Source organism: Ciceribacter lividus (assembly GCF_003337715.1).
GTDB lineage: Bacteria > Pseudomonadota > Alphaproteobacteria > Rhizobiales > Rhizobiaceae > Allorhizobium > Allorhizobium lividum.
Genome location: NZ_QPIX01000009.1, coordinates 1 through 56011 on the forward strand (window position 1 = coordinate 1; position 56011 = coordinate 56011).

Annotated in this window: 53 protein-coding genes and 1 other RNA gene; 32 read left to right on the top strand and 22 right to left on the bottom strand. The window is 64.6% G+C overall.

Annotated elements, in window-relative coordinates; all coding sequences use genetic code 11:
* Positions 1-378: 378 nt before the first annotated feature.
* The 4 genes from DFR48_RS21790 to DFR48_RS15760 all read right to left on the bottom strand — a co-directional run bounded on the left by DFR48_RS21790 (position 379) and on the right by DFR48_RS15760 (position 5435).
* A complete protein-coding gene (locus DFR48_RS21790) occupies positions 379-705 on the bottom strand; it encodes a hypothetical protein (protein WP_147273553.1) in 327 nt (108 codons plus the stop codon).
* Positions 706-873: 168 nt separating this feature from the next.
* A complete protein-coding gene (locus DFR48_RS15750) occupies positions 874-1644 on the bottom strand; it encodes an outer membrane protein (RefSeq protein WP_114364176.1) in 771 nt (256 codons plus the stop codon).
* A 247-nt stretch (positions 1645-1891) separates the two neighbouring features.
* A complete protein-coding gene (locus DFR48_RS15755) occupies positions 1892-4213 on the bottom strand; it encodes a methyl-accepting chemotaxis protein (RefSeq protein WP_114364177.1) in 2322 nt (773 codons plus the stop codon).
* Between the two features lie 220 nt (positions 4214-4433).
* A complete protein-coding gene (locus DFR48_RS15760; protein WP_114364178.1) occupies positions 4434-5435 on the bottom strand; it encodes an LLM class flavin-dependent oxidoreductase in 1002 nt (333 codons plus the stop codon).
* 173 nt (positions 5436-5608) lie between these two features.
* Here DFR48_RS15760 and ruvC point away from each other — a divergent pair, with 173 nt between their 5' ends.
* The 6 genes from ruvC to DFR48_RS15790 all read left to right on the top strand — a co-directional run bounded on the left by ruvC (position 5609) and on the right by DFR48_RS15790 (position 9149).
* A complete protein-coding gene (gene ruvC, locus DFR48_RS15765) occupies positions 5609-6121 on the top strand; it encodes a crossover junction endodeoxyribonuclease RuvC (protein WP_112689813.1) in 513 nt (170 codons plus the stop codon).
* A 34-nt stretch (positions 6122-6155) separates the two neighbouring features.
* Complete coding sequence (gene ruvA, locus DFR48_RS15770) at positions 6156-6773, top strand: Holliday junction branch migration protein RuvA (protein ID WP_114364179.1); 618 nt, start codon at positions 6156-6158, stop codon at positions 6771-6773.
* A 64-nt stretch (positions 6774-6837) separates the two neighbouring features.
* On the top strand, positions 6838-7122 hold the full coding sequence (locus DFR48_RS15775) for an AbrB/MazE/SpoVT family DNA-binding domain-containing protein (protein WP_112689815.1): 285 nt from the start codon (positions 6838-6840) through the stop codon (positions 7120-7122).
* Positions 7101-7517: a type II toxin-antitoxin system VapC family toxin gene (locus DFR48_RS15780; protein WP_114364180.1), complete on the top strand. Its 417-nt coding sequence runs from the start codon at positions 7101-7103 to the stop codon at positions 7515-7517. Before DFR48_RS15775 ends, DFR48_RS15780 begins: the two co-directional genes overlap by 22 nt.
* A complete protein-coding gene (ruvB, locus tag DFR48_RS15785; RefSeq protein WP_114364181.1) occupies positions 7514-8554 on the top strand; it encodes a Holliday junction branch migration DNA helicase RuvB in 1041 nt (346 codons plus the stop codon). The genes DFR48_RS15780 and ruvB overlap by 4 nt, the downstream gene beginning before the upstream one ends.
* A 28-nt stretch (positions 8555-8582) precedes the next feature.
* Entirely contained in the window at positions 8583-9149 is a 567-nt protein-coding gene (locus DFR48_RS15790; protein ID WP_114364182.1) for a DinB family protein, read from the top strand.
* Positions 9150-9171: 22 nt separating this feature from the next.
* Here the strand turns inward: DFR48_RS15790 and DFR48_RS15795 are convergent, their stop codons facing one another.
* Genes DFR48_RS15795 through DFR48_RS15805 form a run of 3 tightly spaced genes read right to left on the bottom strand, consistent with a single transcriptional unit; the run spans position 9172 to position 12148 of the window.
* Positions 9172-10062: an NAD-dependent epimerase/dehydratase family protein gene (locus tag DFR48_RS15795; protein WP_114364183.1), complete on the bottom strand. Its 891-nt coding sequence runs from the start codon at positions 10060-10062 to the stop codon at positions 9172-9174.
* A complete protein-coding gene (locus DFR48_RS15800) occupies positions 10059-10928 on the bottom strand; it encodes a glycosyltransferase (protein WP_245415637.1) in 870 nt (289 codons plus the stop codon). The genes DFR48_RS15795 and DFR48_RS15800 overlap by 4 nt, the downstream gene beginning before the upstream one ends.
* Entirely contained in the window at positions 10928-12148 is a 1221-nt protein-coding gene (locus DFR48_RS15805; RefSeq protein WP_114364185.1) for an NAD-dependent epimerase/dehydratase family protein, read from the bottom strand. Before DFR48_RS15805 ends, DFR48_RS15800 begins: the two co-directional genes overlap by 1 nt.
* Before the next feature lie 122 nt (positions 12149-12270).
* Between DFR48_RS15805 and ybgC the strand changes: the two genes are divergently transcribed.
* The 10 genes from ybgC (at position 12271) to glmM (ending at position 23407) form a co-directional block, all read left to right on the top strand.
* Complete coding sequence (gene ybgC, locus DFR48_RS15810; protein ID WP_114364186.1) at positions 12271-12732, top strand: tol-pal system-associated acyl-CoA thioesterase; 462 nt, start codon at positions 12271-12273, stop codon at positions 12730-12732.
* A gap of 194 nt (positions 12733-12926) precedes the next feature.
* Positions 12927-13646 (top strand): protein TolQ, encoded by a 720-nt coding sequence (gene tolQ / locus DFR48_RS15815; RefSeq protein ID WP_112689823.1) that lies wholly within the window; start codon positions 12927-12929, stop codon positions 13644-13646.
* 26 nt (positions 13647-13672) lie between these two features.
* Positions 13673-14131: a protein TolR gene (tolR, locus tag DFR48_RS15820; protein ID WP_114364187.1), complete on the top strand. Its 459-nt coding sequence runs from the start codon at positions 13673-13675 to the stop codon at positions 14129-14131.
* Between the two features lie 9 nt (positions 14132-14140).
* Positions 14141-15247 carry a cell envelope integrity protein TolA gene (gene tolA / locus DFR48_RS15825; protein WP_114364188.1) on the top strand — a complete coding sequence of 369 codons (1107 nt, stop codon included), beginning with the start codon at positions 14141-14143 and terminating at the stop codon, positions 15245-15247.
* A 21-nt stretch (positions 15248-15268) separates the two neighbouring features.
* Positions 15269-16576 (top strand): Tol-Pal system beta propeller repeat protein TolB, encoded by a 1308-nt coding sequence (gene tolB, locus DFR48_RS15830; protein ID WP_114364189.1) that lies wholly within the window; start codon positions 15269-15271, stop codon positions 16574-16576.
* Positions 16577-16733: 157 nt separating this feature from the next.
* A complete protein-coding gene (gene pal / locus DFR48_RS15835) occupies positions 16734-17270 on the top strand; it encodes a peptidoglycan-associated lipoprotein Pal (RefSeq protein WP_114364190.1) in 537 nt (178 codons plus the stop codon).
* 166 nt (positions 17271-17436) lie between these two features.
* Positions 17437-18408, top strand: a complete 972-nt coding sequence (ybgF, locus tag DFR48_RS15840; RefSeq protein ID WP_114364191.1) for a tol-pal system protein YbgF — start codon at positions 17437-17439, stop codon at positions 18406-18408.
* 13 nt (positions 18409-18421) lie between these two features.
* A complete protein-coding gene (tilS, locus tag DFR48_RS15845) occupies positions 18422-19750 on the top strand; it encodes a tRNA lysidine(34) synthetase TilS (protein WP_114364192.1) in 1329 nt (442 codons plus the stop codon).
* 125 nt (positions 19751-19875) lie between these two features.
* A complete protein-coding gene (gene ftsH / locus DFR48_RS15850) occupies positions 19876-21813 on the top strand; it encodes an ATP-dependent zinc metalloprotease FtsH (protein WP_114364193.1) in 1938 nt (645 codons plus the stop codon).
* Positions 21814-22051: 238 nt separating this feature from the next.
* Entirely contained in the window at positions 22052-23407 is a 1356-nt protein-coding gene (gene glmM, locus DFR48_RS15855; protein WP_114364194.1) for a phosphoglucosamine mutase, read from the top strand.
* 204 nt (positions 23408-23611) lie between these two features.
* Here glmM and DFR48_RS15860 read toward each other — a convergent pair whose 3' ends face one another.
* Together DFR48_RS15860 and DFR48_RS15865 are read right to left on the bottom strand one after the other, a co-directional pair.
* On the bottom strand, positions 23612-24358 hold the full coding sequence (locus DFR48_RS15860) for a YebC/PmpR family DNA-binding transcriptional regulator (RefSeq protein WP_114364195.1): 747 nt from the start codon (positions 24356-24358) through the stop codon (positions 23612-23614).
* 149 nt (positions 24359-24507) lie between these two features.
* Positions 24508-26046, bottom strand: coding sequence for a flavin-containing monooxygenase (locus DFR48_RS15865; protein WP_245415631.1), 1539 nt, complete (start codon positions 26044-26046; stop codon positions 24508-24510).
* Between the two features lie 139 nt (positions 26047-26185).
* Here DFR48_RS15865 and DFR48_RS15870 point away from each other — a divergent pair, with 139 nt between their 5' ends.
* Positions 26186-26653, top strand: coding sequence for a pyridoxamine 5'-phosphate oxidase family protein (locus DFR48_RS15870; protein ID WP_245415632.1), 468 nt, complete (start codon positions 26186-26188; stop codon positions 26651-26653).
* A complete protein-coding gene (locus DFR48_RS15875) occupies positions 26650-27981 on the top strand; it encodes a GAF domain-containing protein (protein ID WP_114364197.1) in 1332 nt (443 codons plus the stop codon). Before DFR48_RS15870 ends, DFR48_RS15875 begins: the two co-directional genes overlap by 4 nt.
* Positions 27982-27989: 8 nt before the next feature.
* On the opposite strand, the gene DFR48_RS15880 is transcribed toward DFR48_RS15875, so the two are convergent.
* From DFR48_RS15880 to DFR48_RS22100, 3 genes are all read right to left on the bottom strand, one after another.
* The gene (locus DFR48_RS15880) at positions 27990-28811 is read right to left on the bottom strand and encodes an MBL fold metallo-hydrolase (RefSeq protein WP_245415633.1); all 822 of its coding nucleotides are present in this window, start codon (positions 28809-28811) and stop codon (positions 27990-27992) included.
* Between the two features lie 101 nt (positions 28812-28912).
* Complete coding sequence (locus DFR48_RS22095) at positions 28913-29737, bottom strand: TIGR00282 family metallophosphoesterase (RefSeq protein ID WP_210206004.1); 825 nt, start codon at positions 29735-29737, stop codon at positions 28913-28915.
* A gap of 18 nt (positions 29738-29755) precedes the next feature.
* Positions 29756-30331, bottom strand: a complete 576-nt coding sequence (locus DFR48_RS22100) for a 5-formyltetrahydrofolate cyclo-ligase (RefSeq protein ID WP_210206005.1) — start codon at positions 30329-30331, stop codon at positions 29756-29758.
* A 153-nt stretch (positions 30332-30484) separates the two neighbouring features.
* On the opposite strand from DFR48_RS22100, the gene DFR48_RS15890 reads away from it, so the two are divergent.
* Positions 30485-31729, top strand: a complete 1245-nt coding sequence (locus tag DFR48_RS15890) for an SAM-dependent methyltransferase (protein WP_114364198.1) — start codon at positions 30485-30487, stop codon at positions 31727-31729.
* A 4-nt stretch (positions 31730-31733) separates the two neighbouring features.
* On the opposite strand, the gene DFR48_RS15895 is transcribed toward DFR48_RS15890, so the two are convergent.
* Positions 31734-32372, bottom strand: a complete 639-nt coding sequence (locus tag DFR48_RS15895; protein WP_114364199.1) for an FMN-binding negative transcriptional regulator — start codon at positions 32370-32372, stop codon at positions 31734-31736.
* A 257-nt stretch (positions 32373-32629) separates the two neighbouring features.
* Between DFR48_RS15895 and DFR48_RS15900 the strand changes: the two genes are divergently transcribed.
* The 3 genes from DFR48_RS15900 (at position 32630) to DFR48_RS15910 (ending at position 36041) form a co-directional block, all read left to right on the top strand.
* Positions 32630-34636 (top strand): methyl-accepting chemotaxis protein, encoded by a 2007-nt coding sequence (locus tag DFR48_RS15900; RefSeq protein WP_114364200.1) that lies wholly within the window; start codon positions 32630-32632, stop codon positions 34634-34636.
* A gap of 272 nt (positions 34637-34908) precedes the next feature.
* A complete protein-coding gene (locus DFR48_RS15905) occupies positions 34909-35412 on the top strand; it encodes an ankyrin repeat domain-containing protein (protein ID WP_114364201.1) in 504 nt (167 codons plus the stop codon).
* A 149-nt stretch (positions 35413-35561) separates the two neighbouring features.
* On the top strand, positions 35562-36041 hold the full coding sequence (locus DFR48_RS15910; RefSeq protein ID WP_114364202.1) for an Imm8 family immunity protein: 480 nt from the start codon (positions 35562-35564) through the stop codon (positions 36039-36041).
* 93 nt (positions 36042-36134) lie between these two features.
* Here the strand turns inward: DFR48_RS15910 and ssrS are convergent.
* The 3 genes from ssrS to DFR48_RS15925 all read right to left on the bottom strand — a co-directional run bounded on the left by ssrS (position 36135) and on the right by DFR48_RS15925 (position 37058).
* Positions 36135-36295, bottom strand: a non-coding RNA gene (gene ssrS / locus DFR48_RS15915) — 6S RNA.
* A gap of 64 nt (positions 36296-36359) precedes the next feature.
* Positions 36360-36746, bottom strand: a complete 387-nt coding sequence (locus tag DFR48_RS15920; protein WP_114364203.1) for a cell division protein ZapA — start codon at positions 36744-36746, stop codon at positions 36360-36362.
* Positions 36747-36785: 39 nt separating this feature from the next.
* Positions 36786-37058: a DUF4164 domain-containing protein gene (locus DFR48_RS15925; protein WP_114364204.1), complete on the bottom strand. Its 273-nt coding sequence runs from the start codon at positions 37056-37058 to the stop codon at positions 36786-36788.
* A gap of 343 nt (positions 37059-37401) precedes the next feature.
* Here DFR48_RS15925 and tkt point away from each other — a divergent pair, with 343 nt between their 5' ends.
* From tkt to DFR48_RS15955, 6 genes are all read left to right on the top strand, one after another.
* A complete protein-coding gene (gene tkt / locus DFR48_RS15930; protein WP_114364205.1) occupies positions 37402-39384 on the top strand; it encodes a transketolase in 1983 nt (660 codons plus the stop codon).
* A gap of 79 nt (positions 39385-39463) precedes the next feature.
* Positions 39464-40474 carry a type I glyceraldehyde-3-phosphate dehydrogenase gene (gene gap, locus DFR48_RS15935; protein WP_114364206.1) on the top strand — a complete coding sequence of 337 codons (1011 nt, stop codon included), beginning with the start codon at positions 39464-39466 and terminating at the stop codon, positions 40472-40474.
* 271 nt (positions 40475-40745) lie between these two features.
* On the top strand, positions 40746-42554 hold the full coding sequence (locus DFR48_RS15940; RefSeq protein ID WP_114364207.1) for a potassium/proton antiporter: 1809 nt from the start codon (positions 40746-40748) through the stop codon (positions 42552-42554).
* A 97-nt stretch (positions 42555-42651) separates the two neighbouring features.
* Positions 42652-43854 carry a phosphoglycerate kinase gene (locus DFR48_RS15945; RefSeq protein ID WP_114364208.1) on the top strand — a complete coding sequence of 401 codons (1203 nt, stop codon included), beginning with the start codon at positions 42652-42654 and terminating at the stop codon, positions 43852-43854.
* A gap of 307 nt (positions 43855-44161) precedes the next feature.
* On the top strand, positions 44162-45058 hold the full coding sequence (locus tag DFR48_RS15950; RefSeq protein WP_114364209.1) for a fructose bisphosphate aldolase: 897 nt from the start codon (positions 44162-44164) through the stop codon (positions 45056-45058).
* A gap of 99 nt (positions 45059-45157) precedes the next feature.
* Positions 45158-46069, top strand: a complete 912-nt coding sequence (locus tag DFR48_RS15955; RefSeq protein WP_114364210.1) for a PhzF family phenazine biosynthesis protein — start codon at positions 45158-45160, stop codon at positions 46067-46069.
* 4 nt (positions 46070-46073) lie between these two features.
* Here DFR48_RS15955 and DFR48_RS22005 read toward each other — a convergent pair whose 3' ends face one another.
* Positions 46074-46229, bottom strand: coding sequence for a hypothetical protein (locus tag DFR48_RS22005; protein WP_170141906.1), 156 nt, complete (start codon positions 46227-46229; stop codon positions 46074-46076).
* Between the two features lie 166 nt (positions 46230-46395).
* Between DFR48_RS22005 and DFR48_RS15960 the strand changes: the two genes are divergently transcribed.
* From DFR48_RS15960 to rcdA, 3 genes are all read left to right on the top strand, one after another.
* A complete protein-coding gene (locus DFR48_RS15960; protein WP_114364211.1) occupies positions 46396-47679 on the top strand; it encodes an MFS transporter in 1284 nt (427 codons plus the stop codon).
* Between the two features lie 3 nt (positions 47680-47682).
* Positions 47683-47880 carry a DUF1192 domain-containing protein gene (locus DFR48_RS15965; protein WP_114364212.1) on the top strand — a complete coding sequence of 66 codons (198 nt, stop codon included), beginning with the start codon at positions 47683-47685 and terminating at the stop codon, positions 47878-47880.
* A gap of 368 nt (positions 47881-48248) precedes the next feature.
* Positions 48249-48764 carry a protease adaptor protein RcdA gene (rcdA, locus tag DFR48_RS15970; protein WP_114364362.1) on the top strand — a complete coding sequence of 172 codons (516 nt, stop codon included), beginning with the start codon at positions 48249-48251 and terminating at the stop codon, positions 48762-48764.
* 166 nt (positions 48765-48930) lie between these two features.
* Here rcdA and rpmE read toward each other — a convergent pair whose 3' ends face one another.
* Positions 48931-49152, bottom strand: coding sequence for a 50S ribosomal protein L31 (gene rpmE, locus DFR48_RS15975; RefSeq protein ID WP_112689852.1), 222 nt, complete (start codon positions 49150-49152; stop codon positions 48931-48933).
* Positions 49153-49344: 192 nt separating this feature from the next.
* Between rpmE and DFR48_RS15980 the strand changes: the two genes are divergently transcribed.
* Positions 49345-51147: an ABC transporter transmembrane domain-containing protein gene (locus tag DFR48_RS15980; protein ID WP_114364213.1), complete on the top strand. Its 1803-nt coding sequence runs from the start codon at positions 49345-49347 to the stop codon at positions 51145-51147.
* A 19-nt stretch (positions 51148-51166) separates the two neighbouring features.
* Here DFR48_RS15980 and DFR48_RS15985 read toward each other — a convergent pair whose 3' ends face one another.
* The 4 genes from DFR48_RS15985 to DFR48_RS16000 form a co-directional block, all read right to left on the bottom strand.
* Positions 51167-52810, bottom strand: a complete 1644-nt coding sequence (locus tag DFR48_RS15985) for an FAD-binding dehydrogenase (protein ID WP_425359262.1) — start codon at positions 52808-52810, stop codon at positions 51167-51169.
* A gap of 119 nt (positions 52811-52929) precedes the next feature.
* Positions 52930-53961: a peptidoglycan -binding protein gene (locus DFR48_RS15990; protein WP_114364215.1), complete on the bottom strand. Its 1032-nt coding sequence runs from the start codon at positions 53959-53961 to the stop codon at positions 52930-52932.
* 3 nt (positions 53962-53964) lie between these two features.
* Entirely contained in the window at positions 53965-54996 is a 1032-nt protein-coding gene (locus tag DFR48_RS15995; protein ID WP_114364216.1) for a flagellar motor protein MotA, read from the bottom strand.
* 101 nt (positions 54997-55097) lie between these two features.
* On the bottom strand, positions 55098-55898 hold the full coding sequence (locus DFR48_RS16000) for an inositol monophosphatase family protein (protein ID WP_114364217.1): 801 nt from the start codon (positions 55896-55898) through the stop codon (positions 55098-55100).
* Positions 55899-56011: the final 113 nt, after the last annotated feature.

Consider the following 56011-nt stretch of genomic DNA (forward strand, 5'->3'; position numbering starts at 1 on the left):
GAAAGCAGCGAGGAAGTGGAAGCAGCGAGAAGGGCGGCGAATACTGCGGTGTAGGTCTTCATTGGTCAGTCCTCCGTGTTGAAGATGGGATCATGTATACTCAACGCTGACTGACGGATGCCTGACCGGCACCTGACGGGAAACTGACAGGGGAAGAAAAGTGGAAGAAGGAAAGGTCGGCACCACGATGGCGCAGGTGTGACGGCGGCACTTCTGCGACGGGCCGGCGTCGCGGTCTTTTCCGACCGCGAGATCGATGCGCGCGTGGCACGCATCGCCGAAGGCACTTGATCGCCCGTCGGCGGCCATATCAAGGAGATGCCAGACATGCGAAGGGCGGCGTTGCCGCCGCCCTGATCAGCTCCGGGGGTGTCCGGATCAATCGTCGTTGTCGCCGCCACCGTTGTGGTCGCTGCCCCCGTCATGGCCGCTGTCGTTGCCGCTGTCGTGGCCGGCACCGTTGTCGTTCTCGCCGCGGCCGTTGTCGTCATTGCCGTTGCGTTCGTTGCGCTCGCGGTTACGGTCGGTGTCGCCGGCCGTGCCGTTGTCGTCGTTCGACTGGTCGCCCCGTGCGGACGAGGAAGAATCGTGGCCGAGGCACTGGGCGACGGTGGAGCACTTTTCGGTGGCCATGGCCGGGGCGGAAAGCAACGAGGAAGTGGAAGCGGCGAGAAGGGCGGCGAATACTGCGGTGTAGGTCTTCATTGGTCAGTCCTCCGTGTTGAAGATGGGATTATGTATATTCAACACTGGCTGACGGATGCCTGACCGGTACCTGACGGGAAACTGACGGGGACAAGAAAAGCGTCCCGCAACGAAAAAGCCGCCGGATCGCTCCGGCGGCTTTCGGTAGGTGCTCCGCCTGCTACGCGGCTATTGCAGCGAATAGCGGAAGCCGAGCTTGATGTCGTGGGACGTGATGTCCTTGAAGTGCATCGGCTCGTTGACCACCGAGCCGTCATAGGCCTTGAGATCGCCGGTCTTGGCGTCTCCGAGGTTCATGTAGGAATAGCCGAGATCGAGGGTCATGCGATCGGTGACCTGATAGGCGAGCCCCGCGTGGAGCGCCCAGGCGAAGTTCCAGGTCGAGGCCGTATCACCGTAGGAGACGCCCGCCGTCGGAACGTTGACGTCCTGGAAGTGGGAGATCGTGTTCCGCGACGCGCCGATACCGGCGCCGACATAGGGTGTGATGCCGTACCAGTGGCCGATGTCGACATAGGCGTTCGCCATCAGCAGCCATTCCGATTTCGTGCCGGCATAGTCGTTGGTCGCGTCCCATACGGTGCCCCCCGCGCCCGTGTGGCCGTAGCGGTCGAGCGCCGAGAAGCTCGCGTCCCCGCGATATTCGACGAAGGCGTCGGCGCGCAGCCAGTCGTTGAACTGGTAGCCGACGCCGATGCCGGCGAGCGGCGCGCTGTCGAAGCCGCCTTCGTCAAGAAACTCGTGAAACTCCACGTCGTTGAAGAGCGTGTGCTGCAGGCTGCCGAGCTGCTGGTTGCTCATGCCGAGGTGGCCGCGCAGGTAGAAGCCGCCGAATGCGGGCGCGACCGGATCCGGGCCGGGGTCGACATAAAGGTCAGCAGCAAAAGCCGACGTACTTGCGAAGAGCATTGCTGCAAATGCTATGGGCAATCTGGTCATCTGTTGTTACTCCGCGCACCTTCTTTGGCCGTAGGGATCGGCGCTGCGTGCTTGTATGGACCGGATGATCGCAAATCGGAGTTAACACGACATTAAGCGTACTCGTTAACTCTAGTACTTAACCATACTTTTTAGGAGTTTTTACTGTGGACGACCCTGCCGGGTGTGACGGCCCGCACTATCGGCAAAGAAAATGCCGGCCCGAGGCCGGCACTATAGTGTTGCTCTGGATTTGCCGCGGTAGAGGTCAGCCGGCGCGGCGCATCGCGTCGTGTCCGTATCGGTCGTCGGCTGGCCGCCCGGACTGGGCGAGCTGGAACTGGCCGAGCCGCTGGTCCATCTCCACCGCCTCGGAGGCGAGGCGATGGATGGCGGCGGTCGTTTCCTCAACCATGGCTGCATTCTGCTGCGTCATGATGTCGATCTGACCGACGGAGCTGTTGATCTCGACCAGCGTCTGCGCTTCCTCGCGGGTCGATTCCATGATCTCGCCGATCTGCCCGTTGATCGCGACGACGTGGGCACCGATACCCTCCAGTGCCGAGCCGGCCTTTTCCACGAGCGAGACACCGTTCGCCACCTCGCTCGTCGATTTCGCAAGCAGGCTCGCGATCTCCTTGGCGGCGGCGGCCGAACGCTGGGCGAGCTCACGCACTTCCTGGGCGACGACTGCGAAGCCCTTGCCGCTTTCGCCGGCACGCGCCGCCTCGACGCCTGCATTGAGCGCCAGAAGGTTGGTCTGGAAAGCGATCTCGTCGATGACGCCGATGATCTGGTTGATCTGTTGCGAGGACGTCTGGATCGCCTCCATCGCCGCGATCGTGTCGCGCATGATGTGGCCGGAATGCTCGGTGTCGTTCTTGGCGTTGCGGGCGAGCCGCTCGGCGTCCTCGGCGCGGGCGATCTGCGTCTTCACGGCGTCGGTGATCGCCTTGATCGCGCTTGCCGTCTCGGTGATCGCAGCCGCCTGACGCTCGGTGCGGGCGGCGAGCTGATCGGCGCCGGCACGCATTTCTTCGGAACCCTCGCGGACGGCGACGGAGTTTCCGCCGATGCCCGAGAGCGTCTGGCTCAAGGTCGACAGCGCCTTGTTGAAGTTGTGGCGCAGGCCTTCGAGGTCCTGCGGGAATGCCTGGGAGATCTGGAAGGCAAGATCGCCGCTGGCAAGCCGGTCGAGGCCCTCGTCCAGCGCTTCCACAACCGCCTGCAGCGTGCGGGCCTCGGCTTCGCGCTCGGCAAAGCGCTGGCGGCGCTCGGCTTCGGACTTTTCGCGGTTTTCCTCGCTCACGGCCTCCAGCCGATGCTGTTCGATGAGTGCCGTGCGGAAGCGTTCGAGCGCACGCGCCATGGTTCCGATCTCGTCCTTGCGCTCCTGGTTACCGACCACGTCATCGAGCTTGCCATTCGCAACATCGCCGGTCACGGTTGCAAGCTTGGCGAGCGGCGCGAACAGGCGGCGGGTGAGAACGCCGGTTGCGACCGCCATGACGGCGAGTGCGGCAACGGCGATCGCCGTCAGGATGCCGGCAATCTCGAGGGAGCCGGCATTGAGTTCGGAAAGACCGATGCTCTCGACCACCAGGAAACCGTGTTCTCCGAAGGAGATCGGTCGGGCATAGGCACGGGCGGTATCCCCGTCGCGGTCGAAATCGGCGATGACGGTGTCGGTGGCAGCCATGGCATCGGCGGTGAAACCGAAGGGAGCGGCGGAGATGTCGGCAAGATGACCGTCCTGCGAAAGCGCGATGCCGGTTCCGTCGGAGGAAAGGATCGCCGAACGCTCCCCGCTCTCGGCGCTGATGCCCTTGGAGAGGATGCCGGCGACGGCGCTTTCCTTGAGCTGGAAGAGGATCGCGCCCTTGAAGGCACCGAACTTGACGACCGGCACTGCGAAATAGATGTCCGGCGAGGACGGATCAGCACCGACGACAAGCCCGGAGAAGCGCGTAGGAGCTGCATCCTCCGTCGCGCCGGCTGCGGCTTCCGCGCCGGCGGCAAAGGCGCGGCCGATGCCGGACGCCTGGAAGTCGCCGGTCGTCACGTTTTCGGCAAACGAGCGGTCCTTCTTGTAGGAATAGACGATGTTGCCGGTCTGGTCGGCGATCAGCAGGTCACGGAACTGTGTGTCTGCGAGCAAGCCGGCGACCTCGGCCTGGGTCTTTTCATGCGCCCCGTAGTAGAAGCCACTCGGACCCTCGGGCTTCAGGAGCTTCTCGCGCTCGTTCGCGGGGTTCGGGTTCTTGTCGACGAAGACCGAGCGCAGTTCCGCATGGGCATCGCCCGAGTTTTTCACGATCGTGTTCCAGCCGCTCTTCAGCGAGGTCACCGCCTGCTGCAGGCTTTCGATCTTGGCGATCGAGGTCGCCTGGTTCTCCATCTGCGTGAGCTGTTCCTTCAGCATGTCGCCGCGGAAGGTGAGCGTGCTCTCCATCGCATGATAGGTCTGGCGACCGAAAATGCTGCTCGACGTGTAATAGGCAAGAACGTTCAGCACGCCGACCGACGCCGCCGTGAGCAGAAGAAAGATACCAATGACTTTCGAGGACAGTGAATTGAACCGGTAATGCATAACTCTATCCAGCCTTCCCGCTTCGCGCCTTTGCGGCACGGTTCCCCTTGATACGGCCCGTCGACGCGCGGATGAGCGCGGTGCCAGACGGACCGTGATGCTCTACCCTTGGGAAGGTTTATTTAAACACCGGTTAATTTGAGGGGCTACATCTCGCAAAAGCGCTGAAAAGCCGGTGAAAATACCCTTGGTGACGATAAATCGTGCGCGCCGCCAGTCGTCACTGGACCGGCCTCATCACCCCTGAGAAGCCACTGAAAAGCTCGATCGACCGGAGCCGCGCCTCGACATCGTGGACCGGCGTCGAGATGATGAGTTCGTCGGCGCCCGTCTCGTCGAGGAAACGGGAGAGCTTCTCTTCGGCGGTCGAGGCCGCGCCGACCACTGCATAGCGAAGGGTGTGCTCGACGCCCATCCGCTCGACGTCGGACCAGAGCCCGTTCATCGTCTCGACCGGACGGGGGAACGGCCGGCGGACGTTGCGCCTCAGATTGACGAACTGCTGTTGCGCCGACGTGAAGAGATGCCGCGCCTCGGCGTCGGTATCGGCCGCGACCGCTATGACGCCGACCATCACATGGGGCTGCTGCAACTGCTCCGACGGTTCGAAGCGCTCGCGGTAGATTGCGATCGCTTCCATCAGCTGGTCCGGCGCGAAATGCGAGGCGAAGGCGTAAGGCAGGCCGAGCGCGGCGGCGAGATGGGCGCTGTAAAGGCTGGAGCCGAGAAGCCAGAGGGGCACATTGCTGTTGTTGCCGGGCACCGCGATCACTGCCTGCTCCTCCTGCCGGGGGCCCAGCAGCCGCTGCAGGTCGATGATGTCGCGCGGAAAGCTGTCGGCGGAGGCTTCGAGGTTGCGGCGCAGGGCGCGCGCCGTGCGCATGTCGGTGCCCGGCGCCCGGCCGAGGCCGAGGTCGACGCGGCCGGGAAAGAGCGCCTCCAGCGTACCGAACTGCTCGGCGATCACGAGCGGCGAGTGATTGGGCAGCATGACACCGCCGGACCCGATGCGGATGCGCGAGGTCGCCGCCCCGACATGCGCAATGACGATCGACGTGGCGGCGCTCGCGATCCCCGGCATGCCGTGATGTTCCGCGAGCCAGAAGCGGTTGTAGCCTGAGGCCTCGGCCGTCTGCGCCATCCGCCGTGACGCGTCCAACGCCTCGCCGACGGTGTGTCCCTCGGCGATCGGTGAAAGGTCGAGGATCGAAAAAGGTATCATCGGCAGCCCCTGCGTCTCGTTCTCTCGTGGTCGGAAAACTCTATTTAGAAAGCCGGAGTGTGATTGCCAGTCTGGTGTCGCCCCGACGCCGATCACGATCCCTTGTTGTTGAATGTTTTTGTTTTGTTCACATTTTGCTGGCAAACCCTCCGGGAGACGGAATAGGGTGAACCATGCAAAGTGCGATTCGCATCATCGGTATCGATCCGGGCCTCAGGCGCACCGGCTGGGGCGTCATCGAGACGCTCGGCAACAGCCTGCGTTTCGTCGCCTCCGGCACCGTGACCTCGGACGGAGACATGGATCTCGCCTCGCGCCTCTGCCAGCTGCATGACGGACTTGCCGAGATCGTCCATTCCTACAAGCCCGACGAGGCGGCGGTCGAACAGACCTTCGTGAACAAGGACGCGGTCGCGACGCTGAAGCTCGGCCAGGCGCGCGGCGTTGCCATGCTGGTTCCGGCCCGCGCCGGCCTGCCGGTATCCGAGTATGCACCCAACGCGGTGAAGAAGTCAGTGATCGGCGTCGGCCACGGCGAAAAGCAGCAGATCCACATGATGCTGAAGATCCTGATGCCGAAGGCCGAGTTCAAGGGCAACGACGCCGCCGACGCGCTGGCGATCGCCATCTGCCACGCCCACAATCGCGGCGGCGAGCGGATGCGCAGGGTTCTCGCCACCGGTTGACAATTCGCCCCCACCACCCGACGGACCACACTTCATGATCGGCAAGCTCAAAGGCACCATCGAGGAAATCGGCAGCGACTACGCCCTGATCGACGTCCACGGCGTCTGCTACATCGCCCACTGCTCCTCGCGCACGCTCTCGAAGCTCGGTTCAGCCGGCGAGGCGGCCGTGCTCTTCATCGAGACCTATGTCCGGGAGGACCAGCTGAAGCTCTTCGGCTTCCTGACCGCACTGGAACGGGAATGGTTCAACCTGCTGCAGAGCGTGCAGGGCGTGGGCACCAAGGTCGCGCTCGCCGTCCTCTCCACCCTCACCCCGTCCGAACTCGCCAACGCGATCGCGTTGCAGGACAAGACGTCGATTTCGCGTGCGCCGGGCGTCGGGCCGAAGGTCGCGGTGCGCATCGTCACCGAGCTCAAGAACAAGGCACCCGCCTTCGCCGGCGACGCGGCCGGCACGATCGGCCTGAAGCAGGAGCTCGGCGAAGGCGTCGCCCCTGCCCCGGTCTCCGACGCCGTCTCGGCGCTCACCAATCTCGGCTATTCGCGCGAACAAGCCGCAAATGCCGTGGCAGCGGCGCTCAAGAATGCCGGCGAAGGCGCCGACAGCGCCAAGCTCATCCGGCTGGGGCTGAAGGAGCTGTCGCGGTGAGAATTTGATACCCGGCATCTTACTGGTACTATTGCCGCAAGAACACCGAGCCGGAGGGCGAGAGATGGGCGCATTGACGACGATGACCTCGAAAGGACAGCTCACGATCCCGAAGGACGTGCGCGACCAGTTGAACCTCGCTCCGGGCACCCGCTTCTACGTGACGGTGCGTAACGGGCAGGTGGTGGCCACCCCGAAGAACAAGAAACTGGCCGATCTCGCGGGCGTTCTGGGCAAGCCTCCATTTGGTGCGGGCATGACCGCCGAGGATATGGACGAGGCGATCATGGATGCCGCCGCCGAGGATGACGCGCGGATCACGCGGGAATGGCACGAAGGCCGGAAATGATCGGCGTCGATACGAATATCCTGTTGCGCCTGGTCGTCATCGACGATCCGGAGCAGAACGAGAGGGCTCGTCGTTTCCTCTCCGAGCGCTCGGCCGGGGACCCTGCCTATATCAGCGGCATTGTCCTGGCCGAACTGGTATGGGTCCTGCGCAGAAGGCTGGGCTATCAGCAGCCGCAGATCGCCGAGCTGCTGCTGTCTCTCCTTGCGTCGGAGGACGTTGTGATGGAAAACGCCGAGGAACTCGGCCTGCTGCTTTCGGAGGAAAATCCGCCGGTGGACACGCTCGCCGACAACCTGGTCGCTTGGGCCGCAATGAGGGCCGGCTGCAGCAAAGTCGTCACCTTCGACCGAAAGGCCGCAAAGATAATACCCGGCATGGAACTTCTCGCATGAGCACCCCGAATCCCATCCTCTCCCCCGACAAGCGCGGCGAGGACATCGACGCCACCCTGCGCCCGCAGTCACTCGACGAGTTCACCGGCCAGGCCGAGGCGCGGGCGAACCTGAAGATCTTCATCGAGGCGGCGAAGGGACGCGGCGAGGCGCTCGACCACGTGCTGTTCGTCGGTCCGCCCGGCCTCGGCAAGACGACGCTCGCCCAGATCATGGCGAAGGAGCTCGGCGTCAATTTCCGCTCGACCTCCGGTCCGGTCATCGCCAAGGCGGGCGATCTCGCCGCCCTGCTCACCAATCTCGAGGAGCGCGACGTCCTCTTCATCGACGAAATCCACCGCCTCAACCCGGCGGTCGAGGAAATCCTCTATCCGGCGATGGAGGATTTCCAGCTCGACCTCATCATCGGCGAGGGCCCGGCCGCCCGCTCGGTCAAGATCGACCTTTCGAAATTCACTCTCGTCGCAGCCACCACCCGTCTCGGCCTGCTGACGACGCCGCTGCGCGACCGCTTCGGCATTCCGGTGCGGCTCTCCTTCTACACGGTCGAGGAACTCGAAAGCATCGTCCGGCGCGGCGCCCGGCTGATGGGGCTCGGCATGACGGACGAAGGCGCCCGCGAGATCGCCCGTCGCGCCCGCGGCACGCCGCGCATCGCCGGCCGGCTGCTCCGCCGCGTGCGCGACTTTGCCGAAGTGGCCCGCGCCGACGCCGTCACCCGCGAGATCGCCGACGAGGCGCTGACCCGGCTTCTGGTCGACAATATGGGCCTCGACCAGCTCGACAAACGCTATCTCAACATGATCGCGGTGAATTTCGGCGGCGGCCCGGTCGGCATCGAGACGATCGCCGCGGGCTTGTCCGAACCGCGCGACGCAATCGAGGACATCATCGAGCCCTACATGATCCAGCAGGGCTTCATCCAGCGCACGCCGCGCGGGCGCGTGCTGACGGCAACGGCGTGGAAGCACCTCGGCATGCAGCCACCGAAGGACCTCGAGGCCGCGCAGTTCCGGCTGACGCTGGAGGACGAATAGTCCGATCACAGACGAAGGGAGTGCAGCGATGGACGACCTGACCGACCCCACCCGCGTCTTCCGCAAGCTCGCGCGCAACAATGCGCTCGCCAACTGGCGGCTGCATACGGCCTGCGCGCGCCTGCAGCCGGGCGAGCTGGAAGCGGCGCGCACCAGCTTCTTTCCCTCGATCCTCAAGACCCTCAACCATATCCTCGTCGTCGACTGGTTCTACGTCGATGCGCTCGAAGGCGGGACGCTGGGGCCGAAGGCCTGGGAGGACGAGGAACCGTTCCACGACCTGTCGGCGCTGGTCGCCGCGCAGACGGCCGTCGACCGGCGGCTTCTCGATTTCTGCGACCGGCTGAAAGCTGGCGATCTCGCGCGGGTGGTCGCCGTTCATCGCGGTAACCGCGTGCAGCACGACCGCTGCGACGACATCCTGAGCCACCTCTTCCAGCACCAGACCCATCACCGCGGGCAGGTCCATGCCATGCTCGCCGGAACCACCGTGAAGCCGCCGCAGCTCGACGAGTTCATCGTCGGCGACGATGCGGCGGCACGGCGGGACGCCATGGCGGCCTTCGGCTGGACCGAAGCCGAGCTGATGCGCTGAGGGCGAAAAACCGCTCCGGACCTCAGCCGGCGTCCTGCCCGGCGAGGCTGCCGATCGTCGCCTCGAACAACGCCCGCCCGCCCGGCTGCCAGCCGAGCGCCCGGATGCGGTCCGTCGCCATCTCCCCGATCCCGGCATGATCGGCCGCCTCCGGCAATGGATGGGGACAGCCGACGAGCGCTCCGTAGAGCGAAATGAGGTCGCGGCGGTCGACGACGATGTCGGAGACGTTGAAGGACTGCGCCGCGACCTTCGAGGCGTCCGCCTGCAGCATGAGTGTCACCGCGCGGCCGACATCGCGGCCGTGCACCTCGGTGCCGGCGCGGGCGGCGACCGGCCGGCCGGCGCGATAGTCCGCGAAGAGGCCGTCCCACTTGTTCGGCCGGAGATCGCCGTAGACGCCGGTGAGCCGCAAACTCGTGCCTGCAAATCCCGGCGCGGAAAGGTCGGACAAGGCCCGCTCGGCGGTCAGCTTGACCTCGCCGTAGAGGCTTTCGGGCGCGAGCACCATATCCTCCCGGAACGGCGCAGGCTGGCGGCAGCCGTCATAGACCGCACGGCTCGACAGGAAGACGCAGCGCCGCAGCCCGGCCGTCTTCGCCGCCTCGAAGAGCGCCACCGTGCCGTCGAGATTGCGCCGCCGGAAGCCGGCCGGGTCGCTCCCCTCGCCGCCGCGATACTTTCCGGGCAGGTGGTCGAAGGCGGCGTGGACGAAATGGTAGACGTCGTCGAAGGCGGTCGCGTGATCCTCCTGCGGATCGAGGGAGAGCGGCCGGAACCCGACCGGACGGGAGAAATGACCCGGCGGCGGCGCCTGGCGGCCGGCGACGACGACCACGTATCCGGCAGCAAGAAGTTCCTCGACGACATAGCGCCCGACGAGGCCGGTTGCGCCGGACACCAGAACCTTCATGCGACCTCCGCCCGCGCGGGATCGGGAAGGGCCGCAAGGTCGGGGATGCCATCGCCGGTGCGATAGGCGTGCCAGAGATCGATCAGCGGCCGGAGCGCGGCGCTCTTCGGATGATCGGCCTCCCACGGCTTCTCATACTGATAGTGGAGGACGGAGATCGCCTTCCAGTCCCACAGCTCCGGCAGGTTGAACCAGACGTATTGCAGCATGTTCATGAAGACCGGCAGGCCGTGCCAGTCCGGAAAGAACGCTTCGAGGAAGGTCTGGTCCGTCCGCCGCCAGAAGACGTTCGGCTGGTCGAGCCTGCGCAGCATGGCCTCAAAGGTCAGCAGCGACGGCCGGGCGACGAAGACGCCGGAATTCAGCCGGTGGAAGTCCGCAAGGCTCTCGTAGACGTTCGGCGCTGCGGAGAATTCAGGGTATTCGAACATCCGGTCGATGTTCTTGAGGACGATGGCGTCGGCATCGATGAAGATGCAGGCGCGGTAGTCGATGAGCTGCCAGAGCCGGAGCTTGCAGAAATTGTCGAGCGGTGTGTGGAAGGACGGCTTGCGCCCCTTGGTAAAGGGCGCATCCGCATGCAGCCGCCCGCGGGCATGCCGCTCGTTGAAGGCATCGGAGAGCGGCAGGTGCTCGACCTCGACCAGCCGGCAGTCGAGCGCCTCCAGCGACGCAAGATCGGCCGCCCCGACGGCTTCGGTGTGGAGAACGACGATGTCGGCGCGGCTGCCGGAGAGGCGGATCGAGCGGGCGAGCGCCACAGCCCCCATGGCATAGTCGGCATTGGTCACCAGCGTGACATAGGCTTCCCGCGAGCGGGCCGCCGTTGCGGAGCGGATGCCCCGCAGGGTTTCGCTGCCCATCATCATGAGACGGACTTCAGCTTCTTGCCTTCGGGATCGCGGTTGATCGTCTTGGCGATGTCCTTCGTCCAGGCCGAGACGGCCGGCACGCGCGAACGGTCGACGCGGTAGGCGAACTTCTTCGCCACCTCGACAATCTCGTCGAGCAACCCGCCCTCAAGCGTCGTCGGTTCGAGCCCGAGGCCGAGGAACTTGTCGTTCTTGACGATCAGGTCGTTCTCCGGCGCCTCCTTGCGCGGATTGGGAAGCCAGGCGATCTCCGAACCGGTCATGCCGGCGATCATCTCGGCGAGGTCGCGCACCCGGTGCGTCTCGGTCATCTGGTTGAAGATTTCGACCCGAGATCCGCGCGCCGGCGGATTGTTGAGGGCGATCTCGATGCAGCGAACCGAATCCTGGATGTGAATGAAGGCGCGCGTCTGCCCGCCGGTGCCGTGCACCGTCAGCGGATAGCCGATCGCCGCCTGTATCAGGAAGCGGTTGAGCACCGTGCCGTAGTCGCCGTCATAATCGAAACGGTTGACGAGCTGCGGATGGCGCCGCGTCTGCTCGGTGTGCGTGCCCCAGACGATCCCCTGGTGAAGATCGGTGATCCTGAGCGCGTCGTTCTTCGCGTAGAACTGGAAGAGAAGCTGATCCAGGCACTTGGTCATGTGGTAGATCGAGCCGGGATTGGCGGGATAGAGGATCTCCTGGGCGACCGTCTCGCCGGAGGTCGTCTCCACCCCGACCGGGAGATAGCCCTCGGGGATCGCCGCGCCCACGGTCGAATAGCCGTAGACCCCCATGGTACCGAGATGCACGAGATGAGCGTCGAGGTTGAGCTCGACCAGCGCATTCAGCAGATTGTGAGTCGCGTTGATGTTGTTGTTGACGGTGTAGTTCTTGTGGCGGTCGCTCTTCATGGAGTAAGGCGCTGCCCGCTGTTCGGCGAAATGGATGATCGCATCCGGCCGGTATTCGGCGAGCCAGTTCTTCAGGAGCTCGTAGTCGCGGGCGAGATCGATGAGGTGGAAATGGATGCGACGCCCGGTTTCCGCATGCCAGACACGGGTGCGCTCCTGGATGGAATCCATCGGCGTCAGCGACTGGACGCCGAGTTCGGTATCGATCCAGCGGCGGGAGAGATTGTCGAGAATGTGGATGTCGTGGCCGGCATCGGAAAGATGCAAGGACGTCGGCCAGCCGACAAAACCATCACCGCCCATAACTGCTATTCGCATGGTATCGACTCCTGTGCCCGTTGAGCTCGATTTCTGATAATGCCCATTTGTGACAGAACTACAATGCCGGCGATCGGGCTCCACAAAACCCCAGACTATTGAGAGTGCAAAGGGATAAAACGTTGACGAACAAAGCGATTTCCATATGCGGCGAGCTCGTCGAAACCGGCCATCGCCTGCTCCAGCGGGTCTATTACGAAGACACGGATTTCTCGGGGCTGATCTATCACGCCCGCTATCTGCACTTCCTGGAGCGCGGCCGCACCGACTATCTGCGCTGCCTCGGCGTCGAGCAGAGCGCCCTTCTGGGGATCGATGACGAGGGCCTCGTTTTCGTGGTTCACCGGATGGAGATCGACTTCAAGAGCCCGGCGCGCATGGACGACGTGCTGGAGATTTTGACGACGACGGTGAAGGCGGGCGGCGCCAAGATGGTGCTGGACCAGGAGATCCGCCGCGGCGAGCAGCTGCTGATCGCGGCGAAGGTGACGATTGCCGTCGTCAACCGGCTCGGGCGCCCGCGCCGCCTGCCGGAGACGCTCGCGACACAGTTTCTCACATCGAGCGCACAAGCGCCGCGCTAACGATGTTTTAACCATATCGATGCTTACTGGCAGCGTGCAGATTTGTGCGACGCACGCCTTCGTTTGACCAAAATTGAACGCAACAAGGCGTTCTGGGAGCTTGAAGCGGATGGCGACCGGACTCCTTGATAGGCAAGCAATCTTGAACCGCCCGGTCTCGTGCCGGGCGTTTGGATTTCGGGGATTACAAAGCGATGGAAGCAGTTGATTTGGCGGCAGCGACGCAGGACGTGAGCCTCTGGAGCCTGTTCATACAGGCGGGCTTCGTGGTGAAACTGGTCATGCTGGGGCTGCTCTCCGCCTCGGTCTGGACCTGGGCGATCGTCATCGACAAGACGATGAGCTACACGAGGGCACGGCGACAGTTCGACCAGTTCGAGCAGGTGTTCTGGTCGGGCCAGTCGCTCGAGGAACTCTACCGGACCCTCGCCGAGCGCAACAATACCGGCCTCGGCGCGATCTTCGTCGCCGCCATGCGGGAGTGGAAGAAGAGTTTCGAGCGCGGCGCCCGTTCGCCGATCGGCCTGCAGATGCGTATCGACCGCGCGATGGATGTGACGCTTGCGCGTGAATCCGAGCAGCTCGAAGCGCGCCTCGGTTCGCTCGCCACCATCGGCTCGGCCGCGCCCTTCGTCGGCCTCTTCGGAACCGTCGTCGGTATCATGACCTCGTTCCAGGCGATCGCCGGGTCGAAATCGACCAATCTCGCCGTCGTCGCCCCGGGTATCGCCGAAGCGCTGCTCGCGACCGCGATCGGCCTCGTCGCCGCTATTCCCGCGGTTATCGCCTACAACCGCTTCTCCGGCGACGCCGGCAAGCTGACGGCCCGCATGGAAGGTTTCGCCGACGAATTCTCGGCCATCCTCTCGCGCCAGATCGACGAGAAGCTGCAACCGCGTCAGGCCGCCCAGTAAGGGCGGCCGGTTACGGAGACTGACCGATGGCAATGTCTGTTGGATCGAATGGCGGTGGCGGCGGTCGCCGCGGCTCGCGTCGTGGCGGCGGCAAGAAGAAGCCGATGAGCGACATCAACGTGACGCCGCTCGTCGACGTCATGCTCGTGTTGCTGATCATCTTCATGGTGGCTGCGCCGATGATGACGGTCGGCGTGCCGATCGACCTGCCGGAAACCCAGGCGAAGGCGATGAACGCCGACACCCAGCCGATCACCATTTCGGTCAACCCGGCGGGCGAGGTCTACCTGCAGGAAACCCCGATCGCGATCGACGAGGTCGTCGCCAAGCTGCAGGCAATCGCCACCACCGGCTACAACGAACGCATCTACGTGCGCGGCGACACTGCCGCCGCCTACGGCACCGTGATGAAGGTGATGGCCCGCATTTCCGCGGCCGGTTACAAGAACATCGGCCTCGTGACGCTGCAAGAACAGGAAAAGTGATCGGACGCTATGAAAGGCAGTCTCATCACATCGGCCGTCCTGCATGTGCTGGCGCTGGTCTTGGCGCTGGTCACCATCAGCGCGCCTCAGTCCTTCGACGTCGCCGACGTCGAGGCGCTGCCGGTCGACATCGTGCCGATCGAGGAGATCACGCAGATCCAGCAAGGCGACAAGAAGGCTCCGGTCGCCGAGAAGTCCGCCCCCGTCCCGACCCAGAAGCCGGCCTCGGTCGAGAACGCCGAAAACCTCGGCGACAACAAGGTCGACCTGAAATCGGTGCCGACCCCGAACGCCAAGCCGAACAATGCCGAATCCTCCGCCGCGCCGGAAAAGGTCGAGAAGGTCCAGCCGAAGCAGGACGACGTGACCAACGACGTCCAGGACATCATCAAGGAAGACACGGCGACCAATCCTTCGACCGAAGTCGCCAAGGCCGAGCCGCCGAGCGAGGCGAAGCCCGAGCCGGCACCAGAAGCGAAGCCGGAAGCCAAGCCTGAGGAAACGGCGGCCGAAGAAATCCCGCTGCCGGAAAGCGTGCCTCTGCCGGCCGCAAAGCCGAAACCGGAAAAGCCGAAGCCCGCCGAGAAACCGGCCGAGAAAAAGCCGGCCGAGACCCAGACGGCGAAGGCTCCGGACAAGAAGAAGGCCGACAAGAACCAGGAGTCGGCGAAATCCAAGTCGTCGAAAGAAAGCGATTTCAACGCCGACGAGATCGCAGCCCTCTTGAACAAGAACGATCCGACGGCCGGCGGCGCCAAGGCGTCCCAGGACAAGGCAGCGTTCGGCGGCAAGAAGACCACCGGCGGCTCGAAGCTCAGCCAGAGCGAGATGGACGCCCTCAAAGGCGTGATCCAGAACAACTGGTCTTTCATTCCCGGCCTCGCCGGAATGGAGGGCATGGTCATCCGGGTGAAGTTCCGGCTCGATGAATCCGGCAACCTGATCGGAGATCCGGAGGTCACCGCCAGCGGCGGCGAAGCCTCCACGCAGCAGGTCATGATGGCGAGTGCACGGCGTGCGGTCCTGCGCTCGGCGCCCTTCACCAATCTTCCACCCGACAAATATGACGCCTGGTCGGAGGTCATCGTGAACTTCGACCCCAGCGAAATGATGTAAAAAGCTAAAGGCCTGAAACGAATGATGAAGCTCAATCTTCTTCGATATCTGGCGGTGATCGTCGGCCTTGCCGGCGCCTTCGCGACGCCGGCGAACGCGCTCGTCGAGATCAACATCAACAAGGGCAATGTCGAACCGCTGCCGATCGCGGTCACCGACTTCGTGTCGGGTGACGACATCGGCGCCCGGATATCCCAGGTAATCGAGGCGGACCTGAAACGCTCGGGGCTGTTCGCCCCGGTCAACCGCCAGGCCTTCATCGAAAAGGTCTCCAACCCGGACAAGGCTCCGCGCTTCGAGGACTGGAAGGTCGTCAACGCCCAGGCGCTCGTCGTCGGCCGGATCAACAAGGAAGGCGACGGTCGTCTTCGCGCCGAGTTCCGCCTGTGGGACACCTTCGCCGGCCAGCAGATGACGGGCCAGCAGTTCTTCACCCAGCCGGAGAACTGGCGCCGTGTCGCCCACATCATCGCCGACGCGATCTATGAGCGCATCACCGGCGAGAAGGGCTACTTCGACACCCGCGTCGTCTTCGTTTCCGAAAGCGGCACCAAGGCCGACCGCAAGCGCCAGCTCGCGATCATGGACCAGGACGGCGCCAACGTCCGCATGCTCACCAACACCAAGGACATCGTGCTGACGCCGCGCTTCTCGCCGAGCCGCCAGGAAGTGACCTACATGTCCTTCGAAGGCCAGCAGCCGCGCGTCTACCTCCTGCAGCTCGAAACCGGGCAGCGCGAGGTCGTCGGCAACTTCCCCGGCATGACCTTCAGCCCGCGCTTCTCGCCCGACGGCCAGCGGGTCATCATGAGCCTGCAGCAGGACGGCAACGCCAACATCTACACGATGGACCTGCGCTCGCGCACGACGACGAGGCTCACCAACACCGCGGCGATCGACACCTCGCCGTCCTATTCCCCGGACGGGGCGCGGATCGTCTTCGAAAGCGACCGTGGCGGCCGCCAGCAGCTCTACGTCATGAATGCGGACGGCTCCGGCCAGAACCGCATCTCCTTCGGCGACGGCTCCTATTCGACGCCGGTCTGGTCGCCGCGCGGCGACCTCATCGCCTTCACCAAGCAGTCGGGCGGCAAGTTCTCGATCGGCGTGATGAAGCCCGACGGTTCCGGCGAACGCATCCTGACGACCGGCTTCCACAACGAGGGCCCGACCTGGGCGCCGAACGGCCGCGTCATCATGTTCTTCCGTCAGGCCGCCGGCGCCGGCGGGCCGCAGCTCTACTCGATCGACCTCACCGGCTACAACGAGCAGATGATCCCGACGCCGACCTACGCCTCGGACCCGGCCTGGTCGCCTCTCCTCGAATGAGGCGCAATTGCGCCTCTTTCTTGCCGCAAAGTGCTGCAAATCAGGCACTTTCAGCGGTTCTTTAGGACTTTGCTAACCATGTTCCTTCGATGCCGGTTAACCTAGAACGGTTAGAGTCCGGCAACCCTAACCGAAGACATTCAAGGAGAGACCGGCGATGAGCCGTACTTACGTTCCGGCCACGAGCCGCATGCAGAAACTCGCGAGCAATCCCGCCATCGTCGCGCTGGCCCTCACGCTTGCCCTCGCCGGCTGCGCCTCGAAGAAGAACCTTCCGAACAGCGCCTCCGACCTCGGCCTCGGCGCGGGCGGAGCGGGCACCCCCGGTTCGCAGCAGGACTTCACCGTGAACGTCGGCGACCGCATCTTCTTCGACACCGACAGCTCGTCGATCCGTGCCGACGCCCAGCAGACGCTCGACCGCCAGGCCCAGTGGCTGATGAAGTATCCGCAGTACGCGATCACCATCGAAGGCCATGCCGACGAACGCGGCACCCGCGAATACAACCTGGCACTCGGCGCCCGCCGTGCCGCCACGACCCGCGACTACCTCGCCTCGCGCGGCGTTCCGGCGAACCGCATGAAGACCATCTCCTACGGCAAGGAACGTCCGGTCGCCGTCTGCGACGATATCTCCTGCTGGTCGCAGAACCGCCGCGCGGTCACCGTGCTCGGCGGCGGCGCCGGCCTCTGAGAACAAGCATTCCGACCGATTATCGAAGGCGACTCCCGCAAGGGGGCCGCCTTCAGTCTTTTCTCCATACTTTGGCCGAACTTCGGTTGCTTTTTACCCGCGATTGGAAAGAATCGGCTGTCCGCGCCGGCGTGCGCGAGGATCAGATCGAAACAGGAAACTTGACATGAAACGACTTGCCATGGCCGCGATGCTCGCGACGGTCTCGCTGGGGGGACTGTACGGCACCGCGAGCTCCATGCAGCTTATGCCGGGTATCGGTTCGTCGGCGGCGCAGGCACCGGCGAGCACCAATGCGCGGCGGCCGGTCGTGCTCGCCCAGAGCAACGACGCCTCCGTTCGCGTACTCCAGCTCGAAGAAGAGATCCGCACCTTGAACGGCCGGGTCGAGGAAATGAGCTACCAGCTCCTGCAGATGCAGGAGCAGATCCGCAAGTTCCAGGAAGACAACGAGTTCCGCTTCCAGGAACTGGAAAAATCGAAGTCGACCAAGAGCGGGGCACTCGACGCCCCGGTCAAGAGCGGCGCGCAGCAGGACGAGGTCGCCCGCGTCATCACCACCGAGCCCCCGGCATCCGCCGGGGACCCCTCGGGCGCACAGCTCGGCACGCCGGAACAGACCCTCGGCTCGATCGAGCTCGATTCGAGCGGCATGCCCGTCTCCGCATCGATCAACACCAGCGCGCAAGGCGGCACGAACCTGCCCGGCGTCGAAACGCCCGCCGGCACGGGCTCGGCGCAAGTCGCCTCGCTCGGCAGCGAGTCCGACGTCTACCAGAGTGCCTACGGCCATGTGCTTTCCGGCGACTACGGCCTCGCCGAGAACGAATTCAACGATTTCCTGAGCCGCTATCCGCAGAGCCGCAAGGCCGCCGATGCTCACTTCTGGCTGGGCGAAGCACAGTATTCGCAGGGCAAGTACAACGAGTCCGCCAAGACGTTCCTGAACGCGCACCAGGCCTACAGCTCGTCGCCGAAGGCGCCGGAAATGCTGCTGAAGCTCGGTATGTCGCTCGCCGCCCTCGACAACACCGAGACCGCCTGCGCCACCCTCAAGGAAGTGACGCGCCGCTATCCGAAGGCCTCGCGCGCCGTGGTCAACAAGGTTGCGACCGAACAGAAGCGCCTGAGCTGCTGACGCGGCCGTCGCGATGGACGCGCCTGCAGACACCCTGCTCCAAGCAGAGACCTCGCCCGAAGACGCCGTTTCGGATGTCCTGAGGTCGCTCGCAAAGCCCTCCCGCATCCTGGTCGCGATCTCCGGCGGCAGCGATTCCACCGGCCTTCTCCTTGCCCTGCATCAGGCCATCGCCGCAGGCGCACACACCCACACCCTTCTCGCCGCGACGATCGACCATGCGCTGAGGCCGGAATCTTCCGGCGAAGCAGCACGCGTCGCCGAATTCTGCCGCGACCTCGGCATTCCGCACGAAACCCGCCGCTGGCGCGGAGAGAAGCCCTCGACCGGCATTTCCGCCGCCGCGCGGGAAGCCCGCTACCATCTCCTCGCCGATGTCGCCGCCGAGCTTCGCGCCGATCTTCTCGTGACCGGCCACACTGCCGACGACCAGGCGGAGACGATCGCCATGCGCACGGCACGCGCGCCCTCACCCCACGGTCTTGCCGGCATGGCCCCGGCCACCCTCTACGACCGCCGGCTCTGGATCGTGCGCCCCTTCCTCGCCGTCCGGCGCGTGGCGATCCGTGCCTTCCTGACACGGAACGGCTTCGGCTGGATCGATGACCCGAGCAATCTCAACCCCGCCTATGAGCGCGTCCGCACCCGCATGGCGATCGAGGGGACGCCGCCGGCCTTCGACCCAGACGCCGCGATCGGCCGCACCCGCCTCTCCGGCGCGGCGGCAGGCCTTCTGCACGCCACTGCAACGGTCCGGCACGAGACCATCGTCCGGCTCGCGCCCGAAGCGCTCGAAGCCGAACCGGCGGTGCTGCGCCATGCGCTGGCCTTCCTGCTCGCCGTCCTCGGCGGCCGACCGTACCTGCCGGCAGGCGACCAGATGGCCCGGGTCGCCGCCTTCGCGCTTGCGCCCGGACACGGTCGCATGACGGTTGCGCGCACGCTTGTCTGGAAGCGGAGCGACGGCCTCTATCTGATGCGGGAGGACCGCAGCCTGCCGCAGTTGACGCTCGCTCCAGGGAGAACCGCTCTCTGGGACGACCGCTTCCTTGTTACGAATGGCGGCGCAGAGGAGGTCCGTATCGGTCCCGGGCCGAACCTGCCGGTCGGCGACGATGACCGGTCTGTCCCCCGCACGCTTGCGCGTCACCGGGCGCGGGTTCTGCCGCATGTCATCTCCCCGGAGGGCGGTGCGCCCGTCGCGGCCGCCAAAGTGGAGACCCTGTCGGTCGAGCCGGTGCTCGCCCCCTTCGATCATTTTCTGCCGGTTTTCGATCTCGCCGTCGCCGAGGTTCTTGCCGAACTCTTCGGCAGATCCCGGTATCCTGTTGCGCCGATTTAGGTCTTGTTGACGGAAAACGCATTCGTGACATCGGTTTTCCTTGGCAAGGCGGCACCGCAATCCTATGTTAACGGGTAATCATACCGGCCGCAGGCAATGCAGGCTGTTTCTGTTCGGGGAGTTCAATGAACCCAAATTTTCGTAATTTCGCGCTGTGGGCCATCATCGCCTTGCTGTTGATCGCTCTCTTCAGCATGTTCCAGACGTCACCGTCTCAGACCAGCTCGCGCGAAATCCCGTATTCGCAGTTCCTGCGTGAGGTCGATTCCGGCCGCGTCCGTGACGTCACCGTCACCGGCAATCGCGTCGCCGGCACCTATGTCGAGAACGGCACGGCCTTCCAGACCTATGCACCGGTCATCGATGACATGCTGCTCGAAAAGCTGCAGTCGAAGAACGTCATGATCGTCGCCCGGCCCGAGACCGATGGTTCGTCCGGCTTCCTGAGCTATCTCGGCACGCTTCTCCCGATGCTCCTGATCCTCGGCGTCTGGCTGTTCTTCATGCGGCAGATGCAGGGCGGATCGCGCGGCGCCATGGGCTTCGGCAAGTCCAAGGCGAAGCTTTTGACCGAGGCCCACGGCCGCGTGACCTTCGATGACGTCGCCGGTGTCGACGAGGCCAAGCAGGACCTCGAGGAAATCGTCGAATTCCTCCGCGACCCGCAGAAGTTCCAGCGCCTCGGCGGGCGCATTCCCCGCGGCGTGCTGCTGGTCGGCCCTCCCGGTACCGGTAAGACGCTGCTCGCCCGCGCCATCGCCGGCGAGGCCAACGTGCCCTTCTTCACCATTTCCGGCTCCGACTTCGTCGAGATGTTCGTCGGCGTCGGCGCAAGCCGCGTCCGCGACATGTTCGAGCAGGCCAAGAAGAACGCGCCCTGCATCATCTTCATCGACGAAATCGACGCCGTCGGCCGCCATCGTGGTGCAGGCCTCGGCGGCGGTAACGACGAGCGCGAACAGACGCTCAACCAGTTGCTCGTCGAGATGGACGGTTTCGAAGCCAACGAAGGCATCATCCTGATCGCGGCGACCAACCGTCCCGACGTTCTCGATCCCGCACTCCTGCGTCCGGGCCGCTTCGACCGCCAGGTCGTCGTGCCGAACCCGGACATCGTCGGCCGCGAACGCATCCTGAAGGTTCACGCCCGCAACGTTCCGCTGGCGCCGAACGTCGACCTCAAGGTGCTCGCCCGCGGCACGCCCGGCTTCTCCGGCGCCGACCTCATGAACCTCGTCAACGAGGCGGCGCTGATGGCGGCGCGTCGCAACAAGCGCGTCGTCACGATGCAGGAGTTCGAGGACGCCAAGGACAAGATCATGATGGGTGCGGAACGCCGCTCGTCCGCCATGACCGAGGCCGAAAAGAAGCTGACCGCGTATCACGAGGCGGGTCACGCCATCCTCGCCCTCAACGTGCCGGTCGCCGATCCGCTGCACAAGGCGACGATCATTCCGCGCGGCCGTGCCCTCGGCATGGTCATGCAGCTCCCCGAGGGCGACCGCTACTCGATGAGCTACAAGTGGATGGTCTCGCGGCTCGCGATCATGATGGGCGGCCGCGTCGCCGAGGAGATCACCTTCGGCAAGGAGAACATCACTTCCGGCGCCGCCTCCGACATCGAGCAGGCGACCAAGCTCGCCCGCGCCATGGTCACGCAGTGGGGCTTTTCCGACGAACTCGGCCAGGTCGCCTACGGCGAGAACCAGCAGGAAGTCTTCCTCGGCCACTCCGTTTCACAGAGCCGCAACGTCTCGGAATCGACCGCTCAGAAGATCGACAACGAAGTACGCCGCCTGATCAACGAGGCCTATGCGGAAGCCCACCGCATCCTCACCGAGCAGCACGACGAATTCGTCGCGCTGGCCGAGGGCCTGCTGGAATACGAAACGCTGTCCGGCGACGAGATCAAGGCGCTCTTGAAGGGCGAAAAGCCCGCCCGTGACCTCGGCGACGACACGCCGCCGAGCCGCGGCTCGGCCGTTCCAACGACCGGCGTCAAGAAGGACACGGGCGCCAAGGGCGGAGAGCCCGAGGGCGGTCTGGAACCCCAGCCGCACTGACCCCTCCCCGCAGGCACAGCTGCAGGAACACGGGACCGCCGCTCGAAAGACCGGCGGTCCTTTTCGTTTCCGGTAACAGGATATATTGGACATTGACGCGAATTTACGTGCCGTTTCGCGCGTTTTGTGGCATGAGCAGCCCGAGAGGGTGCCGCGCCCTCGTGCCCCGTCTGCGCGCAGCCGCGAGGCGGAACCTGAGACCGCGCGCGGCGCCGCCAACGCATTTTCGGGAGTACACATGTCACGTCGCTATTTCGGTACGGACGGTATCCGCGGACAGTCCAACATCTTTCCGATGACACCGGATCTCGCCATGCGGGTCGGCATTGCCGTCGGCACGATCTTTCGCCGCGGCCATCACCGGCACCGCGTGGTGATCGGCAAGGATACGCGCCTTTCCGGCTACATGCTCGAGAACGCCCTCGTCGCGGGATTCACCGCCGCCGGCCTCGACGTCTTCCTGCTCGGACCGATCCCGACCCCCGCGGTCGCCATGCTGACCCGCTCGCTGCGCGCCGATATCGGCGTCATGATCTCCGCCTCGCACAATCCCTTCGCCGACAACGGCATCAAGCTCTTCGGCCCGGACGGCTACAAGCTTTCCGACGAAATCGAACAGCAGATCGAGGATCTGCTGGACAAGGACATCTATGCGCAGCTCGCGCCGGCGAAGGAGATCGGCCGCGCCAAGCGCGTCGACGGCGACATCTATCGCTATATCGAGTTCGTCAAGCGTACCCTGCCCCGTGACGTCACCCTGCACGGCCTCAGGATCGCCATCGACTGCGCCAATGGCGCCGCCTACAAGGTGGCGCCCGCCGCGCTCTGGGAACTCGGCGCCGAGGTGATCACCATCGGCAACGAGCCGAACGGCACCAACATCAATCTCGATTGCGGCTCGACCCATCCTTCCGCCCTGCAGAAGAAGGTCCATGAGGTGCGCGCCGACATTGGCATCGCGCTCGACGGTGACGCCGACCGCGTCATCATCGTCGACGAGAACGGCGCCATCGTCGACGGCGACCAGCTGATGGCGGTGATTGCCGAGACCTGGGCCAACGACCAGACCCTGAAGGGCAGCGGCATCGTCGCCACGGTGATGTCCAATCTCGGGCTCGAACGCTTCCTCAACGGCAAGGGGTTGAGCCTCGCCCGCACCAAGGTCGGCGACCGCTATGTCGTCGAATACATGCGCCAGCACGACTACAATGTGGGCGGCGAGCAGTCGGGCCACATCGTGCTCTCCGACTTCGGCACCACCGGCGACGGCACCATTGCGGCGCTGCAGATTCTCGCCTGCGTCAAGCGCACCGGCAAGACGGTGAGCGAAATCTGCCACCGCTTCGATCCCGTACCGCAGCTCCTGCGCAACGTTCGTATCTCCGGCGGCAAGCCGCTCGAGGACAAGACGGTGAAGCAGGCGATTGCCGACGCCGAAAGTGAGCTCGCCAAGAACGGCCGCTTGGTGATCCGCCCCTCCGGCACCGAACCGCTGATCCGCGTGATGGCGGAAGGCGACGACCGCGGCCAGATCGAGCGCATCGTCAACGACCTCGTCGGCGTGATCGGCAGCGCGCGCGGCGCAGCGGCGTAGTTCTCGTCTCGGGCATTCAGCCCCTCATCCGCCTGCCGGCACCTTCTCCCCGCAAGCGGGGAGAAGGCCAAATGCCGCAAGGTCTCCGTCCCCTCTCCCCGCGAGCGGGGAGAGGGGACGGGTGACGGGCGCATCTCCATTCCTGGACAAGAAAAGGCCCGGCTGCGCGAGCAACCGGGCCTCTTTTATGTGGTGACTCGACGATCAGGCCGAGAGCTTGGCCATGACCTCGTCGGAAACTTCGAAGTTCGAGTAGACGTTCTGCACGTCGTCGTCGTCTTCCAGCGTGTCGATGAGCTTCATCAGCGACTGCGCCTTCTCCTCGTCGACTTCGATCGTGTTCTGCGGCTTCCAGATCGCCTTGACGGATTCGGCTTCGCCGAGGGCGGTTTCCAGCGCCTTCGAGACTTCGTTGATGTCCTCGAAGCCGCAGTAGATCGTGTGGCCGTCCTCGTCGGTGACGACGTCTTCGGCACCGGCCTCGATCGCCGCTTCCATCACCTTGTCGGCATCGCCGACGGAAAGCTTGTAGGTGATTTCACCGACATGGTCGAAAGAGAAGGAAACCGAGCCGGTTTCGCCGAGCGCGCCGCCGGCCTTGGAGAAGGTGGAGCGCACGGAAGAGGCGGTGCGGTTGCGGTTGTCGGTCAGGGTCTCGACGATGACGGCAACGCCACCCGGACCATAGCCCTCGTATCGGATCGCGTCATAGGTTTCGGCATCGGCGCCCGATGCCTTCTTGATCGCGCGTTCGATGTTGTCCTTCGGCATCGACTGCGCCTTGGCGTTCTGAACAGCCAGGCGAAGCGCCGCATTCATCGTCGGATCGGGCAGACCGGTCTTTGCGGCAACGGTGATTTCGCGCGCGAGCTTGGAGAACATTTTCGACCGCACGGCATCCTGACGGCCCTTGCGGTGCATGATGTTTTTGAACTGTGAATGGCCAGCCATGGCACCCCTGATCACACTTATTGTTGGGAATGGCGCCTTATAAGAGCGAAAACCGCCCGGTTCAAGTGCGGCAGGGCCATTTCCGCCATGGGGGCCGTTCGGGCGGCGGGCAGTTGCGAGGGGGCCGCCCGGCGGCGGCCCCCTGAGGATCAGGCGACGGGCGACAATGCCTCTCGCCGCACGAGCCCGCGGATTGCCTGCTCCTCCGCCGTGAAGGCGGGGTGGGAGACGGCGCCGAAGGCGGCGGCAGCACCCCGCGCCCGCCCGACCCCGTCGGGGAGCGCATCCGTGCCGTCGAGGCGGAAGGAGACCGCCGAAAGCGGACCGAAGAGCAGCGCCCGCTCGAGATCCGGCCGCGCGGAAAGGTCCGGCTCGACCCCGGCATTGCGCGCGAAGCCGAGCGCGGCGACATGCATCGGCAGTGACGGGGACCCGGCCCGCATGGCCTTCGCCCGCGCGACACCTTCCGCCATCTCCGCCTGCGACGGCATCGGCACGATCCCGGCGAAACAATAGCTGATCCAACGTGCCTGTAGCTCCAGCACCGGCAGATAGGGGCCGACGAGATCGTAGAGGCCGAGGAAGGCCAGTCCCGGCAGGTCGGGGTGGAAGGTCTGGTCGTGGAGGTCCATGTGGACGTCATCGAGGCCGAGCGTCGCGGCCGTCGCGGCATCGAGGAAGGGCAGAGACAGGCGATAGCCGGTCCCGAGAATGATGCCGTCGAACTCGCCCCGGCGTCCGCCGCGGAACAGGACGCGGTTACCGTCGATCTCCTCGATCCACGGCATGACCGCGATGCGCCCCTCCGCCACCGCCGGCAGGAACTGCTGCGACTGGGTGACGCCCGCCGCGAAGATGTCGTCGTCGGGGGCCGGCGCGCCAAACTGGGCCGGATTGCCGGCGACGGCGAGCACCTTGGCCCGCAGCCCCGCGGCGAGCTCCGGCGGCGGCAGCACACCGCCGAGAAGCGCTGCGGCACGATTGAACATGACGTGCTCGGTCGGCACACCGGAAATCAGTTTCGGCAGGACATAGCGCTGGCGGCGATTGGCGACCGTGACCCGCGCGCCGCCATAGGCGAGCTCCGAGGCGATTTCGAGCGCACTGATGGAGCAGCCGGCGACGAGCACATGGCGGCCGCGATAGCGTTCGACGCCGTTATACTGGGCGGAGTGGATGGCACCGAGCGATCCGGAAAAGCGGGAAAGCCCCTCGATCTCGGGGACGGACGGCGTACCGCAGCGGCCAGTCGCCACCACGACCCGCCGGAAGACTTCCGAGCGCTCGCGTCCGCCGCTCGCCGAGCGGATGAGCCAGCTGCCGCCGGCCGCAGGTTCGAGGCTCTCCACCCGTGTCGACAGCCGCAGCGTCGGCAACAGTCCCGAGACGAAGGCATAGCGCTCGAGATAGTCGAGCATCTCGTCCTGGGTGAGATAGGTCGCGCTGCCGGGCGCGTGGTCGAGATCAGAAAAGGCGGTCATGATCCGGCTGGTGTTGGTGCGCATCCCCGGCCAGACGGCACTCGTCGCGGAGGTCGAGTTCCACTGGCCGCCCAACCGGGCGGACGCCTCGAAGATGACCGGCTCGAGCCCGTGGGCCGCGAGCCACTTCGCCGCGGCAAGTCCGCCCGGTCCGGCGCCGATCACGGCGACACAATTGTCGGGCATCACTGTCGTTTGCTGTTGCACTTTGCTCTCCTTCAATCGCTGGGAGCCTTGCTAATAGGCGCTTCGACGGCGGCCGTTTCCTAAAAGCTTGCTAAGCCGGGCGGGGGGAATCCTAAAACTTCTCCTGCTGCGCTATGCATGTCGAAAGAGGAGAGATTTCATGCTGGACCACGAACTGGCGGCCTTCATCGAAAGCCCGGTGATGCAGATCATCGGGACGGCCGATGCCGACCGTCGCCCGGAGGTCGGCCGCGGCGTCGGCGCATGGCCGCTCGACGGGCGCCGGATGGCGATCGTCGTCTCCGCCTGGCAGTGGCCCGGCACGGTCGCCAACCTGCAGGACAACGGAATGATTGCCGCAACCTTCTCGCGCCCCTCCGACTATGTGACCTACCAGATCAAGGGCAGGGCGGAGGTGCGGGAGGCCGCCGCGGACGAGATCGAGCGCTCGGAACGCTACATGGTCGCCATGGTCTCCGCGCTGATGCGCCTCGGGATTGCGCCGGACATCATCGCCCCCTGGCTCACTCACCGCGACGCGCGGCTGGTGACGGTCGACGTCGCCTCGGTCTTCGTGCAGACGCCGGGTGCGAAGGCCGGCTCGAAGCTCCGGAGTGCGACGACATGACGATGACCCTTCGCGACCTCGAAGCGTGTTTCGAGGGCGTCATTCCCTCGATCATCGCCACCGCCGACGCCGAAGGCGTACCGAACATTTCCTATCTCTCCCACGTGTCGATGGTCGATGACGAACACGTGGCGCTCTCCAACCAGTTCTTCGCCAAGACCGCCGCCAACATCCGCCTCAACCCGAAAGCGACCCTCGTCGTGGTCGACGGCCTGACGGGCGCGCAGTCCCGCCTGCATCTCGCCTTCGCCTACACGCTGGAGGAAGGGGTCCTCTTCGACCGGCTTGCGCAGGAGGTCGCCGCCGGCGGCGCGCAGGTGGGCTTAAGCGACGTCATGCGGCTGCGCTGCGTCGACGTCTTCCGTGTCGTCGCCATCGAAGCCGTCCCCTCGCCGGTCGAAGTGGCCGCCGCTTCCGCGCGCATGCGGCCGGACCGGCTTGCCGCGGCGGAGAGAATAGTCGCGGCCATCGCCGCGGCGACGGATGCGGGCGGTGTGGTCGACGCCCTGCTCGGCGGAATCGCCGGGCATCTCGGCTTCGACCATGCGCTCCTCTTCCAGAGCTATGGCGAGAAGGCGCAGATCACCGCGATCGGCAGCACCGGCTATGTGCCCTCGGGCATCGGTGCCGAGGTGCCGTTCGGTGAGGGCTTGATCGGATCGGCGGCGGCGAGCGGCAGGATCGTCAAGGTCAGCGACATGAGCCGCATCCGCCGCTTTGGTTCGGCGGTTCGCCACTCCTCGCCGGACGAAAACCGCACGCGCGAGATCGTGCTGCCGGGCATGGCCGAGGCGATGAGCCAGATCGCCGTGCCGCTCGTCGTCCAGGGACATGTCGAGGGCGTCCTCTTCGTCGAGAGCGGGAGGCGTCTCGCTTTCACCCGCGAGGACGAGGCAGCGCTCTCGATCGTCGCCCGGCAGGCGGCGGTGTCGCTCGCACTCTGCGAACGCATGTCCTTCGACCCGGAGGCCGCCTTCCCGGCCGATGCGGCACCTGCCGCCGGCGGCAGCCGGATCGATGTCGCCCATCACCCCTTCGACGACAGCGTCTTCATCAACGGCGATTATGTGATCAAGGGCGTCGCCGGGCGGCTGCTGGTACACATGCTCGGCCAGTATCTCGACGGCGGTCGCCGGGAGTTCACCAATCGCGAGATCCGTCTCGACACGAGCCTCCGCCTGCCCGACTACAAGGACAACCTCGAAACCCGACTTCTGCTGCTGCGGCGACGGCTCGACGAGAAACACCTGCCGATCCGCCTCCTGCAGCTCGGCCGCGGCAAGATCGGGCTGGCCGTCGAGGGCGAGGTTCGCCTTACTCGCCGGTAGAGCGAGCCTCAGACGCCCTTCAACACGAGGATCAGCGGCTTTTGCGGCAGCGTGGCCATGGAGACGGTGACGGCGGCGTTGTCGGAAATTTTCCAGTCGAAGCTCTGGTCGAACATCGCGAGGAAATCGGAAATCGGCGGACCGCGGCGATGCATCGGCAGGACCAAGGCCGAGCGGAGCCGCTTCACCGTCCGGCTCATGCTGTCGGCGCCCATGGTGAGACCGCCGTCGACGGGAACCATGACGACGTCGAGCCGCCCGATCTCGGCGAAGTGCCCGTCCGTCAGCTCGTGGTGCAGGTGCCCGAGATGGCCGATGCAGAGCCCCGCGACCTCGAAGATGAAGATCGAATTGCCGTTCACCTCGAAGCCGCCGAAGCTGCGGATGTCGGTGGAGACGTTGCGGATATAGGCGTCGCCGACCACGACGCGATGCACCGCCTTTTCGCCGGGCGTGTCGCTCCATCCGTGCAGGACGTTGGCGATCGCCGGGTCCGGCGCGAGCGTGTAGTGGCTCGAATGCGCCTTGTTCATCGTCACCACGTCCGGCAGGCGCGGCGAGCGCAGCCAGCCGTTATAGTCCGTCGCGATCGAGATCCCGCCGGGCGTCTTGATGAGGAAGGTCGAATGGCCGAGATAGGTGATCGTCACGTCGCGGTCGGCAGCGGCCAACTGGAGCGAGGGGGAAGCATCGAAGCGCACGAAACTAGCCTTCGGCAGGGCATCGGCGACAAGCTGGCATTCGCTGACCGGCGAGCGCTCTTCCCCGGCGCCGGCGGCGCCCGCGGCAAGGATCAGGGAAATGAACGCTATGACAAGTCGCAGCATCATGCCGGCCCCGCACCATCCATCCGATGGTGCAGGATGGGACAGGACGGCGGCGCGGTAAAGCCGGAGAGGCTCACATTTGCGTTAGAGCCGCCGCAGCGGGCTTACCGCCAGAAGTCCGGGATCGTCTCGGTGAGCCGCGGCCCGATCCTGAGCGGCGCAATCCTCTCGGCGAGGCCCGTCCGGTCGGAAATCTCGACGCCGACGCCGCAGATCGTCGCCGGACCGTGGGCCGCCTCGAAGCGCCCCTTCGGCATCTTCGAGATGAAGCGGTTGAGCGGCTCTTCCTTGTCCATGCCGAGCGAGGAGTCGTAATCGCCGCACATGCCGGCATCCGACATATAGGCGGTGCCGCCGTTCAGGATCTGGTGGTCGGCGGTCGGCACGTGCGTATGGGTGCCGACGACGAAGCTCGCGCGACCGTCGACGAAGTGGCCGAAGCACTGCTTCTCGCTGGTCGCCTCGGCGTGGAAATCGAAGACGATGGCGTCGGCCTGCTCGCCGAGCGGACAGGCAGACAGGATCGCCTCCGCCGAGGTGAAGGGATCGTCGAGCTCCGGATGCATGAAGACCCGCCCCATGATGTTGGCGACGAGCACGCGCGCGCCGTTGCGGGCGTAGAAGACGCCCGAGCCCTTGCCCGGCGTCCCCGACGGATAGTTGGCCGGCCGCAGGAACTGGTCGTGGCGCTCACAGAAGGAGACGGCCTCCTTCTGGTCCCACACGTGGTTGCCGGTGGTCACGACATCGGCGCCGGCATTGATGGTTTCGAGGTAGATGTCCTCGGTGATGCCGAACCCGCCGGCGGCGTTCTCGCCGTTGACCACGACGAAGTCGAGCTTCAGGTCGGAAATCAGGCCGGGAAGCCGCTCCCAGACCGCCGTCCGTCCGGTCTTGCCGACCATGTCACCGAGAAAAAGCAACCGCATTCACGTATCCAGTCATCATCATCCAAAAGTCCGCAAGCCATTCTCCGTCACCACGGCTTCCAGCCGGACGTCGTGCGGTTCGAAGGGGACATGTGCCACTTCCTGGCAGGCGAATGCAATGCCGATCAGCCGGGGATCACGCCCTTTTTGCCGCAATCGCGCGATCGCACGGTCGTAGTGGCCGGCGCCGTAGCCGATGCGATGGCCGCGGCCGTCGAAGGCGGCAAGCGGCACCAGGAGAATGTCGGGATCGAGTTCCGCCGCCTCCGGCCCCGGCCCGCGGGTGCCGAAGCCGGTCGAGACGAGCTCGGCAGCGGGCAAGAGCTCGCGGAAGACGATGGTCTCACGGTCGAGCACCACCGGCAGGCAAAGACGCGCGCCCCGCTCCCGCAGCCGCGCCATCAGCGGACGGATGTCGGCCTCCGATCGGATTGGGAAAAAGCCGGAAACGATCGCTCCCGGCTCAAACGCCAGCGCCTCTCCGAAAGCGGCGATCGCCAGGCTGTATTCGATCCGCGTCTCGGTGGGGATCTGGTCCCGCAATTCGAGCCGTTCCTTGCGCAACTGCGCCTTCATCGCCGCTTGTCCCGTCATTCCGTCTTCCTGCCTTGCCGTCGCGGCACATTAGCCGGCGCGCGCGCCTTTGCAAGCCGTTGCCGCCCCATCGGTGGCACCGATAATTGCCGCTCGCAACGGTTGAGGAATGCGCTAACATGCAGACCGTTTCAGCCAGCGCGCGAGGTCTGCATGTTCCTGCTTTCCCATATGCTGAAGTCATTCATCAAGAAGGGCCGGCTGACGGTCATCGACGCCGACGGCAAGCGGCACGTCTTCGGCGGCATGCAGGATGGCCCGCAGGTGACGATGCGGCTGACCGATCCGAAGCTCTACCGCAGTCTCGTCTTCAAGGCGGAGCTCGTCGCCGGCGAAGCCTACATGGACGGCACCATGCGGTTCGAGGAGGGTTCGACACTGCGCGACTTCCTGATGCTGTTTTCGATCAACCGGCTGTCGCTCGGCTCCTATCCGATCCAGAAGGTCATCCGCGCCGTGCGCATGCGGTTCCGCAAGCGCGAGCAGTCGAACCGCAAGGGCCAGGCACAGCAGAACGTCGCCCACCACTACGATCTCGGCAACGACTTCTACAAACTCTTCCTCGACGAGAACATGCTCTATTCCTGCGCCTACTTCCGCGAACCGGAGGAGACGCTGGAACAGGCGCAGCGCAACAAGCTGAGGCTGCTCGCGGCCAAGCTCAACCTGAAGCCCGGCATGAAGGTGCTCGATATCGGCTGCGGCTGGGGCGATCTCGCGCTCTACCTCGCCCGGCTGGAGGACGTTTCGGTCGTCGGCGTGACGCTGTCGAAGGAACAGCACGCGCTCGCGACCAAGAGGGCCGCCGATGCCGGCCTTGCGGGCCGCGTCCGCTTCGAACTCAAAGACTATCGCGATGTGACGGAAACGTTCGACCGTATCGTCTCGGTCGGCATGTTCGAGCATGTCGGTGTGCAGCACTATGACGAGTTCTTCAGGAAGCTGAACGCTCTGATGCCGGACGACGGTGTCGCCCTCATCCATTCGATCGGCCACATGAGCCCGCCCGGCACGACGAGCCCGTGGCTGCGCAAGTACATCTTCCCCGGCGGCTATTCGCCGGCCCTGTCGGAAGTGGTCTCCGTCACCGAGCGGAACAGCCTGTGGGTCACCGACATCGAAGTTCTGCGCGTGCATTACGCGACCACGCTCGCCCACTGGTGCCGGCGCTTCGAGGCGAACCGCGACAAGGTCGTCGCCATGTATGACGAGCGCTTCGCCCGCATGTGGGAATTCTACCTGATCAGTTGCGAGATGATGTTCCGCGCCGGCAGCCAGATGGTCTTCCACCTGCAGCTGTCGCGCAAGCGCGATGCGGTGCCGATCGTGCGGGACTATGTGACCGACAAGCAGCGCGCCTATATCGAACGTGAGAGGGAATTGGATCTGCGGGTGTGACCGCTCAGAGGCCGCCCCACTCGCGCACCATGGCGGCCATCACGCCGGCCGCGTCGCTCCCGTCGGCCTCGAGCCCTTCGGCAACGCCGCGGCGATCGGCCTCGCTGCGGTTCTGGCTAACCTTCCACTTGCCTTCGATGCCGGTGATCTGCACCTCGATGCCGACAATGCCCTTCAGCTGGACGGAGATGAAGTCGTCGGGCGCATCCCCGACGGCCCACGGGATCATGCGTTTGCTTTCATGGCCGTCGGTCAGCCGGCCCACCTGTGCCCTCAGCCACTGGCTGTCCTCGATCACCCGGACCGTGCCCCGCACCTGGACGATGGCATAGTTCCAGGTGGGCACGACCTTGCCGGTCTCGCGCTTCGTCTCGTACCAGGACGGGGTGATGTAGTGATCGGCGCCCTGGAAGACGATGAGAACCTCCGCGCCGCCGGAAAGCGCCCGCCATTGCGGATTGGCTTTCGCCATATGCGCCTGAAGCGTGCCCAGCCCCTCCTCCGTCTTCACCAGCCGGAAGGGGATCGGATTGGCGAGAAGCCCACCCTCTCCGGACGAAATCAGAAGCCCGAGCGGATGGCTCCGGATCAGGGCATGCTGGACCTCGCGACGATCCTCGCGATGATGCGGCGGCTGGTACATGGGAACTCTCCGGGGTGCAGACGGAACGGCCCAATTAGGCAGCAGGGTCATTGCGGGTCAAGACCACCGCCTGCCGCGAAGCCGCGGCGCGAAACAGGGGACCGAAGACCTCTCCGCCCCCTTGATCGAGAAGGAACTCGCGCACGTCGCATTTTCTTGCATCCGTCAAATTCCATTTTGGATTTGCCCGGACAACCAAGGGTTAACCCCAAGGCTTTAGACTGACGTGAAAGCCAACCTCCAAGGGGCACGTCTACATGAAGATCTTTTCGCGCTTCGGCATCACGAAAACGATTACCGTGACGACGGTGATCATCCTGGTCGCGTCGCTCGGCGCGGTCTCCTGGGTTATCTCCAACAGCATCGAGAACCGCATCCAGGAACAGGCCATCGCCGGCCAGAACGCCAGCCTGCGGACGGCGGCCACCTTCATCGAACGCGATCTCCCCGGAACCAAGGTGACCTGGGGGAAAGACGGCAATGTCGCGCGGATCGAGATGGAATCGATCCCGACGGATTTTACGGATCACACCATGATCGACACGATCGGCCGCATGACCGGCCAGACCGCGACGATCTTCGCCTGGGATCCGCAGAGCAAGGACTTCTGGCGCCGTACCACCAACATCATCAAGCCGGACGGAAACCGTGCCGTCGGCACGGCACTCGGCCAGAAGGGCGCCGTCTATCCCTTCGTGACAAAGGGGCAGGTCTATCGCGGCGAGGCCGTGATCCTGGAAACGCCCTACTACACCATCTACCAGCCGATCTTCTCGCCGACCGGCGACGTTCTCGGCATCCTCTATGCCGGTGTCCGCAAAGCTGAGATCAACAGCATCGCGGCCGAGATGACTTACGCGATCGGGATCACGGCACTGATCGTTCTGGCGATCGCCGCAACCCTCATCGCCCTGCTGGTCCGCCGTATCGTCGGTGCCCTGCCTCGCCTCACCGCGGTTGCCGACAGTCTCGCCTCCGGGCATCTCGACGCCGCCGTGCCGGATCAGGATCTCAAGAACGAGATCGGCGCCCTTGCGCGCGCCATCAACGTGTTCCGTGAAAGCGCGATCCAGAAGATCGAGATCGAACGCGAGGCTGCCGATGCCACAGCCCGCAGCGAACGCGAACGCCAGGAACGCGAACTGGCCAAGGTCGAAGACGCGCGCGCCGTTCAGGACGCCATCGAAGTTCTCGCCGGTTCTCTTCAGAAACTGAGCGACGGCGACCTGACGGTCCGCATCGAACGCTCCTTTGCCGGCAACCTTGACAGGCTCCGCGTCGATTTCAACAATTCGGTCGAAAAGCTCGCCGGTACCATGGCGGAACTGCGGGCCGAAACCGCTGGCATCGAGGCGAGCTCCGCAGAGATGCGCTCCGCGACCGACGACCTGTCGAAGCGGACCGAACAGCAGGCGGCATCGCTCGAAGAAACCTCGGCCGCGCTAGAGGAGATCACCTCGACCGTCCGCGGCTCTTCGGCCAAGGCCGACGACGCGGCAAACATGGCGATCAAGGCGCGCCAGAGCACCGAAAACTCCAGCAAGGTCGTCTCCGATGCCATCGAAGCCATGGGCCGCATCGAGCAGGCGTCGAGCGAAATCTCCAAGATCATCAACGTCATCGACGAGATCGCTTTCCAGACGAACCTGCTGGCGCTCAACGCCGGTGTCGAGGCGGCCCGTGCAGGTGAAGCCGGCAAGGGGTTTGCCGTCGTCGCGCAGGAGGTCCGCGAACTGGCTCAGCGTTCCGCCAACGCCGCGAAGGACATCAAGGTCCTGATCAACAGATCCGGCGAAGCGGTCGCCGGTGGCGTGTCGCTCGTGCAGCAGACGGGTGCGGCGCTCGGCGAGATCTCGAACCAGGTGGCGGTGATCAACGAGCATATCTCCGCGATCGCCTCCGCGTCCCGCGAGCAATCAACCGCGCTCAACGAGATCAACAGCTCCGTCAACCATATGGACCAGTTCACGCAGAAGAATGCGGCAATGGTAGAGGAGGCGACGGCAGTCACGCACCGTCTCGCCGACAGTGCACGCAGTCTCGCCGGCCTCGTCTCGCAGTTCCGCATGAGCGACCGCGGCGTGAGCGCTCCCGCCTATCAGTCCGTCGGGCAGGCGCCGCGCGCCGCGACCCCACGTCCGGCGTCGGCCCAGGCACGACCGGTCGCCTCTCCGGCGCGCAAGATGGTCGGAAGCCTCGCCAAGGCTTTCGGCGGCGGCAACACCGCTCCGGCGACATCGCAGGACAGCTGGGAAGAATTCTGACCAGTTCGGGCATCCACAAGCACAAAGCCGTCGCGAATGATCGCGGCGGCTGGTACATGAATGGGGCGATCCTCGAATGCTGCGGTCGGCCGGCATTTGACGCGGCAGGATTTCTCCCGTCAACCCCGGCGGGTTTGCTGCTTCAATTCCAGTGAGATAGAACAGCGACCGGTTCTTCTCACGCTGCACAGTATGTCTGGTTCATTCTCACGGACTGCGGAGGGATCAATGGAGCCAAAAACAACGCGCGGGTCGGGTGGCTAGATTAAGTGTTGAGAACTCTGCTGCGAGCAACTGTTCTGGCCGCCATCCTGATGGTCGCAGCCTTCGGCTATTTCACCAAATCATGGCAATATCCGCAGAGCCTGGCCGAGGCCGTCTGCGCGGGCAACGTTGTCGGTGCTTTCAGAAGGCTTCACGCGGGCGACCTGCCGGACTCGACTGATTCCGCATGGCCTTATGATGGCAGGGCAATGTTCCTGGCGATCGACAATACCGGATGCCCGAAACCGATGGCATTCGGCCTCGTCGACTTGCTGCATTTCTATGGAGCAGATGTGAACCAGACGACAACTTCCGGCTACACCCTTTTGATGCTGGCGGCGGGCGAGGGAAACGAATTCCTAGCCCGGAGACTAATCCGTTGGGGCGCTCGCGTGGACGAACAAGACAGCACCGGCCAGACCGCTCTCATGTACGCGGCCAATTCGGGTCATGGAGACATCGCGCGCTTGCTGATCGAGAGTGGAGCAGACGCCGCCATCGAGAGTAAATGAGATAGGACTGCGCTCAATCTGCGCCGTGGACTCATCGAGGCGGAGTGATCGAGTTGGATGGAGGAAGCGGACGTTCGGGCTGAACCCTCATCACCATCATTGTGAAGCCTAAAACAACATCAAAGACGCAGTAACGTCGGGAGCGGACAATGGCACAGGCGAACGAAAAATGGCTTGAAATTGCCAAGATCCCTCTGCCTGAGCGACTGTCCCTGCGGAGCATAGCGGCTTCGAACCTAGGTAACGTTGCCGAGAGCCGGATTCGCGATGGCTATACGCAAGAAGAGATAGAGGCCGGTGTGGATATGCTCGACCCGGTCGAGCGTCTTCAACAATGGGAACCCGTCAACCCGAGAAGCGTAGCGCTGACCATGTGTCTTACCATCGGTTGGGATGACAACCCAGGAGCCGACGATTTCCACGTCCATGTCGTCACCAACGACCTCAGATCTCATCTGCCCCGCCGATCCAGTGCATGGCTGTTTGTCGATGTCTTTGACTGGAGAGATGTGCTGTCCAGCTTTCTCAATATCTTGAGGAAATGCGAGCGGTCGACGTGGGAGGAAAGCCTTGTTGAACTCAGAAAGCGCTTCGCTTGGGAGTATGAGCGAACGAGCGAGTTTCGCTAGGATAAGTTCGATCGGTTGTTCCGGTCATGACCAGACCAGTTTGCATCCATCCCATCGCGGTTCGGCCGCCAACCATCGTTCTTCCGAGAAAAAGTGCGATCCACGGCAACCGATGGAGTTTTTACGATCCTGGGCGCCTACAAAAGTAGGTGGGCGCCGTGTGTCCAAGCCCACGGGCCTGGCCAGGGACAGCTCCCTCTGGATCGAGTATGGCCCCAGGGATTGTGGTTTCCTGTCGTGAGGCGCAGACCGCGATCCCTGATATAAGGTGAAATGCCCCGCCGCGCCAGTGGTCACCTTGTCAAAAAGGTCCGGGACTCAGCTTTCCTGCGCCGCCGCGCTCGATGGGCGCGCCGTCAGCTTGCGGGTGATCGAATTGAGCCGCTCCGCGAGCTCAGTGATGGTCGCGGCGAGCAGTTCTTCCTTGCGCTGGTTTCCCGCGGCCGCCGTATCGCGGCCCTCGCGCAGGCTCGCAAGCTCGCGCTCCATCTCGGCGAGCTTGCGGTTCGTCTCCGAAAGCTCGTCCATCACCATGATCCCGGCCATGACGGTGATCCGCAGATCGCCGATCTCGCCGAATTGCGACTTCAGATGCGAGACGTAGTTGTCGAACCGGGTCGCAAGCTCGACGAGATGCGCCTCCTGGCCCTCCTCGCAGGCCATGCGGTAGGCTTTCCCGTCGATTGTCACCGTTACCTGTGCCATATGCCCTTCCGCATACCGAGACCACGCATCCGTCGACCGTCAGCGGTCGAGCACGGCCCGTATCGTTTCCATCGCCGTCACCAGCCGCCGCGATACCTCGCGATTGACTTCCTCGAGCCGGTTGGCGCGAAACTCCGACTGGTCGAGTTCCTGGGCGAGCCGGGCGCGGTCGGCATGGACGCGCTTGACCTCGCTTTCGACCTCTGCGTTCTCGCGCTGGGCCTCGAAACGCATGTCGACGGCGTTCTCCAGGCCCGAAATCGCCTGTCGCAGGGCGCCGAGCGCCGCCTCAACCGTGTTGTCCGTCGACATTGCTTGTCCCGGCCTTCCGAAAAAAGTCCACCGAATCGGACACCGAAGCCCGCCATCGTGTTTCTTCGACAGTATTCGCTTGTGTTGCCACCCGTCAATAAAACCGGAGAGGCACGGATTCGCCTATCCTGTGGACGAGGCAGAAATGCCGCGCGAACGACAACCGAACCCGCCCGGCACGGCGCACCGACCATGTTCCGGCAAGGCGAAATCTCGGCGGATCGGAACCGCAGACCCTGCGGATTTATTGACTCGCGCGCCTCACCTGCTATGGATCACCCGCCTTCAGGCGGTCCGCGGCAGGTGCGGACATCCCCAGTGACTCGGAACAAGCGGAAAAACGATGATTTCTCCCGAAAAACACAACCGGATGGCAAATGCGATCCGATTTCTTGCCATGGACGCAGTCGAGAAGGCCAATTCCGGCCACCCCGGCATGCCGATGGGAACCGCCGACGTCGCGACCGTCCTCTTTACCCGCTTCCTGAAGTTCGATCCGAAGAACCCGCTCTGGCCCGACCGCGACCGCTTCGTGCTTTCCGCCGGCCACGGCTCCATGCTCCTCTATAGCCTCCTCTATCTGACCGGCTACGAGGACATGACCATCGAGGACATCAAGCAGTTCCGCCAGCTGGGTGCGAAGACCGCCGGCCACCCGGAATACGGCCACGCCTCAGGCATCGAGACGACGACCGGGCCGCTCGGCCAGGGGATTGCCAACGCCGTCGGCATGGCGATCGCCGAAAAGAAGCTCGCCACCGAGTTCGGCGCCGAACTGATGGAACACTATACCTACGTGATCGCCGGCGACGGCTGCCTCATGGAAGGCATCAGCCAGGAAGCGATCACACTCGCCGGCCACCTGAAGCTCAACAAGCTCATCGTTCTCTGGGACGACAACGGCATCTCGATCGACGGCGCGATCTCGCTTGCCGACTCGACCGACCAGCACGCGCGCTTCCGCGCCTCGGGCTGGAACACGCTTTCCGTCGACGGCCATGATCCGGAAGCGATCGCCGCGGCGCTCGAGGAAGCCCGCAAGTCCGACAAGCCGACGATGATCGCCTGCAAGACCGTGATCGGCTACGGCGCGCCGAACAAGGCCGGCACCCACAAGGTCCACGGCTCGCCGCTCGGCGCCGACGAGATCGCCGCCGCCCGCAAGGCGCTCGGCTGGGGCGAGGAAGCCTTCACCATCCCCGCCGACGTACTCGACGCCTGGCGTCTCGCCGGCCTGCGCTCCACCAAGGCCCGCAAGGACTGGGAGGAACGCCTCGCCGCGGCGGATGCCGACAAGCGGGCGGAATTCACCCGACGCTTCGCCGGCGACCTGCCGGGCAATTTCGACGCGACGATCGACGCCTACAAGAAGAAGCTCGCCGAAACGAAGCCGACGGTCGCGACCCGCAAGGCCTCCGAGGACGCGCTCGAAGTCATCAACGGCGTGCTTTCGGAAACGATCGGCGGCTCCGCCGACCTGACCGGTTCGAACAACACCAAGACCAGCCAGACCAAGTCGATCACCCCGACCGACTTCTCCGGCCGCTACATCCATTACGGCATCCGCGAGCACGGCATGGCCGCCGCCATGAACGGCATCGCGCTGCACGGCGGCCTGATCCCCTATTCCGGTGGCTTCCTGATCTTCTCGGACTACTGCCGTCCGTCGATCCGCCTTGCCGCCCTCATGGGCATCCGCGTCATCCACGTGCTCACCCACGACTCGATCGGTCTCGGCGAAGACGGCCCGACCCATCAGCCGGTCGAGCACATGGCGGCGCTGCGCGCCATTCCGAACCTGCTGATGTTCCGTCCGGCGGATGCGACCGAGACGGCCGAGTGCTGGCAGATCGCGCTCGAACAGAAGCACCGCCCGTCGGGCCTGGCGTTGACGCGCCAGAACCTCGTCGCGGCGCGCACGGAGTATGAAGAGAAGAACCTCTGCGCCAGCGGCGCCTACGAACTCGTATCGGCAAGCGACGCGAAGGTCTCGATCTTCGCCTCAGGCTCGGAAGTCGAGATCGCGCTGAAGGCCCAGGCCGAACTGACCGGCAAGGGCATCCCCGCCCGCGTCGTCTCGGTCCCCTGCTTCGAGCTCTTCGCCGAACAGCCGGAAGCCTACCGCGAGGCGATCATCGGCAATGCGCCGGTGAAGATCGGCGTCGAAGCCGGCATCCGTCAGGGCTGGGACGCCATCATCGGCTCCGACGGCGTCTTCATCGGCATGTCCTCCTTCGGCGCCTCCGGCCCGTACAAGGAGCTCTACAAGCACTTCGGCATCACCGCCGAAGCCGTGGTTGCCGCCGCCGAAGCCCGGCTTGGCTAACGTCAAATTGTCGCAGGGCGATTGCCAACGCCCTGCGATCCATTAGTTTCGAATTCTTTTCTACAGGGGAGTGAACGCCATGACTCTTAAAGTTGCCATCAACGGCTTCGGCCGTATCGGCCGCAACGTGCTGCGCGCCATCGTCGAGTCCGGTCGCACCGACATCGAAGTGGTCGCGATCAACGATCTCGGCCCGGTCGAAACCAACGCCCACCTTCTGCGCTACGACTCGATCCACGGCAAGTTCCCGGCCGATGTGAAGGTCGAAGGCGACACGATCATCGTCGGCGGTGGCAAGCCCATCAAGGTCACGGCGATCAAGGATCCGGCGACGCTTCCGCACAAGGAACTCGGCGTCGACATCGCCATGGAATGCACCGGCATCTTCACCGCGCGCGACAAGGCGGCCGCCCACCTGACCGCCGGCGCCAAGCGCGTCATCGTGTCGGCTCCGGCCGATGGCGCCGACCTGACCGTCGTCTTCGGCGTCAACCACGACAAGCTGACCAAGGATCACCTGGTCATCTCCAACGCCTCCTGCACCACCAACTGCCTGGTGCCGGTCGTCAAGACGCTCGACGACGCCGTCGGCATCGACCACGGCTTCATGACCACGATCCACTCCTACACCGGTGACCAGCCGACGCTCGACACCATGCACAAGGACCTGTACCGCGCCCGCGCCGCAGCCCTGTCCATGATCCCGACCTCGACCGGCGCCGCCAAGGCCGTCGGCCTGGTCCTGCCGCACCTGAAGGGCAAGCTGGACGGCACCTCGATCCGCGTGCCGACCCCGAACGTCTCGGTCGTCGACTTCAAGTTCGTCGCCAAGAAGAACACCACCGCCCAGGAAATCAACGACGCCATCAAGGCAGCTTCGAACGGCGCGCTGAAGGGCATTCTCGGCTACACCGAGGAGCCGCTGGTCTCGCGCGACTTCAACCACGACAGCCACTCGTCGATCTTCGCGATCGACCAGACCAAGGTGCTCGAAGGCAACTTCGTCCGTATCCTCACCTGGTACGACAACGAATGGGGCTTCTCCAACCGCATGTCCGACACGGCGGTCGCCCTCGGCAAGCTCATCTGAGCGATCGACCCAACGATTGTCCTCGAAGAGGCGGGCCGGGATACCGGTCCGCCTTTCATTTTTCCCGCTCCCGCCCTACTCTGATCACGATTGCGGGCGACAAGTGCGGTTCTCGTCTTTCGGCAGTCCTGCCAGATCGTTCCCAGCCCTGCACCGACCCCGACACCGGGGCGGAAAGCGTTATCGTCGCTTTCGCGCTACGCCCGCGGGTCCGGTATGATCGGCAGGCGCGGGACGAGACGGTGAGAGCGGCGACGATGGGGATGAGCAGGTGGACGAATTCTATGCGATGACGCTGGTGGGCACGGCGCTGGTCCTCCTGGCGGCGTTTTCGAGCCTGCTCGCCTTCCGCTTCGGCGCTCCCCTCCTCCTGCTCTTCCTGCTGATCGGGCTCGTGACCGGTGTCGACGGTCTCGGCATCGACTTTTCCAACAATTCGCTCGCCTACGCGCTCGGCTCCGTGGCACTCGCAATCATCCTGTTCGATTCCGGCTACGGGACCTCCCTGCAGTCGTTCAGGCTGTCGGCGACGCCGGCGCTGCTGCTCTCGACCGTGGGCGTCCTGATCACCGCCTGCCTGTTCGGCGCACTCGCGCACCTGCTGCTCGACTTCTCCTTCCTTGAAGGGGCATTGCTCGGCTCGATCGTCGCCTCGACCGACGCGGCGGCGGTGTTCTTCCTGCTGCGCATCGGCGGCATCAACATCCGCGACCGGGTGCGCTCGACGCTTGAGGTCGAGTCCGGCACGAACGATCCCATGGCGATCTTTCTCACCATGGCGCTGGTGCAGCTGCTGTCGACCGGCAAGGGCTATGCCGGCTTCGACATGGCGCTCCTGCGCCTCTTCGTCGAGCAGATGGGGCTCGGGCTCGCGCTCGGGCTGATCGGCGGCGCGATCATCGTCTTCGTGCTGAAACGGATTTCCATCGAACGGGGGCTCGCGCCGATCTTCATGCTGACGATGGCCCTCCTCGTCTTCTCCTACACGGGCGCGGTCGGCGGCAGCGGCTTCCTCGCCGTCTACGTGGCCGGCATCTACGCCGGCAGCCAGAAGATCCCCGCCCGCGGCTCGATCACCCGCTTCCAGGACGGCATGACCTGGCTTGCCCAGATCGTCATGTTCCTCGTGCTCGGCTTGCTCGCGACCCCCTCGCAGTTTCCACAGATCCTGCTGCCGGCAGTCATCCTCGGCCTGTTCCTGGTCTTCGTGGCGCGTCCGCTCGCCGTCTGGCTCTGCCTCCTGCCGTTCGACTACACCCAGCGCGAAACCGGCTTCATCGCCTGGGTCGGCCTGCGCGGCGCGGTCTCGATCCTGCTTGCGATCCTGCCGATCCTCGGTGGCCTGGAAGGCGGGCAGGTCTACTTCAACGCGGCCTTCATCGTCGTGATGATCTCGCTGCTCCTGCAGGGCTGGACGATCAAGCCCGTCGCCCGAAAGCTCGGGCTCATCATCCCGCCGCGCATCGGCGCGATCGACAAGCTGGAGCTCGACCTGCCGGGCGCCGCCAACCACGAACTGCTCGCCTACCGCGTCGTCGCCGACAGCCCGGTCCTGCGCGGAGAGCGCATTCCGCGCTGGGCCATGCCGTCGCTCGTGATCCGCGACGGCAAGTCGATGCGCTACCAGTATGCCGGCCGGCTCAGGGAGAACGACCAGGTCTATCTCTTCATCGCGCCCGGCTATTCGCGCCTGCTCGACCGCCTCTTCGCCAGCAAGGCGCCGGTGGACGAGAACGACAGCGAGTTCTTCGGCATGTTCGCGATCGCGCCGTCGACCCGCGTCGACAATCTCGACCAGGCCTACGGACCATTGCTCGTGAACGAGGCGGAGCGCGCCATCACCGTCGCCGAGCTGATCGAACAGCGCCTCGGCGGCAGGGCGGACTATGCCGATCGCGTCCGCCTCGGCACCATCGTCCTCATCGTCCGCGACATCGACGAGACGGGACATATCGCCTCGGTCGGCGTTTCGCTGGAGCCGGTGGCGCCGGCCACCAAACTGCCGATCTTCCTCAATCTTCGGGAGATTGCCCACGCGCTGCGCGACTATCTCCGCAAGATCCGCAAGGCGGCCGAGTGAATTTTGCCCCGCCCTCGCCTTGCGTCGCGGGTCAGGCGTAGTAATGTCCGGCCCTCACGTTTTAGAACCCAAAGAGACTGGAGGGACGGGTATAACCATGGCGGCTTTCAAGACACTCGACGATCTGACCGACATTGCCGGCAAGCGCGTACTGGTCCGTGTGGACCTCAACGTTCCGGTGACGGACGGAAAGGTCAGCGATACCACCCGCATCGAGCGCGTGGCGCCCACCATTCACGAGCTTTCGGAAAAGGGTGCGAAGGTCATCCTGCTCGCCCATTTCGGCCGGCCGAAGGGTGAGCCGGTCGCCGACATGTCGCTCTCCCTGATCGCACCGGCCGTCGAGGAAGTGCTGGACCAGAGCGTCGCCTTCGCCTCCGACTGCATCGGCGCGCCGGCTGCCGACGCCATCGCAAAGATGAACAACGGCGACGTCCTGCTGCTCGAAAACACCCGTTTCCACAAGGGCGAGGAAAAGAACACGCCTGAATTCACCGCCGAACTCGCGAAGAACGGCGACATCTATGTGAACGACGCCTTCTCCGCCGCCCATCGCGCCCACGCCTCGACGGAAGGCCTCGCTCACCACCTGCCGGCCTATGCAGGCCGCACCATGCAGGCCGAGCTCGAAGCGCTCGAAAAGGGCCTCGGTCAGCCGGCCCGTCCGGTCGTCGCGATCGTCGGCGGCGCCAAGGTCTCGACCAAGATCGACCTCCTGATGAACCTCGTGAAGAAGGTCGACGCACTCGTCATCGGCGGCGGCATGGCCAACACCTTCCTCGCCGCCAATGGCACCAATGTCGGCAAGTCGCTCTGCGAGCACGACCTCGCCGACACCGCAAAGCAGATCATGCTTGAAGCTGCGACCGCCGGCTGCGCCATCGTCCTGCCGTCCGACGGCGTTGTCGCCCGCGAGTTCAAGGCCGGCGCCGAGAACGAGACCGTCGACATCAGCGCCATCCCGGCCGATGCCATGGTCCTCGACGTCGGGCCGAAGTCGGTCGAGGCGGTCAATGCCTGGATCAGCCGCGCCGCCACCCTCGTCTGGAACGGCCCGCTCGGTGCCTTCGAGATCGCGCCCTTCGACAAGGCGACCGTTGCGGCCGCCCGCCATGCGGCCGACCGCACCCGCGAGGGCAAGCTGGTCTCGGTCGCCGGCGGTGGCGACACCGTCTCGGCGCTGAACCATGCCGGCGTTGCCGACGACTTCACCTATGTCTCGACGGCCGGCGGTGCCTTCCTTGAATGGATGGAAGGCAAGGAACTGCCGGGCGTGGCAGTCCTCTCCAGGACGGCCTGACCGCCTCATATGCGATCGGGGGCGGCGCGGATCGTCCACATTCCCGCGCCGCCGTCACATCCCGTTTAAAGATTTCAGTTATTTTAAACGATTGAAATAATTTCAATCGTTTCAATCAATTAGACCGGGATTTGCCTTTAGGGAAACTTCTGTTATCGGCCAGTTGCAGCCCCGGAGGAAAGGCGAAATAGCCGAACATCTTAGCGATATCGATCCGGGATTGATGAATTCGGCGTTGCCGATTGGTCGTAACATCAACGAACCTACGTGAGCGCGTGTCGCGCCATTATAGGGATAGGAGTGAGATATGGTGGACGCGAAGATGTTGAACAAGATCACCTCTGCACCCGGCTTCATTGCGGCGCTGGATCAAAGCGGTGGTTCAACACCCAAAGCGTTGAGCCTTTACGGCATTTCCGAGTCCGAGTACCAGGGCGACGAGGCGATGTTCCGCCTGATGCATGCCATGCGCGTCCGCATCATGAGCGCGCCCGCCTTCACCGGCGACAAGGTGATCGGCGCCATCCTGTTCGAGCGGACCATGGACGGCGACGTCGATGGTGAGCCCGTTCCGTCCTATCTCTGGGAAAAGCGCGGCGTGGTGCCCTTCCTCAAGATCGACAAGGGCCTCGAAGCCGAACAGAACGGCGTTCAGATGATGAAGGCCATGCCGGATCTCGACTCCCTCCTCATCCGCGGTCGCGAAAAGGGCATATTCGGCACCAAGATGCGCTCGGTGATCGGTCATGCCGACAAGGCCGGGATTGCCGCCGTCGTGAAGCAGCAGTTCGAAGTGGCACGCCAGATCATCGGTCAGGGCCTCGTCCCGATCGTCGAGCCCGAAGTCTCCATCAAGAGCCCGACCAAGGTCGAGGCCGAAACCATTCTTCGTGACGAGATCGCCGCCCAGCTCGACAAGCTTCCGGCAGGTGAAGCCGTCATGCTGAAGCTGACGATCCCGACGACCGCCGATTTCTACGCGCCTCTGGTCGCCCACAAGTCGGTCGTCCGCGTCGTCGCCCTCTCCGGCGGCTACACCACGGCGGACGCCTGCGAAAAGCTCAGCCACAACCACGGCATGATCGCGAGCTTCTCGCGCGCACTGACGGAAAAGCTGCGCGTCTCGATGAGCGAAGCAGAGTTCGACGCGAGCCTCACCGAAACGATCGACCAGATCTACGCCGCGAGCGTCAACAAGGCCTGATGCGGCCCGCCTCTTTGTCACGATGACACGAAAGCCCGGCCCTCGCCGGGCTTTTTCGTTATAGGTACGGCTGGGGATCATGATCAGGGAGTATCAGCCATGCGGGAATGTCCGTTCGTCACCGTCGACGTCTTCACCGAACACCGCTTTCGCGGCAATCCGCTCGCCGTCATCCTGGACGGCAGCGAGTTGACGACCGAAGAGATGCAACGGATCGCGACCGAGTTCGGCTATTCGGAGACCACCTTCCTGCTGCCGCCGGAAGAGATCGATAACACCGCGCAGGTGCGGATCTTCACGCCGACCACCGAAGTTCCCTTCGCCGGCCACCCGAATGTCGGCACTGCCTTCGTGGTCGGGCGGATGGGCCGGATTTTCGGCCAGTCCGTCGGCGAGGCGTTGCGCTTCGAGGAGAAGGCGGGCCTCGTCACTGTCACGCTCCGTAGACTGGGCGATGCCGTGCGCGGGGCGACGATCCGGGCACCGCAGCCGCTTTCGGTCGGCGCCCAGGTTCCGGTGCCACTTCTCGCCCGCGCGGCAGGCCTCTCCCCGCACGACATCGTCGCCGACCGGCATGCGCCCTCGTTCGCCTCGGTCGGTCTCAAATTCATCGTCGCTGAACTCGCCGATCTCGACGCGCTTGGCCGTGCCAAACCGAACGTCGAGACGTTGGAGGAGATGTGCTCCACCTTCGCCGCCGAGGAGAGCGATTGCCCGCTCTTCCTCTACACCCGGCTCGACGGCGAGCACATCCGCGCGCGCATGTTCGCGCCGCTCGACAACGTGCCGGAGGACCCGGCGACCGGCAGCGCATCCGCCGCCCTTGGCGCGCTTCTGACCTCGCTGGAGCCGGCGGACCACGGACATTTCCGCTTCCTGATCGAACAGGGCGTCGAGATGGGGCGCCCAAGCCACATCCACGTCGCGACGGAAAAGCGGGATGGCCACGTCCACACCGTCGATATCTCCGGCGAGTGCGTCGAGGTGATGCGCGGCACGATCTCGATCTGACCCGTCAGGGACGGACGAGAAGCACGACGGACCAGATCACGAAGGCGAGAACGGCCAGCTTCCAGAAGTCGCCGCGTTTGCGCAGCCCGGGAACCCCGAGCGGCTTGATGAGTTGCACGACCATGGCGAGGATCAGGAATATGGCGATCGCTTTGGTCATTGCAGGTCCTTGCGGAAGAATCGGAGAAGCGTCATATGGCGGACACCTTTGCCTCCCAATGACGCCGCTGCAAGGTGGGACTGATCTTTGACACGCTCGTCTTGCAATCTGTGACGTTTCAGTCGACCTCTAGTGAGCTTCGAATAGAAAGCTGCGAATCGCACCCATGCGCCGTAACTTGCTGCCCGTCCTCGCCCTCCTCCTGGGCACCCTGTTCCTCTTCCTCGGCAACGGTCTTCACGGCCTGCTGCTGCCCGTGCGCGGCTCCGCCGAGGGCTATTCCAACGAAGTCCTCGGCCTGCTCGGCACCTCCTGGGCCACCGGCTTCGTGCTCGGCTGCTTCTTCGCACCGAAGGTGGTCATGCGCGTCGGCCATGTGCGCGCCTTCTCGAGCTTCATCTCGCTGATCGCGATCATCGCGCTCCTGACCGGCATCCAGGTCGACCAGTTCTGGTGGGTGGCGCTGAGAGCCGTGACCGGCTTCTGCACGGCCGGCACTTCGATGATCATCGAAAGCTGGCTGAACGAGCGGGCGACCAACGAGAGCCGCGGCATGATCTTCTCCTTCTACATCTCGATCACGCTGATCGGGGTCGTGGGCGGACAGATGCTGGTGCCGCTCGGCGATCCGTCGACCACCGTCCTCTTCATGTTCTGCGGCATCTTCTACTGTCTCGCCATGCTGCCGACGACGCTGTCGACGGCGGCGACGCCGCAGCCGCTGAAATCGGTCAGCCTCGACCTGCGCAGCCTCTACCGCAACTCGCCGATCTCCTTCGTCGGCATCCTGCTGATCGGCATCGCCAACGGCGCCTACGGCACGCTCGGCGCCGTCTTCGGCGCGCGCGCCGGGCTGTCGTCGGGAACGATCGCCGTGATGATGAGCCTCACCATCTTCGTCGGTGCGATCATGCAGTTTCCGGCCGGCAAGCTCTCCGACACCACCGACCGCCGCTACGTGCTCGCGGCGCTCTCGGGCGTCGCTGCTGTCGCCGCCGTGATCCTGGCGCTCGTCCAGCCGCATGATGCCTATGTGCTGATCGGCTTCGTCGCGCTTTACGGCGCCGCCGCCAACGCGCTCTATCCGATCGCGGTGGCGCATGCGAACGACTTCGCCCGCTCCGACGACTTCGTGAAGGTCTCCGGCGGCCTTCTGCTGCTCTTCGGCATCGGCACGATCATCGGCCCCACGCTCGGCGGCCCAGTGATGACCAGGCTCGGCCCCTACGCCCTCTTTGCCGTGACCGCCGTGTCGCACGGGCTCCTGACCACCTATGCCATCTATCGCAGCCGCTTGCGCGCGGCCGTGCCCGCGGAGGAACGCGACTACGTGCCGAAGATCCCCGTGGGCGCGGCGCCGACGAGTACGCCGGAAAGCCTCAGTCTCGACCCCCGTGCCGCGCCGCTCGCCGACGTGGCGGAGGCCGAAGTTGCAAGCCAGGAGGAATAGGCCATGAGCATGAGCGACGACGAACGCCCGAAGAAGAAGACGGTGCACGAGATCGGTTCCGATCTCTCGATGCTTTCCGCCGACGAACTGACCGCGCGCATCGGCCTCCTCGAAGAGGAGATCGCCCGTCTCGATGCCGAGCGGCAGCGCAAGCAGGCCGGAAAGCTCGCTGCAGAAAGTCTGTTCCGCCCGAAAGTATAGAGACCGGCTGCCCGACGTATCTCCATCTGTCGCAAGGAACAACACTTCTGAGGCAAGCGGTTAACCATTCATTAACGCTTTTTCGTTAGTGTAATTGTCATCCAGAGCTTCTGGATTCAGGCAGTTTCTCCTCATGGCGAATAGGTCTGATTTTCTCCCTGTTTTACCTTGAGAGCCGCTTTCGCGGCTCTTTTTTTGACGTTTTGATGGGTGCCCGGCAAAACTGTGGGAATTAACCTTTCCTTAAGATTTGCCTTGCGCGTTTAAGGTATTGATAGCATCGTGACTCCATAAGAGCCGGAAAGCATCCTTCGGGGATGAAACAAGACGCGGCCGCGAGAGTTTTGCGTAAGACAGGGGTAATGACGATGTCGGAAGTCGGCGTGAATACGATCAGCTTTGCGGGTCGCGCTGCGACCTCGAACCAGTTCAAGACGATCTATTCGGAAGGAATGGGGCTGGTGGAAGAGACCGCCGCCTATCTCGACGGCCCCGGCCGCTCCGCCGCCAAGGTCCTGCCGCGCATGGCCTCCGTGCTCTACGCAGCCGAATCGATGCGGCTGACCACCCGGCTGATGCAGATGGCCTCGTGGCTGCTTCTGCAGCGCGCCGTCAACAACGGCGAGATGAGCCGCGACCAGGTGATGTCAGAGAAGAGCAAGGTCCGCCTTGACGGTTTCAACGTCGACAAGGCGGCTCCCGGCTGGAACGATCTGCCGGAAGCCTTCCGCGATCTCGTCGAGCGCTCGCTGCGCCTGCAGAACCGCATCGCACTGCTCGACCGCGAGATCTATCGCCCGGCGGAAGCGGCGGTCGTTCCGGACAACGAAAACAGCGTCAAGGCCCAGCTCGACCTGCTGCGGACCGCCTTCAGCGGCAACTGACCGACGCGACACGCCACGCTTCACGGTATCCCGGCAGGCACCGCCTCGCCGGGATTTTTCGTTTCCGCAGCCCCGTACGACGCACGGCCTCGACGCCGGGACGGCAAACGCGAAAAGCCCGGCACGAGGCCGGGCTTTGAAAACGGAAGCAGAAGCTTCGAAGCGATTAGAGGCCGAGGCCGCCGAAACGCTTGTTGAACTTCGAGAGACGACCGCCGCGGTCCATGAGCTGCTGGTTGCCGCCCGTCCAGGCCGGATGGGACTTCGGGTCGATTTCGAGGTTCATGACAGCGCCTTCCGAACCCCAGGTCGAACGGGTTTCGTATTCGGTGCCGTCGGTCATGACCACCTTGATCATGTGGTATTCGGGATGGATGTCAGCCTTCATAACGATCTTCCTGCTGTGCCGGAGGAACCGAAAAGCCGCGTTTGCATCTTCGGAACCTATTTAATAAATGAAGCCGTAGTCCCGATCAGGCCACGGCTTCCCAATTCGATGCCGTGCCTATACATGAAGGGCGCAAGGATAACAAGAGCCCCAAGCGCAGGAGCGCGAAGGGCGAACGGGAGAAATGCCAAGGTGTCCGAGGTGACCGAGTCCGAGTCGAAAAAGCGACGTTCGTTGAAGCCGCTTGGCGGGCTCCTGCCCTACCTGAAACGCTATCGGGGCATGGTTGCGGCCGCCCTCTTCTTCCTGGCGCTTGCCGCGGGAACGACGCTGGCACTACCGCTTGCCGTCCGCCGGATGATCGATCACGGCTTCAGCGGCGCCGATCGTGGCTTCATCAACAGCTATTTCGGCATGCTGGTCGTCATGGCGGTGCTGCTCGCGGTCGCCAGCGCCATGCGCTACTATTACGTCATCTCGATCGGTGAACGGGTGGTTTCCGACCTCCGGCGTGCCGTCTTCGAGCATGTGACCCGGCTTTCGCCCTCCTTCTTCGACGTCAACCAGTCCGGCGAGATCGTCTCGCGGCTGACCGCGGACACCACGCAGATCAAGTCGGCGGTCGGCGCGAGCGCGTCGCTGGCACTTCGAAACTCGATCCTCTGTCTCGGCGCCGTGGGCATGATGATCTACACCAGCCCGCGGCTCTCGGTTCTCGTCCTCATCGCCATACCGGTGATCGTATTTCCGCTGGTCGGCTTCGGCCGGTCGGTGCGCAAGCGGTCCCGCGCGGCGCAGGATACGCTCGCCGCCGCCACCGCCTATGCGAGCGAGACGATCGGCGCGACGCGCACGCTGCAGGCCTTCAACGGCGAGGCGATCGCGACCGCCCGCTACGGCGACGCGGTGGAGAGCGCCTACGCAGCCGCCCGCACGGCGATTCGCTCTCGCGCCTTCCTGACCGGCTTTGCGATCACCCTCGTCTTCGGCAGCGTCGTCGCGGTTCTCTGGTACGGTGCGCAGAGCGTGCTCGCCGGAACGCTGAGCGCAGGCACGCTCGGCCAGTTCCTGCTCTATTCGGTGATCGCCGCCGGCGCGCTCGGATCGCTCTCGGAAGTCTGGGGCGAACTCGCCCAGGCCGGCGGTGCCGCCGAACGGCTGATGGAGCTGCTGCACGAGGAACCGGCAATCGCCGCGCCCGCCTCGCCCAAGGCGCTTCCCGAACCGGCGACCGGCCGGGTGGAATTCGATAACATCCATTTCTCCTATCCGAGCCATCCGGGCCGCTCGGCGCTGAAGGGTCTGAGCTTCAAGGTCGAGCCGGGTGAGACGGTGGCAATCGTCGGCCCGTCGGGTGCCGGCAAGAGCACCGTCTTCTCGCTGATGCTGCGCTTCTACGATCCGGTGAGCGGCACGGTCAGGTTCGACGGCCTCGACGTTCGCGAGGTCGCACCCGACGCGCTGCGCGCCCGCATCGCCATCGTCCCGCAGGACGTCACGATCTTCGCCTCGTCGATCCACGACAACATCGCCTTCGGCGCACCGAACGCGAGCCGCGCCGATGTGATCGCCGCGGCCGAGGCCGCTCAGGCGCGTGAGTTCATCGACAGGCTGGAGAAGGGTTTCGACACCCAGGTCGGCGAACGCGGCATCACGCTTTCCGGCGGCCAGCGCCAACGGATCGCGATCGCCCGCGCCCTGCTGAAGAACGCACCGCTGCTGCTGCTCGACGAGGCGACCTCGGCACTCGACGCCGAAAGCGAGACGCTGGTCCAGAAGGCTCTCGACGGCCTGATGCAGAACCGCACGACGATCGTCATCGCCCACCGGCTCGCGACCGTGCTCAAGGCCGACCGCATCCTTGTGCTCGATGGCGGCCGGATCGCCGAGGAAGGCACACACCAGAGCCTCATCCGCCAGGGTGGCCTCTATGCGAAGCTCGCCCGCCTGCAGTTCGAGACCGGTGCCCACGACCTGAGCGCCGCCGCCAAATAGCGGCGGCTCCGCGCCGCCGTCAGGCGCCGACCGCGCGCCCGGCAACGCGACCGGAAAACAGGCAGCCGCCGAGGAAGGTGCCCTCGAGCGCGTTATAGCCGTGCATGCCGCCACCGCCGAAGCCGGAGACCTCACCCGCAGCATAGAGGCCGGGGACCGGCTCGTCGCCGGCGCCGAGCACGCGTGCATGGAGGTCAGTGTGCAGCCCGCCGAGCGTCTTGCGCGTCAGCACGTGCAGCCGCACCCCGATCAGCGGCCCGGCCTTCGGGTCGAGGAGCCGGTGCGGCTTCGCGGTGCGCATAAACCTGTCGCCGAGATATTTGCGGGCGCCGTGGATCGCGGTGATCTGGGCATCCTTGTTGAACGGATTGTCGAGTTCCCGGTCACGGGCCTCGATCTGCGCGCGGACATGCTGCAAGCCGAGACGGTGTTCGCCGGTCAACTCGTTCATGCCGGCGACGAGATCCTCGAGATTGTCGCGGACAACGAAATCCTCGCCCTTGTCCATGAAGGCTTGCACCGGCCCCGGCGGATTGCGGCCAAGACGAGAGAGAAGGAGGCGGATGTCCTTGCCGGTCAAATCCGGGTTCTGCTCGGAGCCGGAGAGCGCGAACTCGCGCTTGATGATCGCCTTGGTCAGGATGAACCAGCTGTATTCATGACCACGCGCGCGGATCGCCTTCAGCGTCGCCAGCGTGTCGAAGCCCGGCATCGCCGGCGCCTGGAAGCGGTTGCCGTCGGCATCGCACCAGAAGGAGGACGGCCCGGGCAGGATGCGGATGCCGTGGTTCGGCCAGATGGGATCGTAGTTCCTGAGCCCTTCGGTATAGTGCCACATGCGGTCGCCGTTGACGATGCGCCCGCCCGCGCTCTGGGCGATCGCGAGCATGCGGCCGTCGACATAGGCCGGCACGCCGGCGACCATCGATTTCGGCGCCGGGCCGAGCCGCTCCACGGGCCAGTTCTTGCGCACGAGGTCGTGGTTACCGCCGATGCCGCCGGACGTGACGATCGCCGCGCCCGCACTGATCTCGAACTCGCCGACGGGATGGCGCGAACTTGCGCCTCCGCGCTGGATGGCGTCCGGCTTGAGGATCGTGCCCTGCGCGCCCGTGACGGCACCGTTGGTGACGATCAGCCGGTCGACCTGATGACGGAAACGGAAAGTGAGACGGCCCGCGGCCTCTGCGGCACGAGCGCGGCGGACGAATGGCGCGATGACCGCCGGCCCCGTTCCCCAGGTGACGTGGAAGCGCGGCACGGAGTTGCCGTGGCCAGCGGCGAGCGAACCGCCGCGCTCGGCCCAGCCGACGACCGGAAACCAGCGCAGCCCCTGCCTGTGCAGCCAGTCACGCTTTTCGCCGGCGGCAAATTGCAGATAGGCTTCGGCCCACAGCCGCGGCCAGTGGTCTTCCGGGCGGTCGAAACCGGCCGAGCCGAACCAGTCCTGCCGTGCCAGCTCGTAGCTGTCGCGAATGCGCATTCGCCGCTGTTCGGGACTGTCGACGAAGAAGAGACCGCCGAGCGACCAGAAGGCCTGGCCACCGAGGTTCTGCTCGCCCTCCTGATCGAGAATGCAGGTCCTGAGGCCGCGGTCCGCCGCCTCCGTCGCGGCGACGAGCCCGGCGAGCCCTCCCCCGATCACCAGTACATCAAAGTCCATTATCTCCCCCTCCCGTACCCGTTTCTTACTTTTACGAACACGTAAGGGTTTGACAACCCTGCCCCTGTGGGGACAAGCGACTTATACCAAGTCTCGGCGATATGAACCGAGGCTTGGTATTATCGTTCGGTGAGCTTCAGCTCGATACGCCGGTTCTGCGAGCGCGCCTCCGGGCTGTCGCCCTCGGCGATCGGCTGGAACTCGCCGAAGCCGGCGGCGACCAGCCGGTTGGACGGTACGCCGCGAGAAATCAGGAACTTCACCACCGCGATGGCGCGTGCCGAGGAGAGCTCCCAATTGTCGGCATAGCGGCCGGTGCCGAGCAGCGGCACGTTGTCGGTATGGCCGTCAACGCGCAGCACCCAGTTGATCTCCGCCGGGATTTCCTTGGCGAGATCGATGAGCGCCGTCGCGAGCTTGGCCATCTCCTGCTCGCCCTCCGGATTGAGGTCGCTGCTGCCGGACGGGAAGAGCACCTCCGACTGGAAGACGAAGCGGTCGCCGACGATGCGGATGTTCTCGCGGTCGGAGAGAATTTCCCGCAGCCGGCCGAAGAAATCGGAACGGTAGCGGTTGAGCTCCTGGACGCGCTGGGCGAGCGCTACATTGAGGCGGCGTCCGAGATCGGCGATCTTTGCCTGCGACGTCTGATCTTTGGCTTCCGAGGCCTGCAGCGCCTGCTCGACGGCGGCGATCTGCGCCCGAAGTGCGGCGATCTGCTGGTTCAGCAGTTCGACCTGGCTCAGCGCCCTGGCGCTCACTTCCTTCTCCTGGTCGAGCTGCTGGTTGAGCGTGCCGATGCGGCTGTTTGCGGCTTCCGCCGAGCCGGCACCGCTTGCGAGAAGCTGCTGCAAGCGGCTGCGTTCGCTCTCGGATGCGGAAAGCGACGACTGAAGGGTCGCGAGCGTGTCTTCGAGGTCCTGCTTGCCGCTCTTTTCCAGCGCGAGCAGCTCGGTCAGTTCCGCGATCTGGTTGTTCAGCCGGTTGAGCACCTCGTCCTTGCCGGAGATTTCACGGCTCAGGATGAACTGCGCCAGCACGAAGACGGTGAGCAGGAACATGATGGCGAGAAGCAATGTCGACAGCGCATCGACGAAGCCCGGCCAGTAGTCGACGCCCCGTTCCCGGCGGCGGTTGCGCGCTAGGGCCATCGATTACTCATCCCCGCCCATCTTGTCGTTCAGCCGTTCGAGCACCTTGCGCATGGCGCGGGCATCCTCCTGCTGCTGCTCGATCCAGTCGCGCAACATCTGCTGTTCGTTGCGCATGTTCTTGACGAGGCCCTGAATGCCCTCGGCGAGATTGGCGACGGCGGCGACGGAGCGCTCGCTGTTGGCGCCGGCCTGCTGCGTCATCAGCTTGTGCATCTGTCCGATCAGCCGCTTCATGTCGTCCGAGGAAACGGCAGGCGTCTCGGCGACCGTGAGATCGGAGCCGATGTCCGTCACCGACGAAAGCCAGTTTTCGAGTTCGGTGTAGAAGCGGTTCTGGGCGCGGCCGGCCTGCAGGTCGAGGAAGCCGAGGATGAGGGAGCCGGAAAGACCGAGCAGCGAGGATGAAAACGCCGTGCCCATGCCGCTCAGCGGTCCGCTGAGCCCGTTCTTCAGCGCCTGCAGCACGTCGGCGCTGTCGCCGGAAGACGGATCGAGCGACTGGATGACCGCGGTGATCGAGCCGATCGTGCCGAGCAAGCCCCAGAAGGTGCCGAGGAGGCCGAGAAAGACGAGAAGCCCGATCAGGTAGCGCGAGGTGTCGCGTGATTCGTCGAGTCGCGTGGCAATCGAATCAAGGATGGAGCGAAGCGAGGCGATCGAGATCGCCATGTCCCGACGGCTGCCGATCAGTGAGCGCACCGGTGCGAGCAGGCGCGGCTCGCGCCCGACCTTGTCGGCGCTGCCGGCGGCGAGGAAAGAATTGAACCACCGCACTTCCGGCCGCAACGCCAGGACATGATTGAAGACGAGGATGATCCCGACGGCGAGCACGCCGAGGATGAGCCCGTTCAGTCCGGGATTGGTCACGAAGGCCGCATGGGCCTGCCGGTAGAGGATCGCGATGATGAAACCCACAATGATCAGGAAGATCAGCATGGTGGTGAAGAAGGGCATCGGGCTCGAGAGCTTGTGCTCGTAATTCCCCGTCCCCGTCTCGGCCGCTTCCAGGTCCGCCAGCTTCACTTTCACCATATCGTCCTCAGCCTCCCGGGATCTTGCAGCGGGAGGCTAGTGGAAAATTGAGACGAATTGAAGGGGCAAGCCGTCGCCGACCACAGCTCGGCGGAACAGCGTCAGGCTTTCGGCACCGGCCGGTTGATCACCTCGACCAGAGCCTTCTGGATGTATTCATTGCCGGCAACGACGGTGCCGGTCGAAAGCATCTCGGTTCCGCCGTCGACGTCACTGCTGAAGCCGCCCGCTTCGCGGATGAGGATCAGGCCGCCTGCGATGTCCCAGGCGTTGAGGTGGGTTTCCCAGTAGCCGTCAAAGCGGCCCGCCGCGACATAGGCGAGATCGAGGGCCGCAGAGCCCATGCGGCGCACGCCGGAGACTTCGCCCATCACATGCCGGAGTTCGACCAGGAACTTGCCGTGATTGCTCTTGCCGAGATGCGGGATCCCGCAGGCGATGACACAGTCGGACAGCGCCTTGCGGGCGGCAACGCGGATACGTCGGTCGTTGAGGAAGGCGCCGCCGCCGCGCTCGGCGGTGAAGAGCTCGTCAGTCGCCGGATTGAAGACGACACCGGCGACGACTTCGCCGTTGCGTTCGAGCGCGATCGACACGGCGAACTGCGGAATGCCGTGGAGGAAGTTGGTGGTGCCGTCGAGCGGATCGACGAGCCAGCGATGGGAGCCGTCGGTGCCGATGATCTCCTCGCTCTCCTCGCCGAGGAAGCCGTAGGTCGGGCGCGCCTTCAACAGCTCTTCCCGGACGATCTTCTCGGCGCGGAAGTCTGCCTGCGAGACGAAGTCACCGGGCCCCTTCACCGAAACCTGCAGGTTCTGCACCTCGCCGAAATCGCGTGCCAGCGACTTGCCGGCCTTGAGTGCGGCCTGAACCATGACATTGAGAAGAGCTGAACGGGCCATTTCGATATTTTCCCTGAAATCTGCGGCGAGGCGCGCGGCTTCGGTGAGCGGCGGCGCATGAAGGATCGCGGAGCCGGTTCAAGACCACAAAAATCGCCCGAATTCAAGGGGCT

Bases quoted from the DNA above. Each gene is read 5' to 3' on its own strand.
- tolB (WP_114364189.1), top strand. From the start codon at position 15,269: ATGATGAAGCTCAATCTTCTTCGATATCTGGCGGTGATCGTCGGCCTT.
- DFR48_RS15760 (WP_114364178.1), bottom strand. From the start codon at position 5,435: ATGATACCTTTTTCGATCCTCGACCTTTCACCGATCGCCGAGGGACAC.
- DFR48_RS15860 (WP_114364195.1), bottom strand. From the start codon at position 24,358: ATGGCTGGCCATTCACAGTTCAAAAACATCATGCACCGCAAGGGCCGT.
- DFR48_RS15870 (WP_245415632.1), top strand. From the start codon at position 26,186: ATGCTGGACCACGAACTGGCGGCCTTCATCGAAAGCCCGGTGATGCAG.
- tolA (WP_114364188.1), top strand. From the start codon at position 14,141: ATGAAAGGCAGTCTCATCACATCGGCCGTCCTGCATGTGCTGGCGCTG.
- pal (WP_114364190.1), top strand. From the start codon at position 16,734: ATGAGCCGTACTTACGTTCCGGCCACGAGCCGCATGCAGAAACTCGCG.
- DFR48_RS15795 (WP_114364183.1), bottom strand. From the start codon at position 10,062: ATGAAGGTTCTGGTGTCCGGCGCAACCGGCCTCGTCGGGCGCTATGTC.
- DFR48_RS15800 (WP_245415637.1), bottom strand. From the start codon at position 10,928: ATGATGGGCAGCGAAACCCTGCGGGGCATCCGCTCCGCAACGGCGGCC.
- DFR48_RS15875 (WP_114364197.1), top strand. From the start codon at position 26,650: ATGACGATGACCCTTCGCGACCTCGAAGCGTGTTTCGAGGGCGTCATT.
- tkt (WP_114364205.1), top strand. From the start codon at position 37,402: ATGATTTCTCCCGAAAAACACAACCGGATGGCAAATGCGATCCGATTT.
- DFR48_RS15950 (WP_114364209.1), top strand. From the start codon at position 44,162: ATGGTGGACGCGAAGATGTTGAACAAGATCACCTCTGCACCCGGCTTC.
- ruvC (WP_112689813.1), top strand. From the start codon at position 5,609: ATGCAAAGTGCGATTCGCATCATCGGTATCGATCCGGGCCTCAGGCGC.
- DFR48_RS15805 (WP_114364185.1), bottom strand. From the start codon at position 12,148: ATGCGAATAGCAGTTATGGGCGGTGATGGTTTTGTCGGCTGGCCGACG.
- DFR48_RS15750 (WP_114364176.1), bottom strand. From the start codon at position 1,644: ATGACCAGATTGCCCATAGCATTTGCAGCAATGCTCTTCGCAAGTACG.
- DFR48_RS22100 (WP_210206005.1), bottom strand. From the start codon at position 30,331: ATGACGGGACAAGCGGCGATGAAGGCGCAGTTGCGCAAGGAACGGCTC.
- glmM (WP_114364194.1), top strand. From the start codon at position 22,052: ATGTCACGTCGCTATTTCGGTACGGACGGTATCCGCGGACAGTCCAAC.
- DFR48_RS15965 (WP_114364212.1), top strand. From the start codon at position 47,683: ATGAGCATGAGCGACGACGAACGCCCGAAGAAGAAGACGGTGCACGAG.
- DFR48_RS15945 (WP_114364208.1), top strand. From the start codon at position 42,652: ATGGCGGCTTTCAAGACACTCGACGATCTGACCGACATTGCCGGCAAG.
- ftsH (WP_114364193.1), top strand. From the start codon at position 19,876: ATGAACCCAAATTTTCGTAATTTCGCGCTGTGGGCCATCATCGCCTTG.
- DFR48_RS15775 (WP_112689815.1), top strand. From the start codon at position 6,838: ATGGGCGCATTGACGACGATGACCTCGAAAGGACAGCTCACGATCCCG.
- ruvA (WP_114364179.1), top strand. From the start codon at position 6,156: ATGATCGGCAAGCTCAAAGGCACCATCGAGGAAATCGGCAGCGACTAC.
- ybgF (WP_114364191.1), top strand. From the start codon at position 17,437: ATGAAACGACTTGCCATGGCCGCGATGCTCGCGACGGTCTCGCTGGGG.
- rcdA (WP_114364362.1), top strand. From the start codon at position 48,249: ATGTCGGAAGTCGGCGTGAATACGATCAGCTTTGCGGGTCGCGCTGCG.
- ruvB (WP_114364181.1), top strand. From the start codon at position 7,514: ATGAGCACCCCGAATCCCATCCTCTCCCCCGACAAGCGCGGCGAGGAC.
- DFR48_RS16000 (WP_114364217.1), bottom strand. From the start codon at position 55,898: ATGGCCCGTTCAGCTCTTCTCAATGTCATGGTTCAGGCCGCACTCAAG.
- DFR48_RS15955 (WP_114364210.1), top strand. From the start codon at position 45,158: ATGCGGGAATGTCCGTTCGTCACCGTCGACGTCTTCACCGAACACCGC.
- DFR48_RS15900 (WP_114364200.1), top strand. From the start codon at position 32,630: ATGAAGATCTTTTCGCGCTTCGGCATCACGAAAACGATTACCGTGACG.
- tolR (WP_114364187.1), top strand. From the start codon at position 13,673: ATGGCAATGTCTGTTGGATCGAATGGCGGTGGCGGCGGTCGCCGCGGC.
- DFR48_RS15790 (WP_114364182.1), top strand. From the start codon at position 8,583: ATGGACGACCTGACCGACCCCACCCGCGTCTTCCGCAAGCTCGCGCGC.
- DFR48_RS22095 (WP_210206004.1), bottom strand. From the start codon at position 29,737: ATGCGGTTGCTTTTTCTCGGTGACATGGTCGGCAAGACCGGACGGACG.
- DFR48_RS15890 (WP_114364198.1), top strand. From the start codon at position 30,485: ATGTTCCTGCTTTCCCATATGCTGAAGTCATTCATCAAGAAGGGCCGG.
- DFR48_RS15880 (WP_245415633.1), bottom strand. From the start codon at position 28,811: ATGATGCTGCGACTTGTCATAGCGTTCATTTCCCTGATCCTTGCCGCG.
- DFR48_RS15755 (WP_114364177.1), bottom strand. From the start codon at position 4,213: ATGCATTACCGGTTCAATTCACTGTCCTCGAAAGTCATTGGTATCTTT.
- DFR48_RS15780 (WP_114364180.1), top strand. From the start codon at position 7,101: ATGGCACGAAGGCCGGAAATGATCGGCGTCGATACGAATATCCTGTTG.
- DFR48_RS15990 (WP_114364215.1), bottom strand. From the start codon at position 53,961: ATGGCCCTAGCGCGCAACCGCCGCCGGGAACGGGGCGTCGACTACTGG.
- DFR48_RS22005 (WP_170141906.1), bottom strand. From the start codon at position 46,229: ATGACCAAAGCGATCGCCATATTCCTGATCCTCGCCATGGTCGTGCAA.
- DFR48_RS15925 (WP_114364204.1), bottom strand. From the start codon at position 37,058: ATGTCGACGGACAACACGGTTGAGGCGGCGCTCGGCGCCCTGCGACAG.
- rpmE (WP_112689852.1), bottom strand. From the start codon at position 49,152: ATGAAGGCTGACATCCATCCCGAATACCACATGATCAAGGTGGTCATG.
- DFR48_RS21790 (WP_147273553.1), bottom strand. From the start codon at position 705: ATGAAGACCTACACCGCAGTATTCGCCGCCCTTCTCGCCGCTTCCACT.
- tilS (WP_114364192.1), top strand. From the start codon at position 18,422: ATGGACGCGCCTGCAGACACCCTGCTCCAAGCAGAGACCTCGCCCGAA.
- gap (WP_114364206.1), top strand. From the start codon at position 39,464: ATGACTCTTAAAGTTGCCATCAACGGCTTCGGCCGTATCGGCCGCAAC.
- DFR48_RS15995 (WP_114364216.1), bottom strand. From the start codon at position 54,996: ATGGTGAAAGTGAAGCTGGCGGACCTGGAAGCGGCCGAGACGGGGACG.
- DFR48_RS15910 (WP_114364202.1), top strand. From the start codon at position 35,562: ATGGCACAGGCGAACGAAAAATGGCTTGAAATTGCCAAGATCCCTCTG.
- DFR48_RS15895 (WP_114364199.1), bottom strand. From the start codon at position 32,372: ATGTACCAGCCGCCGCATCATCGCGAGGATCGTCGCGAGGTCCAGCAT.
- DFR48_RS15920 (WP_114364203.1), bottom strand. From the start codon at position 36,746: ATGGCACAGGTAACGGTGACAATCGACGGGAAAGCCTACCGCATGGCC.
- tolQ (WP_112689823.1), top strand. From the start codon at position 12,927: ATGGAAGCAGTTGATTTGGCGGCAGCGACGCAGGACGTGAGCCTCTGG.
- DFR48_RS15960 (WP_114364211.1), top strand. From the start codon at position 46,396: ATGCGCCGTAACTTGCTGCCCGTCCTCGCCCTCCTCCTGGGCACCCTG.
- DFR48_RS15985 (WP_425359262.1), bottom strand. From the start codon at position 52,810: ATGGACTTTGATGTACTGGTGATCGGGGGAGGGCTCGCCGGGCTCGTC.